The sequence below is a fragment of the Duganella phyllosphaerae genome (assembly GCF_001758785.1).
GTDB lineage: Bacteria > Pseudomonadota > Gammaproteobacteria > Burkholderiales > Burkholderiaceae_D > Rugamonas > Rugamonas phyllosphaerae.
Genome location: NZ_LROM01000112.1, coordinates 1 through 55,851 on the forward strand (window position 1 = coordinate 1; position 55,851 = coordinate 55,851).

The window sequence follows — 55,851 nt, forward strand, 5'->3', positions numbered from 1 at the left end:
CGCGAAGGTGGGGCCGGCTGGCAGCTGCGCGCCGAGCGACACCACGGTGGAGTCGGCCGCCCGCGCGCCGCCCGCCGTGGCGCCGGCTGCCGGCTTGACGGTGGCGGAGGTGGTGCTGGCGGCAATGCCGGTGCGGCTCAGGGAGTTGATCGTATTCATGAAACCATTATAAGCCTGTCCTTGCGCCGGACCGTCGGCGGGCGATCAGGCGGCCAGCTGGCGTGGTGCGGCGGCCGGTGCCGGGGACGGTGACGGAGCGGGGTGGCTGTACGGACTAGCGTGCAGTTCGCGCAGCGCATCGTAGGTGATGAACTGGCGCGGACGCACCACGTCGGCGCCGTGCCTGGCCGGGGCGATACTGACGGTCCACAGGCCGGCGCTTTCCGCTGCGCGCAACGCCGGTGCACCGGCATCGATGGCGATGGCGTCGGACGCCTGTACGCCGATGGCGTGCAATGCGCGCGCATACGGTCCGGTGGCGGCGGGAGCGTCGAAACTGGCGCCGCCCGTCACGACCGTAAAGCGGCTGTTGACGTCAGTGCCGAAGGCGTTCGACAGCAGCGCGGACGCGGTGGCTGCCGGCAGGTCGGTCAGGATGCAGATCTTGCAGCCGTCGGCAATCGCAGCGTCGATCAGCGCGAGCGCTGCCGGCAGTGCCTTCGGTGGCGCGGTGACGATCGCGTGGTGGAATTCGCGGTGCTTGTCCGCCACCATGTCGGCGGCGCGCTTGCGGTCGCGCGCGGGCATGGTGGGTGGCAGGGCGCCGTCGATGGCGCGCGCATAGCCGTGGCTGGCGACCGCGTGGCGCAAGGCGCGCGCATCCCAGCATAGCGACAGGCCGGCGCTGGCAAAGGCGGCGTTGCAGGCGGCCAGGTGGGCGGTTTCGGTGTCGAACAGCACGCCGTCCAGGCCCAGGAAGATCACGTCTATGCTCATGGCTTACCTCGCTAAACTGTGTCAATCCCGCCAATATAACGGTAGTATGAACAAAAGAAAAATTAAAGATTTTTAGTTATTGATAAGGATGGGCTTATGCAATACCCGAGTTTCCGCCAGTTGCAATCGCTGATCCTGGTGGCGCGGCACGAGAGTGTCTCGCGTGCGGCGGACGCCATGCATGTCACCCAGCCGGCCATTTCGCTGCAGCTGCGCACGCTGGAGGACATCGCCGGCATCGCGCTCACGCGCAAGGTGGGGCGCAATATCCAGCTGACGGCGGCGGGCGAGGTGATGCTCGATTTTTCCGAACGCATGCTGCGCCTGTGGCAGCAGGCCGAGGAAGAACTGGCGGCGCTGCAGGGCGTTACCAGCGGCACCCTGCGCATCGGCGCGGTCACCACCGCCGAGCATTTGCTGCCGCCGTTGCTGGTGCCGTTTACGATGAAGCGCCCCGATGTGCACCTGAAGCTCCAGGTGGGCAACCGCGCCGAGATCATCAGCATGCTGGCGCGCCACGAGATCGACCTGGCCATCATGGGCACGCCGCCGCGCGAGCTGCGCACCAACGCGGCCCGCTTCGCGCGCCATCCGATGGCGTTCGTGGCCAGCCCGGCGCACCCGCTGATGAAGAAGAAGCGCCTCACGCTGGCCGACATCAAGGGCGCCAACCTGATGGTGCGCGAACGCGGCTCGGGTACCCGCACCGCCGTCGAACGGCTGCTGCGCGACGCCGGCCACCCGCTCGAATTCGGCTCCGAAGTGTCGAGCAACGAGGCGATCAAGCGCATGGTATCGGCCGGCCTGGGGCTGGGCTTCTTGTCGGTGCACGCGTGCGGCCTGGAGTTCGAGGCGGGCCTGCTGGCGATCCTGCCGATGGCCGGCAACCCGGTCGAAGCGGACTGGCAGATCATGCACCTGACCGACCAGCCGATCCCGAAAGTGGCGGCCTCGTTCCAGGAGTTCGTGATCGAAAAAGGGCAGGACCTGGTGGCGCGTGAGCTGGAAAGTGTTTATAAATTGCTGGGGCGGCGCAAGAAGGTGTGATGGCAGTTTTGACAGTACAGTATGCGGTGGATATTGCAGGATTGTACTGGTACACCGCAGTACACCCGCGCGTACAATGACTGAAATTCTTGTCAGGAAATGCCATGTCCCCCGATCTGCTGCTGCCGCTGTGCGGCTTTGCCGTCGCCAGTTCCATCACGCCCGGCCCCAACAACACCATGATGCTGGCCTCGGGCCTGAACTATGGCTTCAGGCGCTCGCTGCCGCACTTGTTCGGCATTTGCGGCGGCTTCTCGTTCATGGTGATGGCGATCGGCTTCGGCTTGCAGGCCGTGTTCGAGGCGGTGCCGATGTTGCAGCTGATCCTGAAGTACCTGGGCGCGATCTACCTGCTGTGGCTGGCGTGGAAGCTGGCGCACGCCGCGCCGATGAGCGCCGAGCAGGCCCGGCTCTCGAAGCCGCTGGGGTTCTGGGGCGCGGCGGCTTTCCAGTGGATCAATCCCAAGGCGTGGGTGATGATCCTGAGCGCCATGAGCACCTACCTGCCGCCGCACGCGCAGCTGGCCGACGTCGGTTTGCTGGCGCTGGTATTCCTGGTGATCGGCTTCGTGTGCGTGGGGTCGTGGGCGCTGTTCGGCGTGGTGTTGCGCAGCTTTTTGCAAGACCCGCGCTCGGTGCGCATCTTTAATGTCTGCATGGCGTTGCTGCTGCTGGCGTCGCTGTATCCTATCCTGCGCAGCTAGGGCAAGGTGCTACCATGGCGGCTTGATTTCATTTTTAGGAATGCCGATGTACCGTCGATTGTCCCTGGCCGCATTGTTGGCCTGCACCCTGGCCACTGCCAGCGCCGCCACCTTGCCATCGAACCTGATGCTGCCCGATCCCGGCCTGGCCGTGCACGGCATCGTCGAGCGCTGGACCCTGACCATCCGGCTCGAATCGGACGACCTGAAAGCGCTGGCGCCATGCCGCCAGTTGCTGGCCGAACGGGGCTTTGCACCGGTGCTGTCGAAGATGGCCAGCTCCAACCGGCCGCAGCTGCACTTCAAGATCGAAGGCAGCAAGGAATACGCCCAGGCCACGACCGAAGCGGACGATGCGCTGGCCGCCGTGCAGCAGGCCGGCTGCAAGACGGTGGTGAACTGGGCCGTGGTGGCCAAACCGGTGCAAAAATAAATCAGTGCAGGCGCGGCAGCCGCAAGGCCTGCAAGGTGGTGCGGATGGCGTCGAGGTCGATCGGCTCACGCCCCTGCAGCGCCTGCAGGTAGCCGCGCGCGAAACTGATCGCGTCCAGCGCATCCGGATGCTGCTCGGCCATCTCCAGCAGCAGCGCCTCCGCCACCACCAGGTCGTTATGCTGGCCCAGCGCCGACTGGATTGCCGCCAGCGCTTTCAGGTACTGGCGCGCCGGTTTTTCGCGGTACAGGGCATGGAAAAACTCCAGCGCGTAGCGGCCACGCTTGGCCGCGATGCGGGTGCTGTGGACCGAGGCCGGATCGGCCTCGTCCATGCGCTCGGCGCGTTTCAACAGCCGCTTGTGCAGCCGCTGCAACGTGGCCTGGGCAAAGTCGGGCAGCGGCGCATCGGGCACGTCGGTGGACAGGTGTTGCATCCACACGCCCATGCTCAACAACAACTGCGTGTAGCGCGGCGACAGCAGCGCTTGCGCGGCCGTCTTGCGGTGGGTTTGCGCGGCGTCCAGCGCCAGTTGTTGCAACGACATCAGGCCATGTTTGCCGCCGGGATTGGCTTGCACCAGCGGCAGGGTGTCGGTGAGCAGCACGTCGGCATCGCGCGCAGCGCCCAGTTCACCATTCAGCCAGGAAATATCGGCTGCCAGCGCGGGCGGGCACGGCGCCACGTCGTCGAACAGTTTCAGCGCCGAGCGCAGGCGGCGCAGGCCCACGCGCATCTGGTGCAGCGTTTCCGGGTCGTCGCCGTCGATGATGGCTTGTTCGTTGTTCTGGATCTGTTGCAGGCAGTTGCCGAGGATGGCTTGCAGCGCCTGCGCCACGGTGGCGTCGGGATCAAGCGTGAGCGCCTTGGCGCGGTAAGGCTCGGTACCGGTTTCGCGGCACAGCTGGTAGCCGCGCTGGGCCTTGTTGATATTGCTGACCCGCAGCGGAATATGTTCATGCAGCGCCAGCGCGAACGAGAACAGCGCGGACGGATCGCCATCCTTGAGTTCGAGCTCGATTTCGTTGACGGCCACCTGGCGGCCGTGGCGTTCGATGTGGCCGTGGTCAAGCACCAGTTCGATGCGGCTGCCTTCGATGTCGAGATCCCAGGTCTGGCGTTCCACCTCGACCACGAACAGCGCTTCCAGCCGTTCCTTCAGTTCGGGCGCGGCCAGCATGTGCTGCCAGGTTTCTGTGTGTTCCTGTTTGCCAACCAGCTTGCGCAGCTTGCCCAGTTGCGGCCACGGCCGTTCCACCGGGCATTCCCACTCGTTGCGGCTGTGCAGCCCGCCCTGGACGCTGCCGCCCGCCTTCATGGTCTGGATCCACACGCCGTTTTCCTGGCGTACGCGCAGGCCGGCGCCGTGGCGCAGCAGGTGCAGGTCGGGCGTGTCGAAATAATGCGCGGACAGGTGCTGGCGGCGCGGGGCGCCATCGGCGTGGTCGGCCAACAGGGGCAGCGCCACCAGGGTGTCGTTGTGCTCTTCGGCAAGCAGCAGTTTGAGTTCGATTTCCATCGCTACAGTGTAGAAGAAATTCAGCGCATGCCGGCGCACGTATCCATCAGGACATTTTTCCATGCCGGCACAGCCTGGCGCCAGAAATCGTCGATCGAAGCGGCGGTCAGTTCCATGCCCAGAAAGCGGGCCGCCGGCAGCAGCGCTTGCGTCAGCAAGACTTCCGGCGCCGCGCCCGTATCGAAGGCCTGGGCGCCGGTTTGCTTGGACAATTTTTCGCCCACGTCGTTCACGACCACCGGCACGTGCAGGTAGCTCGGCTGCGGCAGGTCCAGCACTTGTTGCAGGTAGAGCTGGCGCGGGGTGGAGTCGAGCAGGTCGGCGCCGCGCACGATGTCGGTGATGCCTTGCGCGCCATCGTCCACCACCACCGCCAGCTGGTAGGCCCAGAAGCCGTCGGCGCGCTTGACCACGAAGTCGCCCACCTCGTCGGTCAGGTCCTGGCTGACGTGGCCGGCCCAGCGGTCGTCGAAGGCGATCACGCACGGCGGCGACTGCGGCACTTTCAGGCGCAGGGCGCGCGCGCTCTTGCCGGGCGCCAGGCCATGGCGGCAGGTGCCAGGGTAGATCAGCGCCTGCGCCTGGCGACCGCTGAGCGCCAGTTGCGCATCGGCGATCTCGCGCCGCGAACAGCCGCACGGGTACACTCGGTCGCCGAGCTGGCGCAACGCGGCGTCGTAGAGGTCGGTGCGCCGGCTTTGCCAGGTGACGTCGCCATCCCAGGCCATGCCGCAGCGTTGCAGCGAAGCGAGGATGTGCTCATCGGCGCCGGCCACGTTGCGGTCCCCATCGACATCCTCGATGCGCACCAGCCACCGGCCGCAATGCACCTTGGCGTCGAGGTAGCTGGCCATGGCGGCCACCAGCGAGCCGATGTGGAGCGGGCCGGTGGGCGAGGGCGCGAAGCGGCCGACGTAGTTGGCGTCTGGGTTGCGGTCTTTCATGCCGTCATTTTAGCGCGACCGGTGCAGTCTGGCAGGGTGACCAAATGTCATACAATGTGCGCGCGGCAAATTCAGACCGCACCGCGACCCACACCTCAGGACATCATGCACAAAATGACACCTTCCTTCGTTGCTTCCGCCCTGGCCATGAGCCTGGCGCTGGCATTCCCTGCATATGCTGCCAGCAGCACCACCGCACCCACCGTGCAGGAAGCGCCGCTGCGCGCCCACCTCGCTTTCCTGTCCAACGATCTGCTCGAAGGCCGGGGCACCGGCCAGCGCGGCGCCGACCTGGCCGCGCTATACCTGGAAACCCAGGCGCAGGCGCTGGGTCTCGCGCCCGGCAACGGCAACAGCTTCCGCCAGTCGGTGCAGATCGCCGGCATCAAGACCCTGCCTGCAGAGAGTACCCTGAAACTGGAAGCGAACGGCCAGGCACTGCCGGCTGCTTTCGGCAAGGACTGGGTATTCGCACCCGGCGACGCCACCGCCGTGCACCAGCTGAACGCCGAACTGGTCTTCGTGGGTTACGGCATCAAGGCTGACGATGAAAAATGGGACGACTTCAAGGGCGTCGATCTGAAGGGCAAGATCCTGGTGGCGATGGTGAACGACCCGCAACCGACCGCCGAGCAGCCGAACCGTTTCAATGGCAAGGGCCTGACCTACTACGGCCGCTGGACCTATAAATTCGAAGAAGCCAAGCGCCAGGGCGCGGCCGGCGTGATCCTGATCCACACCACGCCGACCGCATCGTACGGCTGGAGCGTGATCCAGAACAGCTGGTCCGGCGTGGAACGTTTCCAGCTGGCCGCCGGTACGTTGGGCACGGCCTTGCAGGGCTGGATGACCGACGACACCGCGCGCGCCTTGTTCAAGGCCGCCGGCCAGGACCTCGACACGTTGCGCGCTGCCGCCGAGCGCGCCGACTTCAAGCCGGTGCCGCTGGCAGCCAGGGTGAACGGCGAGATGAAAGCGGCCGTGCGCAAGGTCGAGCAGTTCAATATCGCTGCCGTGGTGCCGGGGACCGACCCCAAGCTCAAGGACGAAGTGGTGATCTACAGCGCCCATTACGACCACCTGGGCAAGCAAGGCGAGAGCGGCGACACCATCTTCAACGGCGCGGTGGACAATGCTTCCGGGGCGGCAGCGTTGCTGGCGATGGCGCAGGAGGCCAGGCGTGCACCGGCCAAACGCAGCCAGATGTTCCTGTGGGTAGCGGCCGAAGAGCAGGGCTTGCTGGGCAGCGCAGCGTATGCGTCGGCGCCCCTGTGGCCGCTGGCGAAAACCGCCGCCAACCTCAACCTCGACAGCCTGAATTTTGTTGGCGCCACGCGCGACATCGGCACCCAGGGCAGCGAACGCACCGAACTGGGCAAGATGGCAGAAACGGCAGCCAAGGCGATGGGCATGCATATCGCCAAGGCAGAACCGGACCTGGCCGGCGGCTATTTCCGCAGCGACCACTTCAGCTTTGCCAAGAATGGCGTACCGGCGTTTTCGATCGAGTCGGGCAGCGAGTACATCAAGGACCCGGCCGGCTCGAAAGAGAAGGCCAGGGCTTATGGCAAGCGCTACCACCAGGCCAGCGACGAATACGATGCCAGCTGGGACCTGTCGGGCATGGTGCAGACCGCGCAATACACGCTCAACCTGGGCCGCATCATCGCCAACCAGCCGAAGCTGCCGGAGTGGAAGGCGGGCGACGCGTTTGCCAAGCCGCGTAACGTGAAGTAAAAATTAGATTCCCGCCTGCGCGGCGGTCTGCCGATGCGGAATGACGGATTTCCAGCCAGCGGCAGGACCGGTCATCCCCGCGCAGGCGGGGATCCAATTCCCTCGCTCTGGTTTTGTTATACCTGCTGCCAATAAATTCATAGCGTCATACCAACAACCAGCCCTACCATAGCCTCCATAACACCAAAATGGAGACCCCATGAATCGCGCATTTGCAGGCCTATTCCTGGCCGTGGCCGTGGCTGCGCTGGCATCCACCGCCAGCCCCCAGACGCTCTTGACGCAAAACTTCAGCGCCGATCCGTCGCCTCACTACTTCGCCGGCAAGTACATCGTGTACGCCACCGACGACCAGAACAACTCGGGCAAATACTGGGATTCCACCTCGTGGCGCGTGCTCACGTCCAGCAACCTCACCAGCTGGAAAGACCACGGCCCCATCCTGCCGGCCAATATCTTCAAGTGGGCCAGCGCGGACGCCAAGGCCTGGGCGCCCGAGGCGTTCGAGCACCAGGGCAAGTATTACTTTTTCGCGCCGGTCGGCGGCAAGCAGATCGGCATCGCCGTGGCCGACAATCCGCTCGGCCCGTTCGTCGACCTGATCGGCAAGCCGCTGGTGGAGACGCCGCGTGACGCCAACGCCGGCGACGAGCCGATCGACCCAGCCGTGTTCCGCGACCAGGATGGCCGCGTGTTCCTGTACTTCGGCACCCGCGTGCCGAAAGTGGTCGAATTGTCGGCCGACCTGAAAGCCACCGTGGGCGCCATCAAGAACGTCGTCGTGAACAACTTCCCGGCCAAGACCGGCTATGGCGAAGCGCCGTTCCTGCACCAGCACAACGGCACCTATTACTTTTCGTTTTCGACCGGCTGGCCCGGGCAGATCGTCTATGCCACCGGCGCCTCGCCGCTGGGGCCGTTTACGTATCGCGGCGTGCTGATCGACTTTTTGCAAATCTCCACCAACCACCACGCGATATTCGAGCGCGATGGCAAGTCGCTGCTGTTCTACCACGACAAGGTATTGCCGGGCGGCGGTGATCACCGGCGCTCGATCCTGATGACCGAACTGGCATACGGCGCTGACGGCAGCATGCAGATCCCGGCGCCGAAACCGTTGTTCCGCGACCCCGTGTACGACGGCGCGGCCGATCCGGCCATCATCTACGACGACGCCGAGAAAAAGTGGAAGATGTTTTATACCAACCGCCGCGCCAATGTGCCGGGCTTGTCGAGCGTGAGCTGGGTACATGGCACGCCGATCGGCGTGGCCGAGTCGCTCGACGGCCGCGCGTGGACCTATCGCGGTACGGTCGATTTCCCGAAGGACATTCCGAATACGAATGGCACCGCCACCTACTGGGCGCCGGCCGTGCTCAAGCACGAGAACACCTACCATATGTATTTGACCGTGGTGCCGGGCGTGTTCGAGGACTGGAAGCATCCGCGCGCCATCGTCCACCTCACCAGCGCCAACCTCAAACAATGGAAATATGAAAGCACGCTCAAGCTTGCCAGCGACCGCGTGATCGACGCCGGCGTGCTGCGGCTGAAGGATGGCACCTGGCGCATGTGGTACAACAACGAGCCCACCGGCAAGTCGATGTACTACGCCGACAGCAAGGATCTCTACAACTGGACCGACCAGGGATCGGCACACCTGCCGCACGACCGCGGCGAGGCGCCGCTGCCATTCTCGTGGAAAGGGAAGTACTGGCTGCTGACCGATTTGCTCGGCAATGCCGGCCTGGGCGCCTATCGCTCGGACGACGCCCGGACCTGGAGCCGCCAGCCGCACAGCCTGCTGGACAAGCCGGGCAAGGGTGCCGACGACCAGAACGGCGGCCACCACCCGGAAGTGGTGATCAGCGAAGACCGCGCCTATTTGTTCTACTTCGTCCACCCGGGCGTGCCGGACAACAAGCGCAGTTCGCTGCAGGTGACCGAATTGAAGCTGGTCGATGGCTGGCTCACCACCGATCGTGATGCGCCCACCTACATCAACCTCAAGCCCTGATTAGTTGCGGGGCTCGGTGGTAAACACGCAGAGCCCGATCAACGGGAACGCCAGGCCCGTCAGCAGCACGCCGTGCCAGCCGTGGTGGGCGAACATCCAGCCGCCCAGCGACGAGCCGATCGCGCCGCCCATGAAGAACAGCGCCATGTACAAGCCGTTCAGGCGGCTGCGCACGTCGGCCGGCAGCGAGAAGATCGCGCGCTGGCCGGTGACCAGGCTGGCCGAGACGCCGGCGTCGAGCACGATCGAGCAGCAGACCAGGATGGCCAGGTTGGCGATGCGGCCGGCATCGACCACCAGCGGCACTGCAAAAGCCAGCGCGCCCAGCAGCAGGGCGATCAAGGTGGTGGAGCGGCTCTTGCCCTGGTCGGCGCGGCGGCCGGCAATCGGCGAGGCGATGGCGCCTGCCACCCCGGCCAGCGCGAAGATCGCCACGCCGCTCTGGCTGATGCCGAAATTCGGCCCCGTCAATTCCAGCGACACGCAGGTCCAGAACAGGCTGAACGCGCCGAACATGCATGCCTGGTAGGCGGCGCGGCGGCGCAGGATGGGCGTGGTCTTGAGCAAGTGCCACATCGAACCCAGCAGGGTGAAGTAATGCATGCCGCCTTCGGGCTGGCGCTGCGGCAGGCGAGCGCGCAGCAAAAAGGCGAGGGCGATGGTGACCACCGCCGACAGCACGAAGATGGCGTGCCAGTTGAAAGCGTCGGCCACCAGGCTGGCGACCGGGCGCGCCAGCATGATGCCCATCAGCAGGCCGCTGACGACCTTGCCCACGGTCTGGCCGCGTTCTTCGGGGCGTGCCAGGTGGGCGGCGAACGGCACGATGATTTGCGCGGCAACCGCACCGAGGCCGATGCACAACGCGGCCGCCAGGAACACCAGCGGATTGGCAGCCACGGCGGCAGCGAGCAGGGCCAGCGCACAGAGCACGAGCGAGATGAAAATCAGGCGGCGGTTTTCCACCAGGTCGCCGAGCGGCACGATGAACAGCAGGCCGAGGCAATAGCCGAGCTGGGTGAGGGTGACGATCAGGCCGGCGGCACCGGGATCGAGGCCGGTGTCTCGGCTGATGGGGCCGATCAGGGTTTGGGCGTAATACAGGTTGGCGACGATTAAGCCGGTCGCGACGGCAAACAACCAGACCATGCCGGGAGTAAGTTCTTGCTGGGCGTGGGACTGGCTCACGGGGAATTGCTCCTTTTTTGAAAAGGCGGCAATTCTACAGCGAGCCAGTATTTGCTGCTGGCGGGCTGGCGTTTAAGCGAATCCGGCTTCGGCCTTTTTAATAGACTGGTGCACCTCGGCCGTGATCTCGTACGAGCGCAGCCGGTGCTGGTGGTCGAAGATCTGCGACGTGATCATCAACTCGTCGGCGCCGGTGCGGGCAACGAATTCCTGCAAACGCTGGCGCACGGTGTCGGGCGCGCCGATGGCCGTGCACGACAGCACCGAGTCGAGCATGGTGCGTTCGGCAACCCCCAGCGATTCGAGGTAGCCGGCCTTGGGCGGCTGCAGCTTGCCGGGATTGCCGGTGCGCAGGTTGACGAACGCTTGCTGCATCGACGTCGCGCGGAAATGCGCCTCCTCGTCGGTATCGGCGGCAAATACGTTAAAGCCCAGCATCACGTACGGCTTGTCGAGCTGGGCTGACGGCTGGAAATTGCTGCGGTAGAGCGCAATCGCCTGCTGCATCATCGACGGTGCAAAGTGCGAGGCAAACGCAAACGGCAAGCCCAGGTGCGCGGCCAGTTGCGCGCCGAAGGTGCTCGAACCGAGTATCCACAGCGGCACCTTGGCGCCCTTGCCGGGCACGGCCAGCACGCGCTGGCGCGGCGTGTCGCTCATGTAATCTTGCAGTTCCAGTACATCTTGCGGGAAGGCGTCGGAATCGGACTCGAGGTTGCGGCGCAGGGCGCGCGCCGTGGTCTGGTCGGAGCCGGGCGCACGGCCCAGGCCCAGGTCGATGCGGCCCGGGTGCAGCGCTTCCAGTGTGCCGAACTGCTCGGCGATCACCAGCGGAGAATGGTTCGGCAGCATGATGCCGCCGGCGCCCACGCGGATGGTGGACGTGCCGCCCGCCACGTGCGCCAGCAGCACTGCCGTGGCGGCGCTGGCAATACCGGGCATACCGTGATGTTCAGCCAGCCAGTAACGCTGGAACCCCCAGCGTTCGCCATGCTGGGCGAGGTCGAGGGTGTTACGGAACGATGCGGAAGCGTTGCTGCCTTCGGCGATCGGCGAAAGGTCGAGGATGGAAAATGGGATCATGCAAGCCATATCGGGCCGTAACCGACAGTTTCAACCTGGTCCCCACACTCGTTGTGGTTATTCAGCCACCAGTTCTCTTGTCGAGCTGCCATTAAAGTGTATGAAATCAGACGCTTAGCTGGCTTGAAGTCACAAATAGTTTTTCCAGGGCGCTCTCCTGTTTTATTATGGGAAACAGAACGGCAGACCGCCGCATCGCTCCAAATTCCACTAAATAATGTTATTTCGATGGCATCCCCTGTCATCGTCGGGAATTCGCATGCCTGTCAAAATGATTGCCTTATTTGTATTGATGATTACCCTGTTTTCGCAGGTAGCCGCCGCAGCCGGCCTGAGCGAAGCGAGTTCGCCGCGCCGTGGTCAGCTGTACAAGGTCACCCTGGACGGCAAGACCAGCTATTTGTTCGGCACCATCCATGTCGGCAAGGATGGCTTTTACCCGCTCGATGCGGAAGCTTCGCGTGCGCTGCTCGACTCCAAGGCGCTGGTGATCGAACTCGACATCCGCGAAAACGCCTCGTTCCAGAAAGCCATGGCGCTGCACGGCCGTTATGCGGCTGGCGAAAAGCTGCAAAACCATGTGCAGCCGCAAACCTTGCAGAAACTGGCGCCCGCACTGGCCAGGGCCAGCATGTCCTTGCAGTCGGTCCAGCAATTCAAACCGTGGCTGATCGCCAACCTGCTGGTGGGCATGGAACTCGATGCGCGCGGTTTCAAGCGTGCCCAGGCGGTGGAGTACGCGCTGCTGGCGGCCGCCAAGGAGCAGGACAAGGCCGTGCGCCAGCTGGAAAGCGCCGAGTACCAGCTGGGCCTGTTCGACACGCTGGACGCGCGCCAGCAAGAGCAGTACCTGCTCGAAAGCCTGGCCGACCTGGAAAGCGGCACGGCGATGAAAAAATCGCTGGCGCTGATCGATGCCTGGAACGCGGCCGACATTCCCGGCATCCAGGCCGCCTGGCGCACCGCCACCAGCGGCGATTCGATTGCCGCCGAATTCATGCAGCGGGTTCTGCTGGGCAAACGCAACCCGGAGATGGCCGCCAATATCGAACGCATCATGCAGCAGGACCAGGTGGCGTTCGTGGGCGTGGGCCTGTTGCACCTGATCGGCGACGACGGCCTGCCGCAACTGCTCAAGCGTCGCGGCTACCAGGTCGAACAGCTGTACTAGCTTTCTGGGTTAGTAAGTGCTCAGTACGCCGCTGCTGTAGCGCACCCGGTCGCCGATCTTGTATGACGGCATGGTATCGACCACGATGCTCTGGCTGGTGCCGTCGTCCATGCGCACGATAATGCGGTACGGCGTTTCGCCAGTGGTGGCGCCCGACCCGGTACCCGCTCCGGTGGTGCCGCCAGCCGCCGCCGCGCCACTGACGCCCACACCGCTCGTGCCCGCCATGTTGCGTGGCAGCGGATCGATCGACTGCACCACGCCATACGAGGCCTGGGCGGTGCTGCCGCCACTGCTACTGCCGAGCCCACCGCTGGTGCTTGTCCCGGTGCCTGCACCCGCGCCAGTGCTGCCCATGCTGCCAGTGCTGCCAGAAGTGCCGGCACCTGCAGTACCCGCTGCCGGCACACCGCCGCCTCCGCCCGGCCCGGCACCGGTGGCGGCGGTGCCCGAGCTGCTGCTGCCGCTCGAGGTGTAGCCGCTGTTACCGCTGCCACCGCCACTGGTACTGCTGGCACTGCTACCGTCCATCGAACCCGAGGCGCATCCCGTCAGTCCCACGATCACCAGCATGCTCACTGCTGCCGTCCATTTGCCCTGTTTGCCGAAAATTGCACGGTTCATCTCTGCCTCCGTTAAGAGTTTAAAAGAGGTCAGAGCCGTAAGGCCGTACTTCGTTCACGCCCGCGTCCCGACGCTTGATATACATCAATTCAATCATGCTACCCACAGGCAATAATTGTCCGGTATTACTTTTAAAGGACATCGATATGTTGACACGCGTGACAGATACTATTATCGAAGAGTTAATATTTTCAACCTGTGGGGAGCGGGAAGATCCCCGTTGCAAGCACTTGATGACGCATGCATTGCACAGCCTGGTACGCGTGGCCCAGGCCGAGCAACGGGCTCAAATGCGGCAGGACGTGGCGCGGGCCACCGGCAGTGGCCCCGGTGAGGAGGTCAGTCTGTCGACCGGATGCGATAGCGGGACCACAAGGCGCACATGACCAGGGTGGCCACGACAGCAGCGCTGCAATCGACCAGCCAGTCCGAGACAGCGCCGTGGCGATACGGGAAGAAACTTTGCACGGTTTCGTCCAGGGCGCCCATGACGGCTATGGTCAGTACGGATTTGACAGCGCGCTGCACCAGTGTTCCGGTGCTACCGGTAAACAACAGGAAGGTGAGCCCGGCATAAGCGACGGAGTGCAACAGGACGCCGGAGGCGACCCGGCCGATGTCCTGGCGGGCGCCGGGCAGGGAGCCCAGCACCAGTATCATCAGGAACAGGAGAATGGCAGTCCAGTAACGCAGGCGTGCGTGCGAGGAAGAAAGAAAAATTTGCTTGATCATAAAGCAAACCTTACCACGCACAACAGGAATTGGGGAGTGGTGCACCGGGATGCCAGTGCACCTTTCTTCAGTCATGCCTATCGGTTGCATGTACTCAAGATGTATCAAGTGTAAGTGGTCAATGTGACGCAGTTATGACAACGCACAAGAAAGCCAAATCGTGGACAAAAAAAAGCCCGCTGGTGAAAGCGGGCTTAAAACTATTTTCTTGGAGGAGAATAGTGGAGACAGGTGTAATTATGGGCATTGCCTAGATATGTGTCTAATTGATGTTTCAGATACCAGACATCAGCTTTTCGAATAACTATCCTTTTGATAGCATTATTTCACTGGCACCGTGTAATTCAGCGCCATCCGGCCGCCGTCCACGTACAGGGTTTGTCCAGTCATATAGCTGGCGTCGTCGCTGGCCAGGAACGCCGCGATCGACGCCACTTCTTCCGGCTCGCCGCAGCGGCCCATCGGTGTGCGCGACAGAATTGTGTGGCGCGCTTCCGGGCTCGACATCACGGCCTGTTTCGCCAGCTCGGTCAGAATGGTGCCGGGGCCGATGGCGTTGACGCGGATGCCGTACGGGACCAAATTAAGCGCCATTACCTTCGTCAACTGGTTGATCGCGCCTTTCGAGACCACGTATGGCACCTGGTTCGGGATGGCCAGCTCGGCGTTCACGCTCGACATATTGATGATGGCGCCGCTTTGTTGCTTGACCATCTCGCGCGCCACCGCCTGGCCGCACAGGAACATCGATTTCAGGTTGATGCGCAGTACGCGGTCGAAGTCGTCTTCGGTGAGGTCGAGGAAATCGGCGGCGTGGGTCACGCCGGCGTTGTTGACCAGGATGTCGATGCGGCCGAACGCGGCCAGGGTATCGGCCACCATGGCGTCCACGTCCACTTTCTGGCTGACGTCGGCAGCGAAGAAGCGGGCGGCGTTGCCGAGCGCGGCGGCGGCTTGTGCGCCGTCGGGCTTGATATCCACCAGCATGACCCTGGCACCTTCGGCGACCAGGCGCTGGGCGCAGGCCAGGCCGATGCCCTGGGTGGCGCCGGTGACGATGGCGACTTTTCCGGATAATTTCATGTGCGGCTTTCGAAGAGGGATGACGGGCAAATTTTAACAGTCGAAGATCGCCGCGTTACAATAGAGGGTTTGCAACAGACTACAAGGATGCGCCGTGAATTTCATCAACAAACTGTCCGCCGCGTGGACCAGCAACGACTCGCTGCTCTGCGTGGGCCTCGATCCCGACATGGCCAAGCTGCCGGCGCAGTTCCAGAACGACCCGCAAGGCATTTTTCACTTTTGCCGCGAGATCATCGACGCCACCGCCGACCTGGCCTGCTCGTTCAAGCCGCAGATCGCCTATTTTGCCGCGCTGTCGGCAGAAGACCAGCTCGAACAGATTTGCGCCTACGTGCGTGAACAGTACCCGCACATTCCGCTGATCCTCGACGCCAAGCGCGGCGACATCGGCGCCACCGCGCGCCAGTATGCGCGCGAAGCCTACGACCGCTACGGCGCCGACGCAGTCACCGTCAATCCGTACATGGGGTCCGATTCGGTGGAGCCGTACATGGAGTGGGCCGACCGCGGCGTGATCATCCTGTGCCGCACCTCGAATGCGGGCGGCTCGGACCTGCAATTTCTCGACGTGGGCGGCCAGCCGCTGTACCAGCACGTGGCGCGCCTGGTGGCGGACAAGTGGAACAGCAACGGCCAGTGCGCGCTGGTGGTGGGCGCCACGTACCCTGAAGAACTGGCGCAGGTGCGCGCCATCGTGGGCGACATGCCGCTGCTGGTGCCGGGCATCGGCGCCCAGGGCGGCGATATCGCTGCGACCGTACAGTCGGGCAAGACCGCTGCTGGCGCTGGCATGATGATCAACTCGTCGCGGGCAATCCTGTACGCGGCGCCGCAGGCGGGCGAAGACTTCGCCAGCGCGGCCCGGCGCGTGGCGCTGGAAACGCGCGATGCGATCAACCAGCACCGCTAACCGCTAACCGCTAACCGCTAATCCGTCATGCCGCATCGGCGGACTGCCGCGCAGGCGGGTATCCAATGTGCACGCGTTACCGTCAGCGTACAAAAACTGGATGCCCGCCTGCGCGGGGATGCTGGTTTTACTACCGGTGGTCGAGGTCGATTTCCCCGGTCGCCATCGCAACTCAATGCGCCGGCGCCACCATTTCCGCGTACTCGTACAAATCCGCCAGGATCTGTTCGGCCCGCTCGTCGGCGTCCTGCTGCAGCTGATCGATCTCGCCGAAGAACTGGTCGATGGTCCGCGCGCCGCCGGTGCCTTCGTAGAAGCGTCCGGCGCGGTGCTGCTCCCATTGTTCCATTTCAGCTTCCGACAAGGTTTCGGGATAGTTGCGGGCGCGGTAGCGGAACACCAGTTCGGCCAGGCGCGCGTCGCCGAACGACGGTGACGCCACGGCCAGCCGCGCCGGGCTTTCCTTGCGCAGGCTGTCGAGCGTGCGGCGGTCGTCCTTGCTGATGAAGCCGTTGTACAAATCCTCGTCCACGTCGAGCGGTTCGCCCAGCGGGCGGTGGAATACCTGCGCCCATTCGGCGTCGAGGTTGCGGCCGGCGGCGGCCAGCGCGGCGTTGGCCTTGCTCTGGTCGAGATCGATTCCCCAGCGTGCCGCCATGGCTGGCGACAGCGTCTTCAGGTTAGACACCAGCATCGGCGACTTGTTCAGGTGGATGCTTTTGACCGGCAGCCGCGTGGTGCCTTCGGGCAGGGCGTCGGTGCGGCTGAAGATGCGGGTGCGGATGGTGTCGGCGTCGAGCGAGAACAGTTCGGTCGGATCGTAGGTGCAATCCCAGACGATCACTTCGTTCTTGTTGGTCGGGTGCGTGGCCAGCGGCCACACCAGCGCCAGGCAGCCGCGCTCGGCCGGGAACATGCCCGACACGTGCAGGAACGGCGACCGCAGGTGCGGCGCCAGGTGCATGCCGATCTCGTCGGCCACGCGGTCCTTCTTGTGCAGCGCCAGGCAGAAATCGAACAGCTTGGGCTGGTGCTGGCGGATCAGGCGCGCCAGCGCGATGGTGGCGCGCACATCGGACAGCGCATCGTGCGCGGCCTCGTGCAGCAAGCCGTTGGCTTTGGCCAGGTGCTCGAGTTTAAAGCTGGGCTTGCCGTCTTCCTTCAACGGCCATTCGATGCCTTCCGGGCGCAGCGCGTAGGTCATGCGCACCACGTCGAGCAAATCCCAGCGGCCGCAGCCGTTTTGCCACTCGCGCGCATACGGATCGATCAGGTTACGCCAGAACATGAAGCGGGTGATCTCGTCATCGAAGCGGATGGTGTTGTAGCCGACGCCGATGGTGCCGGGCTCGGAAAACGCCTGCTCGATGGTGCGGGCAAACTGGTGTTCGGGCACGCCCCATTCCAGGCACTGCTGCGGCGTGATGCCGGTGATCAGGCACGATTGTGGATCAGGCAAGAAATCATTGGCCGGCTGGCAATACAGCATGACCGGATCGCCAATCTCGTTGAGCTCGGCATCGGTGCGGATCGCGGCAAATTGCGCCGGGCGATCACGGCGCGCCATGGCGCCGAAGGTTTCATAGTCGTGCCAGAGGAAAGTCTGTGTGGTCATAAGGGGCAAGGGCAAGGGGCGTATTCAGGGGGGCTACAGTTATTTGTAAAACTGCCGATAATCGGTACTCAGGCATTGAAAAAGGAGCACTACCATGGCTACTCCAGTCTCCATCCCTTCAACTACCACCAGCAGCATCGGCAGCAGCGGCCCGCTCAAGGCCAATCAAGCCACCACGGCGGCCGCCACCGACAAAGCGGCGGACATGTCGCCGACGGCCAAGGCCAAGGCGCAGCTTAATGCATCGATCGTGGAAGCGTCGCTCACGGTGTCGCTCAAATCGGGCAACGATCCGATGTCGGTAATCTTCAAGACCGCGCTCACCGGCATCAACGAGGCGCTAGAGGCCGATTTCGGCAAGGATGCAATCCAGAATGCATCCGCGCAGGACAATAGCCCGGAAGCCACCGCGAACCGCATTGTATCGCTGTCCACCGGGTTTTACGAAGCGTACAAGCGGCAAAACCCGGGCCAGGACGACGAGACCTCGCTCAACAACTTCATGGAGACCATCAAGAAGGGCGTGGAGCAGGGGTTCAAGGAAGCGCGCAGCATTCTCGACGGCTTCAAGGTGCTCGATGGCGACCTGTCCACGAACACCGACAAGACCTATGACCTGATCCAGCAGGGCTTTGCCGATTTCATCGCCGCGCAAAAGGCGCCGCCGCCGGCAGAAAATGCTGCCAGCGCCCTGGCCACGGCTACCGGCAACGCCAGCGCTGCCGTCACCATCACGCCCAAGGCGCCGGACGATGGCGCCGGCCGCTTCACCATCGATCCGCCAGCCGTCTAGCCCGTAAGGTCTTCCTGGACCACGCGGTTGCGGCCCAGTTCCTTGGCGCGGTAGAGCGCGGCGTCGGCCCTGGCGATCAGGTCTTGCTCGCTTTGCTGCGGTTGCAGCGTGGCCACGCCGAACGAGGCGGTGACGTGTGGCAGCGGCTGGCGCATATCGGCAAACACCACCGCCTGCTGCATGCGTTCGCACAGCCGTTCGGCCACGGCTACCGCCAGCTTGCCGTTGGTGTCCGGCAGCAGCACCATCATTTCTTCGCCGCCATAGCGCACCGCGAAGTCGGACGGCCGCAGCGCGCCGCTCAGCACTTGCGCGGCGGTGCGCAGGGCCTGGTCGCCGGCCAGGTGGCCGTGGGTGTCGTTGAAGCGTTTGAAGTGGTCGAGGTCGATCATGATCAGTGCCAGCGGCGCACCCGAGCTGTGCGCAGTCGCGGCCAGCCTGGGCAGCAGGTCGTTCAGCCAGGCGCGGTTGTACAGCCCGGTCAGGCCGTCGTTCATCGACAGCCGGCGGTAGAACTCGCCGAGCTTCTGGCGCGTGCGCAACTGGGCATTGGCGGCGCGGATGCGGAACGACAGCAGCCGCAACAGGTTGCGCGCCACCACGTTGGACTGGTCGATCAGTTTCCACACCAGGTCCGCTTCGATCACCAGTATGTCGCTGTCTTCGAGCGCAGTGATGCGCGACAGGTTGGCTTCTTCGTCCAGCACCGATTGCTCGCCCACGCTTTCGCCCGGCAGCACCTTGCTGACGCTGCCGTTGCCATCTGCCATGCCGGTGTTGCTGTCGGTTTCCACGGCCAGCACGCCGCGCAGCACGATGTACAACTGGGCCTGGTTCGATTCGACTACCGCCTTGCCGGCTTCCAGGCGCATGACGGGGCAGTTGGCCAGCAGCCTGGCGACGGCGGCGTCGTCGTTGGCGTCGCGCAGGAGCTGCAAATCGCCGGGCTGGTAGCCGGCGCTGCCGAAGGTGCTGATCTGTTTCAAGGTGGTTCTTTCAATGGCGCAGCGATGAGTGCTGGCAGGCATTTCTCATGATAGCCCAAACGCCTATACGCGGTCACGCCGGGTAATGAAACTGGTGTAAATTTTACACAGCGCTCGGTTGCATGATGTAGTCTGTCGGGCATGACACTCACCTTTACCGACGCTATCGGCACGCAGCACCAGGCCGACCCCGACGCCCGCATCGTCTCGCTGGTGCCCTCGATTACCGAGCTGCTGTGCGACCTCGGCCTGGCGCCGCAACTGGTCGGCCGCACCGGCTTTTGCATCCATCCAGCCGAACTGGTGCGCGATATCCCCAAGGTGGGTGGCACCAAGGACGTCAATATCGAGAAGATCCGCGCGCTCGCACCCACCCACCTGGTGGTCAATATCGACGAGAACGAGGAAGAGACGGCCGACCTGCTGGCCGAGTTTGTTCCCAACATCATTGTCACCCATCCGCTCGGGCCGCAAGACAACCTGGCGCTGGCGCGCCTGCTCGGCGGCGTGTTTGGCCGCGATGAGGCAGCCGCACGCTGGTGCGCCGAGTTCGAAGCCGAATACGCGGCGCTGCAGGCCAGCCCGAAAGGCCCGCCGCAAACGATGTTGTACGTGATCTGGCAAGACCCGTGGATGACGATTTCGCCCGACACTTATATCGCCCGCATGCTGGCCGAAATCGGCTGGCAGGTACCAAGCCTGGGCGACGTGCGCTATCCGCAGTTCCGCTGGTCGCCAGAGCTGGTCAATGGTATCGATGGCGTGTTGTTGTCGAGCGAACCGTACCGGTTCACCGAGGCGCATGTGCATGCGCTCGAGCAGCAGATCGGCAAGCCGGTACTGCTGGTCGATGGGGAAATGTTGTCGTGGTATGGCAGTCGCGCGCTGGCGGGGCTGAAGTACTTGCGGCAACTGGCCCGGGAGTAATGCCGGGCCGCTGCCTGCGCTGGGTAAAGCGAGGGTTACTTCACGTCTTCTTCGACGTCGTCTTCGACCGGCACGGCATCCTTGGCGGAGTGGTGCTTGTCCTTGTCTTGCAGACGGCCCAGGGCGCTGTCGATCGCGCGCTTGAGCTTGGCAGAAGCCCCGCCGATGGCCTGGTGCAAGGTGGCGCTATGGTCGCTGACGGCAATCGGCTTGTAGCCGGTAATGCGGGCTTCCATCAGGCAGCGGTTGTCGCCGTCGGCCGACTTCTGGCCCAGGTTGTCGCTGAGGTGTACTTCGACGCTGGTGATCTGTTCGCCGAACCGGTGGAGTGAATCGCTGACGACGGTGCGTACATGGTCATGAAGGCCTGCATGAACGGCGACGGTCTTATCGGAATTAACATTGATTTGCATACGATTGCTCCTGTCTTTTTGTTTGTCTGCGAAATCATATTACTCCTTTTATCCTTAGGTTCGCGTTAAATACCCCACCTTCGATAACAACCATACTCATCGGTTTATAAGCTCAGTTGATGAGCGACGCTGCAATGTTGATCGACAGCCCAAGGATGGCCAGGTTGTAGAAGAAGCACAGCACCGACTGGCCCAGCACCACCTTGCGCATGCGCCGGCTGCGCACGGTCACGTCCGAGGTCTGCACCGCCACCGAGATCGTGAACGAGAAATACAAAAAGTCCCAGTAGTGCGGTTGCAGGTTGCGATCCGGAAAGCCCAGCAGCGGCTCGCTGTCCTTGCTGGTGTAGTACAGGTGGGCATAGTGCGAGCAGAACATCACGCCCACCATCAGCCACGAGCCGATCACGGTCAGCACCACGAACGCGTATTGCAGCGGCAGGTCGGCGGGATGGTCTTTCAGCGACGCCAGTTGCAGCACGATGGCCGCGAGCGAAATCATGATCGCCACCGACAGCGTGGCCAGGATCACCGGGCCTTTTTCGTCCTGGCGGCAGGCGGCGCGGCGGATGTCGTGGTGGTCGGCGCGCACCATCATCGACCCCATCGTCAACAGGTACAGCCACACCGTCACGTCCCACGCCGTGAGCAGGCGCGTGAGCCAGTGCCAGCCCTCGGGCAGGAACGGCCATACCAGCGCGCCGACCGCCACCGACAGGCTCAGGTGCGGACGGCTGTGGATGATGCGCGGTATGGTCGGGCGCCAGCTCACGGGGTCACCTTCTTCTGGTCGTGCGGGAAGCGGTCCATGCGCGAGAGCACCGGGAACAGGTAAGCCCACAGGCCGGTCACCACCAGCGTGGCGGCGCCGCCGAACAGCACTGCGCGCGTCAGTCCCATCCAGCCGGCGGTCACGCCCGATTCGAATTCACCGAGTTCGTTGGAGGCGCCGATGAACACCGAGTTGACCGCGCTCACGCGGCCACGGATGTGGTCCGGGGTTTCGTACTGCACCAGCAGGTGGCGCACGTACACGCTGACCATGTCGCCCATGCCCATCAGGAACAGCGCGACCAGCGCGACGATGAAGGTCGAGGTGGCGCCCAGCACCAGCGTGCCCAGGCCGAAGATCGCCACGCCGCCGAACATCCAGGCCCCCACCCGGCGCGTGATCGGGAAGAAGGCCAGCCCGATCGAACACAGCGCGGCGCCGATGCCGGGCGCGGAGCGCAGCATGCCCAGGCCCTGCGGCCCCACGTGCAGCACGTCGTGCGCCAGCGCCGGCAGCAGCGCGGTGGCGCCGCCGAACAGCACCGCGAACAGGTCGAGCGAAATCGCGCCCAGCACCACCGGGCGCGAACGCACGAAGCGCAGGCCTTCGAGCACCGTGTGCCAGGTGGCCGGTTCACGGTTGCTCGGCTGCTTGACCGACTTGACCAGGCACATCAGGATCACCGAGACCACCAGCATGCTCGACGAAACCATATAAACCGTTTTCGGACCGGCCAGGTAGAACAGGCCACCCAGGGTAGGGCCCATGATCACGGCCACGTGCATGCTGGAAGAACTGAGCGCCACCGCCTTGCCGAAGCTCTCGGGCGGCACCAGGTTGACCAGGATCGCCTGCGTGGCCGGCCCCATGAAGGCGCGCGCGCTGCCGAACAGCACCAGCACCGCGAACACCGGCCACACTTGCGTCAGGCCCGCGTAGGTAAAGGCCAGCAGCGACAGGCCGCACAGCAGTTGCGCGGCCAGCGCGCCGGCGATCAGGTTGCGGCGGTTGTAGCGGTCGGCCGCGTGGCCGGCGATCAGGATCAAGAGCAGGAACGGCGCAAACTGCGCCAGACCGATCAGGCCCAGGTCGAACAGGTTGCCGGTCATCGAATAGACTTGCCAGCCGATGGCGACGTTCTGCATTTGCACGGCCAGGGTGCCGAGGGTGCGGGCAAACAGGTAAAAGGTGAAGTTGCGGTGACGCAGGACGCTGAAACCGTTGGAGACTGTGGGACTGGCGGACATGAAGGCTTTCAGGGAGCAGAGCCCTGGGACTCTGCATCCCCGGCCCTGCTGGTCGATGCGATGACGATTATTTGATCAAACCCGGTTGGTGCAGATCGGCTTCGGTGGTGAAGGCGTCGGCGTAGAACTCCTGCTCCGGCAGGCCGCACCGGGCCACGAAGTCGCGCAGCGCCGCCTCGACCATCAACGGTGCGCCGCAGGCATACACCTGGTGACCCGACAGGTCGGGCAGGTCGTTGACCACGGCCTGGTGCACGAAGCCGGTACGCCCGGACCAGTTGTCTTCGGGCAGGGCGTTCGAGACTACCGGCACGTAGGTGAAGTTGGGCAGGATCGCTTTCCACTGGCGGCACAGCGCGTCCATGTACAGGTCTTGCGGGCGGCGTCCGCCCCAGTACAGGGTCATCGGGCGGGAAGAATTCTCGGCGCGCAGGTGTTCGACGATGGCCTTGATCGGTGCAAAGCCGGTGCCGGAGGCCAGCAGCACCATCGGCTTGTCGCTGTCGTCGCGCACGAAGAACGTGCCCATCGGGCCTTCGAAGCGCAGGATGTCGCGCTCCTTCATGGTGGTAAATACCTGGTCGGTAAACAGGCCGCCGGGCAGGTGGCGGATGTGCAGCGTGAGCGGCAGGTCCTGTCCCGGCGCGGTGGCGATGCTGTAGCTGCGGCGTTTGCCGTCGCGCAGCAGGAATTCGACGTACTGGCCGGCGCGGAACTTGAGCGTCTCGTTCGCTGGCAGTTGCAAGGTCATCACGATGACGTCCGGCGCGACTTTTTCGAGCGAGGAGACGCGCGACGGCATCTTGCGGATCGGGTATTCGGCGCTGCCGGCCACTTCGCGCGCCTCGATCACCAGGTCGGCGGCGGTGGTGGCGCAACAGAACAGTGCGAAGCCGGCCGCTTCCTCGTCCAGGCTCAGGGCCCGTTCCTGGTGCGCCTTGTGGGTGACGGCGCCTTCGATGACCTTGCCCTTGCACGAGCTGCAAGCGCCGTTTTTGCAACCGTAGGGCAGTCCCACGCCGGCGCGGATGGCGGCTGCGAGGATGGTTTCATCCTCGTCGCACGGGAATTGGTGGCCGCTAGGCTGTACAGTAATTTGAAACGTCATACAATCCTTCAGATGAAAAACCCTCATTACCCTATTCGCTCGAAACTCAACCTGCCGCGCCTGCTCATCGTGGGCTGCGGCGACGTCGGCAAACGCCTGCTGCCGCTGTTGCGCGGCCACTATCGCGTATTTGCCACCACCAGCAGTCCCGAGCGCTGCGCCGAATTGCGGGCGCTGGGCGCCGTGCCCATCGTGGCCGACCTCGACCAGCCGGCCAGCCTGCGCCGCCTCGCTGGCCTGGCGCCGACCATCGTGCACCTGGCGCCGCCGCAGGGCGAAGGGCCGCTGGACCGGCGCACGCGCAACCTGACCGCCATTTTACCCGAGCACGCCCGAGTCGTTTATGTGAGCACTACCGGCGTGTATGGCGATTGCGGCGGCGCCCTGTTCGACGAAACCCGGCCGGTGGCGCCGCGCAATCCCCGCGCCAGGCGCCGCGTCGATGCCGAGCAGGTATTGCGGCGCTGGGCGGTGCGCAGCGACTCCACACTGGCGATCTTGCGCGTGCCCGGCATTTATGGCGCCGAGCGGCTGCCACGCAAACGCCTGGAGCAGGGCACCCCGGCCCTGATCCCCGCACACGATGTATTTACCAACCACATCCATGCTGACGACCTGGCCGCCATCATTGTCCGCGCGCTGCGCCACGGCAAGCCGAATCGCCTCTACCATGCGGTGGATGACAGCAACATGAAAATGGCCGATTACTTCGACGCCGTGGCCGATGCGCTGGGGCTGGCACGGCCGCCACGGCTGCCGCGCGCGCAGTTGCAGGAAGTGGTGACGCCGGCGCTGCTGTCGTTCATGTCCGAATCGCGTCGGCTCGACAATGGCCGCATCAAGCACGAGCTGGGGGTGCGGCTGCGTCACCCGACGGTGGCGGCTATGCTGGCGGCGTTGTAAATTTTTGTAAAGTCGCGTTGCATTTTTGCAATTACAGGAGCCGCAGGTTAACATTACCGGCTTCTATACCTTTTTTTACAATTCTTTTTTGTTCTAGCACAAGAAATCGGGTTAGAATCTCACACATTGTCACGGAGAGTGGTTTTTCACTTATCCGTCGTATAACAAAGATGTGTACGTAGCGATATCGGTGGCTATCATGAGCGCATGATTTCTCTAACTGCACCGATAATTTTATTAGTCAATGTGTCGCTTTATTCCAACGGGCGACCCCGAACCTGCTAAATATCATGTCCATTAAAGAAATCACCTCCTCCCCGACCTACAACCCGAACCGCGTCCTCGATGCGATCATTGAAAAACTGCAACTGAAAAATGATGCAGCCCTGTCACGCGCGCTGGAAGTGGCGCCGCCGGTGATCAGCAAGATCCGCCACAACACGCTGCCGATTGGCGCAACCATCCTGATCCGCATGCACGAAATCAGCGATTTCAGCATCCGCGAACTGCGTGAAATGATGGCGAACTAAGTTGAACGCCTTCCAGTAAAACGGCGCGTCACCCTTGCGGGGACGCGCCGTTTTGCTGACTAGAGAAGCATTTATGCAGTGGTGTTGATCATGCTGCCTAAGCGCTGGCCGCTGGTGTTGACCATGGGCTGCGGTGGCGGTTGCTGCTGTTGCTGCGGCGGCTGGGCCGCTGGTTCGGGCTGGCGCGCTACCGGTTCCGCCTGGCGCGGTGGTGGCGTGGTCTGGATGTTAACGTTGCTGCTGGCGACAGAATTGACGGCCATGATGGGCTCCCAACATCGGTTGAAGCCCGAGTATGCCACTTTATTTGGCAGATGTCAGCTCAGGCGTGGCCGTTCCGTGTACAGCGGCGAAACCTGTGGCGAGATTGCACTGCCGCAATAAGCTGCCGTCGTGGAGCCGCAATACGCGTAGGCCCCGGCCTTGACCGTGGCGCTGCCGCAGTACGCCGCAGTTGCCGAGCCGCAGTACGCCGCCGTGGCCGAGCCGCAGTAGGCGTTCTGGTTCGCCTGGACGGTCGCGCTGCCGCAATACGCCGCGCCAGCTGCGGCGGCGGCACTGCCGTAGGCGACGCCGAATTCCGCTTCATACAATTCTTTCATGCGATTGCCGATGCGCACCAGGGTGGCGGCATCTTCCTCGCCGCGCATGCCGATGTAGGGGAAGTGGTGCAGGAAATAGCCGAACACTGCCTGGCAGTCGGCCGCATACTTCATCGTATCGAGAATGTGGTAGTGCCAGAAGGTATCGACATCGACCAGCGGCGAGGTTTGCTCGTCCGGGAATTTCTTCATCAGGCTCAGGAAGCGGCGGTATTCGAGCTCGACTGCATTGGCGCGTTCGAGGGTCCAGCCTTCGCCGGACTCCTTGTGCATGAGTTTGACTTTGATCGGTTCCAGGTCCAGCGCGGCGATGGCATTCATGACGTTCCTTTGCTCAGGTTGAGGAAAATGGACAACACGTCGAGTTTGCTCTTGCCTAAGTAATACTTATTGATTTTTATCAATATTCGTAAGGAAGTTCCTAGCGGCGTGAGATTTTTCCATGGCGGGGTCCATGACCGGCGCGCCATGTCCGAGCGGAACCGAGATGGAGACCATGGTGCCACCGTTGGGGCCGCCTTGGATGGCGCAGGTGCCGCCCAGCAAGGTGATGCGCTCCTCGATGCCGACCAGGCCGAACGACCCGACCTTGTTGCGGCTGTTGGCGCGCAGGCCAACGCCATTGTCGGTGATGGTCATGGTCAGCATATCGTCCACTTCGGCCAGCTCTACCCGCACCAGGCTGGCACGCGCATGCTGGGCGATATTGCTGAGCGATTCCTGCAAAATGCGGAAGATGGCGGTGGCGCAGCGGTCATCGACGCGGATCTCCTGCTGGTGCTCGATGAACTCGCACATCATGCCCGAACGGGTGCGGAACTGGGCGATCTGCCATTCGACTGCCGGGTTCAGTCCCAGGTCCAGCACGGTGGGCCGCAAGTCGTTGATGATGTGGCGTACGCTCTTGATGGTGCTGTCGATCTGGTGCAGCGTGCCCACCGCGCGCGCGTGCAGGCGCGGATGGCGGTGGCGGGTGCGGGTGGCCAGCAGGTCGGCCTCGATGCGCAGCACCAGCAAGTTTTGCCCGAGGTCGTCGTGGATTTCCCGCGCGATGCGCTTGCGTTCCTGCTCCTTGATCTGGTCGGCGTGGGCGGCCAGGCGGCGCAGCTTGTGGTGCGATTGCTGCAGCCTGGCCTGGCTGTCGCGCAATTCGCTGGTCATTTCCTTGGCCATCGCAATGGCGCGCAGGCGCGACGACGACAGCGTGTGGAACAGCAGGTAAAACATCAGCGTGCCGATGAAGCCGGTGGCCATGGCCAGCCAGGGCAAAAACAGGTCGAAGCGACTGGACCAGGCCCGCTTGGGCGCACTGAACAGGGTGTGCCATTGGCGGCCATGGAAGTCGAGCGGCAGCACCACCGAGTACAGTTGCGAGGGCCGCTCATTCTTGCCCAGCGGCTGGCTGTCGAACAGCAGCGTGTTGCGCGCCATTGGCGCGCTGGCGCTGCCGCCGTCGTACAGGCGCAGCCGCACATCGCGCACCTGCATCTGCTCCATGGCCAGTTGCACCAGCCGTGGCACGCTGAAGCCGATGCCCACCGAGCCAATGAAATTGGCGCGGCGCTGCTCGACCGTCTCGCGCGGCGCGCCGTGCCGGTACAGGGCCAGCCGCAGCGCCATGCCGCCGCCGCCCTGGCCCAGGCTATTCATTTCAATCAACTGGCCCGACGTGCTCACTTCGCCGGTATCGCGCGCACGCGCCAGCGACTCGGCCACGGCCGGGCGGGCGGCGATATTCAGGCCGACCCGGTCGCGGAACCTGGCGATTGGCTCGATCATCGTAATCACCGAATAATCGGGCCGACGGTCGCGCGGACGGATCTCGAAAGCGGGATAGCCGTCCGCCCTGCCGTCGCCGCTGTGGCGGGCGGCCTGCTCGAAGGTGTCGCGACCGGCATCGGTGAGGTAGGGGCAATAGTTGATGCCGTCAAGAGCAGGGTAGTGCTGCGGTAATTGCAGCCCGCTCACGAAACGGTGGAAATCGGCGGGGGTGATGTTGTCGCTGGCGTCAAAAAAACTGGCGGTGGCGCGCAACACGTTGGTATACGAATCGATATGCGCGCTGATGTGGTACTGGGCATTGCGCGCCTGGTGCATGAAGCGAGCTTTGCCGTCGTATTCGACCGCGTGGTCGGCGGCCACGTAGCACAATGCACCCACAGCCAGCGAGAGCAGGATGCCCGCCCACCACACCGGTTTCGACGGGGAAAACCATTGCCGTTGCGCGAGAAATCCCACCATTGCCACTGCCTTTCAGAGGTCTCGCAGGTCCGCAGAATATAGCTAATTTTTCACGAGTGTTGACTATAGAAAATATCTGTTATGCAAGTCAAGTAAAAAGAGGCCGGCGCTCCCCGCAGGAGGCGCCGGCCCCTGGCAGCGAGCGCTATTTACTTGGCGACGAAACTGTCCTTGAGCGTGACGATGCGGTTGAACACCGGCTTGCCTGGCTGCGAGTCGACGCGATCGGCAACAAAATAACCGTGACGTTCGAACTGGTAGCGCTGGTCCGGCAAGGCCGCGCTCATGCCCGGCTCCAGGTAGGCGGTAATCGTTTCCAGCGCGTTCGGGTTCAGCAATTGCGTGAAGTCCTTGCCGCCGGCATCCGGGTGCGGGTCGTTGAACAGGCGCTCGAACAAACGCACTTCGGCTGGCAGGGCGGTGGCGCTTGATACCCAGTGAATATTGCCCTTGACCTTGTAGTTGTCCGAGCCGGGCGTGCCCGACTTGGAGTCCGGGAAATAGTTGACGTGCACCGCCACCACTTTGCCGTTCTCGTCCTTGTCAAAACCGGTGCATTCGGTCACATAGCCGTGGCGCAGGCGTACCCGGCTGCCCGGCTTGTCGTCGCTCGGCGGCGAGTAGCGGAAATAGCCCTTGCTCGGCACTTCCATGAAGTCTTCTTCCTCGATCCACAACTCGCGCGTGATCGGGAAGGTGCGCACGCCCATTTCCGGGTGGTGCGGATGGACCGGCGACGTGCATTCTTCGCTCAGGCCTTCAGGGTAGTTGTCGATGATCAGCTTGAGCGGACGCAGCACGGCAGTGGCGCGCGGCGCCTTCGGATCGAGGTCTTCGCGCAGGCAGCCTTCGAGCGTGCTCATGTCGATCCAGCTGTCGGCCTTGGTCACGCCGATGCGTTCGCAGAACAGCTGGATCGCTTCGGGCGTGTAACCACGGCGGCGCAGGCCGACGATGGTGGGCATGCGCGGGTCGTCCCAGCCATTGACAATGCCGTCTTCGACCAGTTGCCGCAGCTTGCGCTTGCTCATCACCACGTAGGTGAGGTTGAGGCGTGAGAATTCGTACTGGTGCGGCACCGGCAGCTTGAAGAAACCCCCTTTCGAGAGGGTAGCCAGCACCCAGTCGTAGAACGGCCGGTGGTCCTGGAACTCCAGCGTGCACAGCGAATGGGTGATGTTTTCCAGCGCGTCCGAAATCGGGTGGGTGTAGTCGTACATCGGGTAGATGCACCAGGCGTCGCCAGTGCGCACGTGGTGGGCGTGGCGGATGCGGTACAGCGCCGGGTCGCGCAGGTTCATGTTCGGCGACGACATGGCGTCTTCGCTGACCTTGGCGCGCAGGATGTGCTCGCCGTCAGCGTACTTGCCGGCTTTCATGTCGCGGAAGATTTGCAGCGATTCGGCCACCGGGCGGTTGCGGAACGGCGAATCCTTGCCGGGCGTATTGAAATTGCCGCGATTGGCCGCCATATCGTCTGCCGACTGGCTGTCCACGTAAGCGTAACCCTGCTCGATCAGGTACTCGGCCATCGCGTACAACTGGTCGAAGTAGTCCGAGGCGTAGTGCAGGTGGTGTTCCACGGTGCCGTCGGCCTTGGGGTAATCGTAGTTGAAGCCCAGCCATTTCACGCTGTCGATGATGGTGTCGACGTACTCCTGCTCTTCCTTGGCCGGGTTGGTGTCGTCGAAGCGCAGGTGGCAGCGGCCCTGGTAGTCGCGCGCCAGGCCGAAATTGAGGCAAATCGACTTGGCGTGGCCCACGTGCAGGTAGCCATTGGGTTCCGGCGGAAAGCGGGTGATCACGGTGGGCAGGTCGTCGCGCGCATAGGTGCCGGCTGCCTGGTCGTGGTCGATGATCGCACGCAGGAAGTTCGAGGTCGGTTCTGGCGTCGGGCTTTTTTTATCGTTGCTCATCTGGAAGATTGACTTGAAGAAGTTCGTGTAAAGGCCATTTTACCGTATCCCCCGGGCGCGCCGAGGGGAAATGCTGCATTGCGGCGACCGGTCGCGAGTGCAGCCATGAGCAAGCCGGGAGCGGGCAGGGCGCGACAGGTATAATTCGCCTTTGGTTCATCACATTGTTTCGGAGTTTCCCAAATGGAAAATCACTACAACACGCTGGGAATCGCGCCGAACGCCACCGAGGACGAGATCAAGAAGATTTATCGTTCGCTGGCGATGCGTTTTCACCCGGACCGTAACCAGGCGCCCGGCGCCGAGGCGCGCTTCAAGGCCATCACCAAGGCCTATGAAATCCTGTCGGACCCGGTCAAGCGCGAAGAATACAACCAGAGCGTGAATCACCGCATCATCATCGATGCCGAGGCCGAGGCTTACCAGCTGTGGCGCTCCCTGTTCAGCCTGCATGGCACGACGTTGCCAGCCGCCTGACCGCATCACATCATAACGAAAGCAAGAACATGAGAAAAGTACACCCGGAGTTCGCCTACCAGTCGCGTGAGCTCGAAGGCCAGATCGACGGCATCCTGGGCGACCCGCCCGACCGCAAGAACTACCAGCGCATGATCGATGCCCTGGTGGACGAGTACGCCACTGGCGGCGGCATCGAGGATGTCAACATGCTGGCTTTTGCGCTGGTCGATGCGCTCGAGTTCTCGGACCCGAAAGGCCTGCTGGCCGAAGCGGGCGATTACGAGTTCGGCGACGCCACGCGCGTGTTCGCCATGGCGTCGTGCAAGGGCGAGGCGGCTGGCCGCATGTACGCCGCCTTGCAGGAAAATATGCCCGACCTGGCGCGCCAGGCCATCATCACCGCCTTCCTGTTTAAAAATCCGCGCAAGTGGGACGACGACGACCAGTCGCTCGAGCAACTGTCGGCCAACGACGATGGCGACGATATCGAAGACGAAGACAACGCGACCGACGATTTTGCGCAAATGTTCGACAAGGATGGAGATTGATATGTCCGACCAAACCCGCAATCTGCCCGCGCTGAGCAAGCAAGTGACCGAACTGGTGCTGGCCGGCTCGCTGGGCCATGCCGAGCAGGCCTTTGCCGACGCCGCCGACCAGTACGGCGACCTGGCCGTGGTGGAAGTGCTGTCCAGCATCCCGCCGCAAGTGACTGCCTTGCACATGGCCGGTTTCGACGGCGGCAAGATGTCGCTGGCCACGTTGCTGGTGCCGCCCAAGGCCTGGGCCGACAGCCTGGCCTTTATCGCCGCCACCTGGCCCGACGACCAGATCGAGGACGATCCCGAGCGCATCGCCGAGTCGCTGTTCGCCCACGTCCACGGCGTGGTGTTTGCCACCGACGACGAAGAGCGCCGCAACGAACTGCTGGCGGCCGCATCGGCGCCCGACCATGGCGCCACCATGTTCGCGATCCTGTTCTCGATGGCGCCCAAGGAAATCCTCGAAGTCGCTGGCGAGATCATCGCCAAGGGCCCGTACCTGACCGGACAGACCTCGTCCGACAACGACGTGGTACCGCTGGCGATCGCGCTGGCGCAGGCGTCGGAAGACGGCTGGGACCGCGCCTTGTTCGAGCTGTTCCCGGAGTTCCGCCACAGCGCCGACCTGGCCGACGCCGAGTTCAACGACGACCCGGACGAAGAGCAGAACTTCCTGCAACGCTCGACCAAGGAACTGCTGTACCGCCTGCGCAAGCAAGTGCCGTCCACGCGCGTGGTCAAGACGTCGCGCCGCAGTGTCGGCACCGGCATTTTCTCGTGATGGAACGCTGACCCATGCTGCCAGCAATCGTCAAAGAAAACCTGCCGCGCTTAACGCGCGCGATCCAGAAACTGGCCACCGAGTCCGATCTCGACCTTGACCCTGACGCCGCCTACACGCTGGCCGACGAACTGACCGGCATCACCGCCATGGTGGCCGAAAAGTTCACCAACGACCGCACCGCCGACGGCATCCAGAAGGCCTTGCAGCTGACGGTGGGCGCGGTGTCGCTGGGGCTTGACCATGCGTTGCCGGAAGCGGACGAGGGCAGCGACGATCCCGATCTCGACGCCCTCGATCTGTTGATCGAGGAGGGCGCCGAGCACGCGTTCCAGATCGGTTTCCGCCTGATCAAGGAGCTGTCGGCCTTGCCCGAAGATTCCCTGGTCGGCGAATACGATACCGACCCGGTGTACGCGGCGCGTCGGCTGCGCGACCTGTTCGTCGACCTGTGCCAGACCGATCCCAATCAGAACTGGAACGGCAGCGACCGCTACGTGGTAATGCTCAAGCAGCGCAAGGAAGTGCAGGCCATCGTGCGCCTGGCCAACTGGCTGCGCCGCCACCACAGCGAAGGCCCGGTGGCCGATACCGACTTGAATGCCGAGGGCGTGATCGCGCTGGCGATCATTTTCGCGGTGGAAGGCGGGGGCAGGGTGATCGCGCGGACCGGCCAGAAGGAGTTCGAGCGCTTCGTCAAATCGGTGCGCAAGAACAAGCCCGACTTCGAAGAAGGCTGGGCTGCGCTGGTGGCAGCCGTGCCGGTGCAACACCACCCGGTGCTGCTCGACCGTATCGCCAGTTACCGCGAGACGTGCACGGTGCTGCAACATATTCGTGGCCGTACCGCGATGAAGACCTTGTTTGCGGAACTGGAGAATTATGCGGGCTCGGAGCTCGATGCCGATTATTCGTAAAGCAATTGGATTCCCGCCTGCGCGGGAATGACGGAGTTACGTCTAACAATAATCGTGATTCCGCATCGGCGGACCGCCGCGCAGCCGGGAATCCAATTCGGCCCCTCAGCCCGCAGTCTCGACAGCCACTTCCTCGGCCACCGCCACGAACCCCGCCACCAGCGGCGAAATCTCGTCCGTGCGCCGCGCCAGCAGCAGCGCCGTATTGGCCTCGGGATCGGCCAGTGGCCGGTAACACACGCCGCCCAGGCGGATAATCTCGAACGAACTCGGTAACACCGAAATGCCGCTGCCGGCCGCCACCAGGCCGATGATGGTCGAGCCTTCCGCCGCCTCCACCGCGATGTTCGGCACAAACCCCGCCTCCTTGCATAAGCGGAAAATCTGCGGGTGGATGCCGGTGCCGGCCGTCTTCGGGAACATCACCAGCGGTAACCCCTTGAGGTCGCTGATCGCAATCGCCTGCTTGTGCGCCAGCGGGTGTTCGACCGGCAACACCAGTACCAGCGGATCGCGCCGCAGCACGGTCAACTCCACGCCATCGGGCAGCGCCTGCTCGGGTGGCCGCACCAGGCCCAGGTCGAGCCGGCGGTCGACAATCGCGTCGAGCTGCTCGAAGGTGGACTGCTCGTGCAGGGTCAACGTTACGCCAGGATAGCGCTGGCGGTAGCGGTTGATCACGGTGGCGAACAACGGCGTCAACGGCGTGGAAAAGGTAAAGCCGACGCGCAGTTCGCCGGCCTCACCGCGTTCGGCCCGGCGCGCCGTCTGCTTCGCCTGCTCCGACAACGCCAGCACGCGCCGGGCATCGTCGAGAAACAGCTTGCCCGCTTCCGTCAGCCGCACCCAGCGCTTGCTGCGTTCGAGCAGTTGCGCGCCCACTTCGGCTTCCAGCATCTGGATCTGGTGACTGAGCGGCGGCTGGCCGATGTGCAGGCGCTCGGCGGCGCGGGTAAAACTGAGCTCTTCGGCGACGGCAACGAAGTAGCGGAGATGGCGCAATTCCATGGCTGTTATCTTTTTAAAGTATGACTAACGACTTAAATATATATTGGACAGTCGTATCGTGCAATCCTAAGATGGTTTATCGCCTTCGCTTCAGATTGCTTGCCATGTCCACCGCAGCCACCGCCACCATCACGTCGCCATTGCCTTCGCAGCCCAAGCCGGCGCCGCGCATCGCCGCTGGCACCGCCGACTTCAAGCGCAGCAACCGCGCCATGTTCTTCGGCGGCTTTTCGTGCTTTGCGCTGCTGTACTGCGTGCAGCCGTTGATGCCCTTGCTGTCGCACGAGTTCGCGCTGAGCGCGGCGCAAAGCAGTCTCGCATTGTCGATCTCGACCGCCGCGCTGGCCGTGTCGCTGGTGGTCTCGAGCGCGATTTCCGAGCGGCTCGGCCGCAAACCGTTGATGGTGGCTGCCATGGCGATCGCCGCCGTGATGACGGTGCTGTGCGCATTCGCCCACAACTACCACCAGCTGCTGGCCATGCGCGCCCTGCTGGGCGTGGCCCTCGGCGGCATGCCGGCGATTGCCATGGCCTACCTGGGCGAGGAAATCGAGCCGACGTCGCTGGGCCTGTCGATGGGCTTGTACATCAGCGGCAGCGCCTTTGGCGGCATGGCGGGCCGGGGGATCACGTCGGTATTGAGCGACCATTTTTCGTGGCGGCTGGCGGTCGGTATCGTCGGCGTGGCCGGCATCCTGGCGGCGTGGGAGTTCTGGCGCAGCCTGCCGGCGTCGCGCCACTTCGCGCCCTCGAACGGCGGCTGGCGTACCTTGCCGGCCGGCTTCAAGCTGCACCTGAGCGACGCCGGCCTGCCGTGGATGTTTGCGCTGGCCTTCCTGCTGATGGGCGCATTTGTCAGCCTGTACAACTACATTGCTTACCGCCTGCTCGGTGCGCCGTTCGGCCTGAGCCAGAGCCTGGTGGGCATGGTGTCGTTCCTGTATCTGCTGGGCATTTACAGCTCGGTGTGGGCCGGCAAGCTGGCCGACCGGTTCGGCCGTCGCCACGTGTTGTGGGCGGTGATGGCGCTGATGCTGACCGGGTTGCTGCTCACGCTGTCGAACTGGCTGCCGCTGATCATTGCCGGCGTGGCGCTGTTTACCTACGGCTTTTTCGCCACGCACTCGGTGGCCAGCAGCTGGGTGGGGCGGCGCGCACTGTCCAACAAGGCGCTCGCTTCGGCGTTGTATCTGTTCTTCTACTACCTCGGTTCGAGCGTGGTGGGTTCGGCCACCGGTGTGATGTGGGAGCGCAGCGGCTGGCCGGGCGTGGTGATGGTGCTGGGCGCCTCGCTGGGCCTGGGCTTGCTGGTGGCGCTGCGCCTGCGCAGCCTGGCGCCGCTGGGCGCTGCCGAGAAATGAGATGGCGCAGAAGCGCTCTGATCCACGTCAATAAATAATACGGAATCTGTCGGCCGCAGCCGGTGTCGAATCAAGATGGGAGCGCTGTTCGTTCCCTCTTCTTTCGGGAGTGACACCATGCAGCCCAACAATGAGCGCAACAACGACCGCAGCGACAATATCCAACGCCGTTTCCATCTGCTCGAACAAGCGATCGGCCAGGCCGCCGAGGCCAGCTCGGCCGAACCTCAACTCCCCAGCGAACTGCGCGACAGCATCCAGCGCGTGGACCGCCTGGGCGACACCGCGCGCGACATCCTGCAAACAGGTGACCCGGCCCGCATCCGCAAATTGCTCGCCGACATGACCACCTCTGCCGAACGCGCCCGCCGCGTGTGCACCAACCTGCCGCAGCTGTCGGCCCAGATCCGCGGCGCGGTCAGCCACATGGTCAGCCAGATCCAGGAGTTGAAGCGGGATTTGCAGTAGTCGGCCTTAAAGCACACCCTTGGCGCGCAGCGCGGCTATCTCGGCGTCGCTGTGGCCCAGCAAGTCGCGCACGATGTCCTCGGTATGCTGGCCCAGCAGCGGCGGCGCCACGGCATTGTCCGCCGGCGAGGCCGACAGGCGCATCGGATTGCGTACCAGCTTGACGGTGCCGGCGGTGGGGTGCGGCACTTCGGTGACGATGCCGCGCGCCAGCACTTGCGGGTTGCTGTACACGTCGTCGAGGTTGTTGATCGGGCCGCAGGGCACGCCCACTGCTTCGAGCTGGTCGATCCAGAACGCGCGCGACTGGCGCAACACCATCTCGGCCAGCAGCGGCACCAGTTCCTCGCGGTGCTTGACGCGCAGCGGATTGGTGGCGTAGCGCTCGTGCAAGGCCAGGTCGGCGCGGCCGCCCACCTCGACGAATTTCTGGTACTGGCCGTCGTTGCCGGTGGCGACGATGATGTAGCCATCGGAACAGGCAAAGGTCTGATAAGGCACGATGTTCGGATGCGCATTGCCCCAGCGCTTGGGGGGCTTGCCGCTGTTGAGGTAGTTGCTGCCCATATTGGCCAGCATGGCCACCTGCACGTCGAGCAGCGCCATGTCGATGTACTGGCCTTCGCCGCTGCGGTCGCGGTGGGTCAGCGCCGCCATGATGGCGATGGTGGCATACATGCCGGTCATCAGGTCGGTCAGCGCCACGCCGGCTTTTTGCGGGCCGCCGCCGGGCAGGTCGTCGCGTTCGCCGGTCACCGACATCAGGCCGCCCATGCCCTGGATCAGGAAATCATAGCCGGCGCGGTGGGCGTACGGGCCATCCTGGCCGAAACCGGTCACCGAGCAATAGACGATATCGGGCTTGATGGCCTTGAGCGACTCGTAATCGAGGCCGTAGCGTTTCAGCTGGCCGACCTTGTAGTTTTCCAGCACCACGTCGCAGTGGACCACCAGTTCGCGCAGCAGGGCCTGGCCGTCAACGCTGGCGATGTCGATCGTCACCGAGCGCTTGCCGCGGTTGGCGGCCAGGTAATAGGCGGCTTCGGTGGTGTCGTTGCCGTCGGCGTCTTTGGCGTAGGGCGGGCCCCAGGCGCGGGTGTCGTCGCCGTTGCCGGGGCGTTCGATCTTGATCACGTCGGCGCCCAGGTCGGCCAGGTTTTGCGAACACCAGGGGCCGGCCAGCACGCGGCTCAGGTCCAGCACGCGGAGGTGGCCCAGCGCTTTCGGTAAAGTCATTGTTATCTCTCTTTGGTCAGTCGTCTCGCCCGCCAGTGTAGTGTCTGGGGCACGATCGTGATAGTGTCGTGGTTCCGTCCCTCCCAATTCCATCACTAATTCGGCATCATGTGGCCCTATCCTAAAATTGTTGCGCATCGCGGCGGCGGCACCCTGGCGCCGGAAAACACGGTGGCCGGCTTGCGCGCCGGCCGCGCTTACGGTTTCCATGCTGTCGAGTTCGATGTGATGCTGTCGAAAGACGGCATCGGCATGGTCATGCACGACCCCGATTTCGGCCGTACCGTGGCCGGTGCCGGCCAGGTCGCGCATACGCTGGCGCGCGACCTGGCGGCGATGGATGCGGGCAGCTGGCACAGCGCGCAGTTTGCGGGCGAACCGGTGCCGTACTACACCCAGTTCATCGATTACTGCAAAGAGCAGGGCATCTGGATGAACGTCGAGATCAAGCCCGCCGACGGTTTTGCCGCAGCCACCGGCGCCTGGGTGGCGCGCGTGACGCGCGACTCTTACGCGGACGAGATTGCCGCTGGCGACATGGCCCAGGTGCCGTTGCTGTCCTCGTTCAGCATGGAGGCCCTGGCCGCCGCCCGCGACGCCGCCCCCGACGTACCGCGCGCCTGGCTGCTCGACCGTATCCCCGCAGACTGGCAGGAGCAGGCCAGGGCGCTGCAGGCGGTGTCCATCAACACCAATCACCAGCATTTAACCCTGGAGTTGGCCGCCAGCATCAAGGCTGCCGGTTTTGGCCTGTTTTGCTACACCGTCAACGATCCGGACCGGGCCAGGGAAATCCTGTTGTGGGGCGTGGACGGCTTTTGCACGGACCGCATCGATTTGATCGGCCCGGCATTCGCCTGAGACCCTGCCGTAGTGGACGTCATATATAATCAACCCTTTGCATCTGCCAGCTACCCTCCCTGCATACGACATGAAATCATCTGAAATCCGCGAGAAGTTCCTCAAGTTTTTTGAATCCAAGGGTCACACGATTGTCCGTTCCAGCCCGCTGGTACCTGGCAATGATCCGACCATGCTGCTCACCAACAGCGGCATGGTGCAATTCAAGGACGTTTTCCTTGGCCTCGATACGCGCCCGTATTCGCGCGCGACTTCCGTGCAGCGCTGCGTGCGCGCCGGCGGCAAGCACAACGACCTGGAAAACGTCGGCTACACCGCGCGTCACCACACGTTCTTCGAAATGCTGGGCAACTTCAGCTTCGGCGACTATTTCAAGCGCGACGCCATCCAGTACGCCTGGGAACTGCTGACCAAGGTCTACGGCCTGCCAGCTGAAAAGCTCACCGTCACCGTCTACTTCGAAGATGACGAGGCCTACGACATCTGGGCCAACGAGATCGGCGTGCCGACAGAGCGCATCATCCGTATCGGCGACAACAAGGGTTCGCGCTACGCGTCCGACAACTTCTGGCAGATGGCCGACGTGGGTCCGTGCGGCCCGTGCACCGAGATCTTCTATGACCACGGCGCCGACATCTGGGGCGGCCCCCCCGGCTCGGCCGAGGAAGACGGCGACCGCTTCATCGAAATCTGGAACCTGGTGTTCATGCAGTTCAACCGCGACGAAGCGGGCAATATGAACAAGCTGCCCAAGCCATGCGTCGATACCGGCATGGGCATGGAGCGCCTGGCCGCCGTGCTGCAACACGTGCACAGCAACTACGAAATCGACCTGTTCCAGAACCTGATCAAGGCTGCCGCGCGCGAAACCGGCGCCACCGACATGGAATCGAAGTCGCTGCGCGTGATTGCCGACCACATCCGCGCCGCCTCGTTCCTGATCGTCGACGGCATCATCCCTGGTCCGGAAGGCCACGGTTACGTGCTGCGCCGCATCATCCGCCGCGCGCTGCGTCACGGCCACAAGCTGGGCCAGACCAAGCCGTTCTTCTACAAGCTGGTGGCAGACCTCAACATCGAGATGGGCGTGGCTTACCCGGAACTGGCCGAAGCCCGCGACCGCGTCGCTGCCACGCTGAAAGCCGAGGAAGAGCGTTTCGGCGAAACGCTGGAAAACGGCATGAAGATCCTGGAAGCGCAGCTGGCCAAGGATCCGACCAAGCTCGACGGCGGTACCGCGTTTACCCTGTACGACACCTACGGCTTCCCGCTGGACCTGACCGCCGACATCTGCCGCGAGCGCAACATCACGCTCGACGAAGCAGGTTTCAACGCCGCCATGGAACAGCAAAAGAAAACCGCGCGCGCGGCCGGCAAGTTCAAGATGGCTGCCAACGTCGAATACACGGGCGAAAAGACCAGGTTCGTCGGTTACGACGACATGAGCGTCAACTCGAAAGTCATCGCGCTGTACGCCAATGGCGTCTCGGTGCAGGAACTCAAACAAGGCGAGTCGGGCATCGTGGTGCTCGACACCACGCCGTTCTACGCCGAATCGGGCGGCCAGGTCGGTGACCAGGGCGCCATCAAGGCGACCGGCGCCCTGTTCGACGTGGAAGACACGCTGAAAATCCAGGCCGACGTCTTCGGCCAGCACGGCGTGCTGACCGAGGGCAGCCTGAAAGTGGGCGACGCGGTGTCGGCCGAAGTGGACCTGCACAAGCGCGGCCGCACCATCCGCAACCACTCGGCTACCCACCTCATGCACAAAGCCCTGCGCGAAGTGCTGGGCGGCCACGTGGCGCAAAAAGGCTCGCTGGTCGATCCGGACAAAACCCGTTTCGACTTCAGCCACAACGCACCGTTGACGGCCGAGCAGATCGCCGAAGTGGAAGCCAAGGTCAATAAAGAGATCCTGGAAAACCACGCGACGAAGGCCCAGCACATGTCGTTCGACGACGCCGTCAAACATGGCGCCATGGCGCTGTTCGGCGAGAAGTACGGCGACGAAGTGCGCGTGCTCGACATCGGCACCTCGAAAGAGCTGTGCGGCGGTGTGCACGTGCAGCGTACCGGCGATATCGGCCTGTTCAAGATCATCGGCGAAGGCGGCGTTGCTGCCGGCATCCGCCGCGTGGAAGCGGTGACGGGCGAGGGCGCGCTGGCGCTGGTGCAAGGCATGGCGCGCAAGCTCGGCGATGCTGCAGCTGCGTTCAAGGCTAATCCGGACGAGCTCCTGTTCAAGATCGGCGCCGTGCAGGATCAGGTGAAATCGCTGGAAAAAGAACTGGCGGCACTGAAGTCGAAACTGGCTTCGGGCCAGGGCGACGAATTGGCCACCAAGGCGGTCGACGTCAACGGCATCAAGGTGCTGGCAGCGGTGCTGGAAGGCGCCGATGTGGCCACCCTGCGCGAGACCATGGACAAGCTCAAGGACAAGCTCAAGACCGCCGCCATCGTGCTCGCCGCCGTCAACGACGGCAAGGTGAGCCTGATTGCCGGTGTGACGGCGGACGCCACGGCCAAGGTCAAGGCCGGTGAACTGGTGAACTTCGTTGCACAACAAGTGGGCGGAAAAGGCGGCGGACGCCCCGATATGGCGCAGGCCGGCGGTACCGATCCAAGCGGTTTGCCGAACGCGCTGGCAGGTGTTGCCGCATGGATTGGTGGCCGGGCGTAATCACGCTTTTGAGTGCTAATCTGCAAGTAAGCCTGTAGAATCAGGGATAACGACGGCCCGCGTGTCAAGCGCGGGCCGTTGTTGTTTGAAAGACCTGATTGTATACTTGCAAGTTCCCGTTGCAGAATTGCAACGAGCTGCGAACTATTTTGGTGCAGCGCGTCAAGAGCTGCGAAAAGGAGTAGTATTGCGAAAATGCCTTACTACTTCCTAGCTAACTAGCGGGTTCAAGATGACCGACACGATACTAGACAACGAAATCATGGAATTCCACATGGAACTCGATGCGCGCGAACTGCACTGTCCGCTGCCGATCCTCAAGGCTAAAAAAGCCCTGGCGGAACTGCAAAGCGGCGAAGTGCTGCGCATCATGGCAACCGATCCTGGCTCCGTTCGCGACTTCCAGGCTTTCGCCAAACAAACCGGCAACGCACTGCTCTCGCACGTGCAAACGGGCCGCGAATTCGTCTTTTTGATGCGCCGCAAATAAGTTTTTCGCTGTTCATCCCCTACCCAGCATTGCAAATGGAATAATCGTCTAAATGAGTTTTTAGACGATTTCCACTAACTAAAAATCGCACGATCGTGCTTTAATTTATTGTGTCCGGCGGATTTCTCATATAATCTAGCCCACTAATTTGGATCGTTTGTTTAGATCGTTATTCACTATTTTCCCAAAGGCACAGCTATGAAAGTCTTGGTACCCGTCAAACGCGTGGTCGACTACAACGTCAAGGTGCGCGTCAAATCGGACGGCACCGGCGTCGATATCGCCAATGTCAAAATGTCGATGAACCCGTTCGACGAGATCGCGCTGGAAGAAGCCACGCGCCTCAAGGAAGCCGGCAAGGTCACCGAAGTGGTGGCGATCTCGTGCGGCGTGGACAAGTGCCAGGAAACCCTGCGCACCGGCATGGCCATCGGCGCCGATCGCGGCATCCTGGTGCAGACCGACGTGGAACTGGAACCGCTGGCAGTGGCCAAGCTGATCAAGGCGCTGGCCGACAAGGAGCAACCGCAACTAATCATCCTGGGCAAGCAGGCCATCGATGACGACTCCAACCAGACCGGCCAGATGCTGGCAGCCTTGCTTGGTTGGCCACAAGCGACGTTCGCGTCGAAAGTGGTGCTCGAAGACGGCAAAGCCACGGTCACCCGCGAAGTGGACGGCGGCCTGGAAACCCTGGCGCTGACCCTGCCGGCGATCATCACCACCGACCTGCGCCTGAACGAGCCGCGCTACGTGACGCTGCCGAACATCATGAAGGCCAAGAAGAAACCGCTGGACGTGACCACGCCGGCAGACCTGGGCGTCGATGTGACCCCGCGCCTGAAAACGCTGAAGGTTGTCGAGCCTGCCAAGCGCTCGGCCGGCATCATCGTGCCGGACGCCGCCACCCTGGTCGCCAAGCTGCGCACCGAAGCCAAAGTCATCTAAAGGAATCATCATGGTCGCATTAGTTATCGCAGAACACGACAACGCCAGCCTGAAAGGCAGCACCCTCCACACCGTGACCGCAGCTGCCCAGTGCGGCGGCGACGTGCACGTGCTGGTGGCCGGTTCCAACGCCGGCGCCGCTGCTGCGGCTGCCGCGCAAATTGCCGGCGTATCGAAAGTCATCGTGGCCGACGCGCCGCACTTCGCCGACGGCCTGGCTGAAAACGTCGCCGAGCAAATCCTGGCGCTGGCCCAGGGCGACGCCTACAGCCACATCCTGGCTCCGGCCACCGCCTACGGCAAGAACATCCTGCCGCGCGTCGCTGCCAAGCTGGACGTGGCGCAGATTTCCGAAATCACCAAGGTCGATGCGCCCGACACCTTCGAGCGCCCGATCTACGCCGGTAACGCCATCGCTTACGTTCAATCGTCCGACAAGATCAAGGTCATCACCGTGCGCGCCACCGGCTTCGACGCTGCAGCCGCCACCGGCGGCACGGCTGCCACCGAGACCGTGACCGCCGTGGCCGATTCCGGCAAGTCGAGTTTCGTCGGCCGCGAGCTGGCCAAGTCCGACCGTCCCGAGCTGACCGCCGCCAAGGTGATCGTTTCCGGTGGCCGTGGCATGGGCTCCGGCGAAGCGTTCAAGGTGCTCGAGCCGCTGGCCGACAAGCTCAACGCCGCCATGGGCGCCTCGCGCGCTGCGGTGGACGCCGGCTATGTGCCGAACGACTGGCAAGTTGGCCAGACCGGCAAGATCGTCGCGCCTAACCTGTACATCGCCGTCGGTATCTCGGGCGCGATCCAGCACCTGGCCGGCATGAAGGATTCGAAAGTGATCGTGGCGATCAACAAGGACCCGGAAGCGCCGATCTTCTCGGTGGCCGATTACGGCATCGTGGGCGACCTGTTCGACGTGGTCCCGCAGCTGGTGGCCGAGCTGGGCTAACGGTTAAATACCAACGTAACAAACGAGCCACGCTGGTTGGGGTAGATGCCTGGCCACCGTGGCTTTTTTTAAACCCGCAGCCAGCGCTCCGTCACCGAACACTACCAACGTCATCCGCGCGAACGCGGGGATCCGTGGTGCGCGTGGACGATGTTGGCGCATGCGGCAGCAAACATGGCTCACAGGTCCTTTGGATCCCCGCATGCGCGAGGATGACGGATTTAGTGCAAGTAAATACGGAGACAACATGCCCTACCAAGCCCCCCTCAAAGACATGCTGTTCGTCATCAACGAACTGGCCGACCTGGCAGCCGTCACCGCGCTGCCCGGCAATGAAGACGCCACCCTCGACACGGCCGAAGCCATCCTCGAAGAAAACGGCAAGTTCGTCAGCGGCGTGATCGCGCCGCTGAACCATGCCAGCGACAAGGAACCGAGCTACTGGCACGACGGCCAGGTAACGACCTCGAAAGGCTTCAAGGCTGCCTTCAAGGCGTTTGGCGAGGCGGGCTGGCAGGGCGTGCAGCATCCGGTCGAGTTCGGCGGCCAGGGCTTGCCCAAGCTGCTGGCCACGCCGTGCATCGAGATGCTCAACTCGGGCAGCATCTCGTTCGCGCTGTGCCCGCTGCTGTCGGACGGCGCCATCGAAGCGCTGCTGACCGCCGGCAGCGACGAGCAAAAAGCGATCTACCTGGAAAAGCTGGTCTCGGGCGAATGGACCGGCACCATGAACCTGACCGAGCCGCAAGCCGGTTCCGACCTGGCCGCCGTGCGCACCCGCGCCGAGCCGCAGGGCGATGGCACCTATAAAGTATTCGGCACCAAGATCTACATCACGTACGGCGAGCACGATTTCTCCGACAACATCGTGCACCTGGTGCTGGCGCGCACGCCCGATGCCCCGGCCGGCGTCAAAGGCATTTCGCTGTTCATCGTGCCGAAGTTCCTGGTCAATGCCGACGGCACGCTGGGCGCGCGCAATGACGCCCACTGCGTCTCGCTCGAGCACAAGCTCGGCATCAAGGCCAGCCCGACCGCCGTGCTGCAATTCGGCGACCACGGCGGCGCCATCGGCACCCTGGTCGGCGAAGAAAATCGCGGCCTCGAATACATGTTCATCATGATGAATGCGGCCCGCTTCGGCGTCGGCCTGCAAGGCATCGGCCTGGCCGAGCGCGCGTACCAGAAGGCGGTGGCGTTTGCGCGCGAGCGCGTGCAGTCGCGCGACGTGGCCGGCTCCGCCGGTCCGGTCGCCATCATCCACCACCCGGACGTGCGCCGCATGTTGATGAATATGCGCTCGCAGACGGAAGCTGCGCGGGCGCTGGCCTACGTGGGTGCCGGCCTGTCCGACATCGCCCACAGCCACGCCGACGAAGCCGTGCGCAAGCACAACCTGGCGGTGTACGAATACCTGGTGCCGGTGATCAAGGGCTGGTCCACCGAGATGTCGCAGGACGTCACGCGCGACGGCGTGCAGGTGCACGGCGGCATGGGCTTCATCGAAGAAACCGGCGCCGCCCAGCATTACCGCGACGCCAAGATCCTCACCATCTACGAAGGCACGACCGCGATCCAGGCCAACGACCTGGTCGGCCGCAAGACCGTGCGCGACGGCGGCGCCGTGGCCAAGGGCCTGATCGAGCAGGTACGCGCCACGCAAGCCCAGCTGGCCGCCTCCGGCGATGCACACTTGCAGGCGATTGCCAAACAACTGGCCGCTGGCGCCGACGACCTGGCCGCAGCGGTGGACTTCGTGGTGACCAACGCCAGGAGCGACGTCAAGGCCGTGTTTGCCGGCAGCGTGCTGTACCTGAAACTGGCGGGCGTGGTGCTGGGCGGCTGGCAGATGGCGCGCGCCGCCGCAATCGCGCAGCAGAAGATCGCAGCGGGCGAGGGCGATGCGGCGTTCTACAGAGCGAAAATTGGCACGGCGCGCTTCTTTGCCGACCACATCCTGTCGCAATCGTCCGGCCTGCGCACGGCCATCGTTGACGGCAGTCCTGGCGTACTGGCGCTGGACGAAGTCCAGTTCTAAAGCGCCATGATGCCGGGTGCCATACGCGCACCCGGCATGATTCCTTACTTCACGTCGATTCGACCATACAGTCCATGCGTGGTGCCGTTCGGACCGGCCGTGTAGAACAGCGTATTGGTCGGCTGGTTGTTGACGCCATTGCCAAACGCCAGCCCCCACAAGCCATCGACGACGATGTTGCTGCCATCGGCCTTGCGCAGCATGCCCAGCGCTGCGCCCGTATCGGGGTCGTAGGCCTGGATCAGGCCATCGCCGAAGTTACCGACCAGCAGTTTGCCGCTCAGCGTGCCGAAGTTGGCTGGCGCCTGGGCGATGCCCCATGGCGCGTTCAAGGTGCCGCCCGCCACCAGTTGCTTGACCAGGTTGCCGGCCGTATCGAACACGCTGATGATGCCCGATCCCACCGCGTGCTCGGCGAAGTTGCCGGCATGCTTGGCATATGCCACGTAAATGCGGTTGCCGATGGTCTGGATGTTGTACGGGCCATAGCCCGCCGGCACCTTCGGGTCGGTGAAGTTGCCGGGCAGGGTGGCCTTGGCGAACTTGGCGTCGAACACGTCGATCTTGTTGTTGGCGAAATCGGCGGCGTAGATGTAATTGGCGCCATTGTTGCTGGCAATCGCCAGGCCGATGTACGAGGTGCCGCTGGCGCTGCCGTCGAACACGGTGGCGGCGTTGGCCGGATCGGTGGCTGGCGACCAGGCGGCAATCGCACCGAGCGCGGTGCTGAAGATGAACGGACTGCCGTTGAAGTCGGTGCTGCCGTTGAAGACGATGCCGATCGGCGCCGGTGGTGTTTTTACCACCAGTGTCTGGCGCACGCCGTTGCCGTCGTACAGGGTCGAGGTGGCGGTGGCGGTATTGGCTACCCACACGTAGCCGGTGGGGTTGAAGGCGATGCCCCAGGCGTTGATCAAATTGGGATCGGTGTTCGGCGCGGCGCCGGCCAAGTCGCCGACCAACTTGGTGTCGGCAAACACGCTCGCTGGTGCGCTGGGTGCGCTGGGTGCGCTGGTAGCGGTGGAGCTGCCACCACAGGCGGTCAGCAGGCTGGCCAGGACCAGCGGCAGCACGGCGGCGAGTTTGAATTTATTGCTTGAGATGAATTGCATGACGGGCCTTTGAGAGGAAGAGGAAACTCTTAATCCGCACTGGCCGTCCGCAGGTTTTATTGTTTGTTGTAACAAACTTGATACATCAAAAAGCAGTCCAAAAAAAACAGCCCGCAGGCTGTTTTCTGAAATGCTTAGCGGCGTACCAGCGTGCCGTTCTGCTTTTGCACCCGGTCGCCATTGGCCATCTGCGGATCGTTGTCGTAGACGAAGCTGTCCTGCTTGCCGTCGTCGTAGCGCACGTGCACGGTCCACTGCTTGCTGGTGCGTGCGTGTTCTTCGACTTTCTTGCCCGCGTAGGCGCCACCGGCAGCGCCGGCCAGGGTAGCGAGCTTTTTGCCGCCGCCGCTGCCCACCTGGTTGCCCAGCAGGGCGCCAGCCACGCCGCCGGCGATCAGGCCCACGGCGCCGCCTTCACCGGCTTTTTCACCGACCACCACCGAGGTCACGCGGCCGCAGTCGCGGCAGGCGGAGGCCTTGGTGTTGTAGCTGGCCTTGGCATTGGCGTTGTGCTGCGTGAATTCGGTCTTGGCGTCGCGCAGGCACTGCATGCGCGCGGTCGAACTGCCTTCTTCGGCGCACAATTTCTTGTCTTCGGCATAGCGGTTGGCGATGCGCTTGGTTTCGGCGTTGTATTCCGACTTGCTCATCTGGGCGTAGGAGGTGGAAGTCAGGGTGGTCATTGCCACTGCCACTGCCAGCAGGATCGAGTGCTTGTTCATATTATTTTTCCTCTTGGAGAATGTTAGCCTGAATGTTAGCCATAAGTTAGCCATAAGCGCCGCCAGTGTATAGCAGATCGAAAAAACGTGAGATTGTGGCAATCAAGCTCGCGGCCCCGATGGTCATGGTGGCGATCAGCACCACGGCAATCGGCCAGCGCGTGTTCGATTGCTTGCCGGAGTGCGGGTTGAAGCGCGCATCCCATTGCTCGTCCGGCATCAGGCCCAGCACCAGCGCTTCGAGGAAACCGGCCAGGCCCGAGAGCATGATCGGCAGCAGCTTGTAAAAGCCATCGGCCTGCGGCGCCAGGGTGGCCACCAGCCAGGCAGCGGGCAGGGCGGCCAGGTGCAGCCACAGCCATGGATCGCGCCAGCCGCGCAGGTACAGGCGTTGCAACCCGAGGCCGCCGAACAGGAAGGCGAGCACGGTGGCGATGGTCTTGCTTTTGTGGCGAGCAGTCATGGGAATGCGGCAAAAAAGTCCTGGGCTGGCCAGTATCGGTCATAATGTCGCCCCCGGCCTACTTTTTTGGCAAGAACCTGGGCAACATCGCGTCTCAGCTATTGCCCCGTTGGCCGGAACGGGGGATAATCTTCGATTACCCCAATCTGCCCGATTATTTCATTAACGCTTGCTGCTTTGCGGTCAGGCGCGCTATAATTTGCGGCTTTTTCCGTCCTAGCACACTTTTTGGAAATATTATGGTCGTTATTCGTTTAGCTCGTGGAGGCGCCAAGAAGCGTCCGTTCTTCAACATCGTTGCAACCGATTCGCGCAATCGCCGCGATGGCCGTTTCATCGAACGCATCGGTTTCTACAACCCGATGGCGCAAGGCGGCGAAGTGCCACTGCGCATCACCGCTGACCGTCTGGCTCACTGGCAATCGGTCGGCGCACAACTGTCGCCAACCGTGGCTCGCCTGGTAGCTTCGAACAAAGCAGCGTAATAGGTTGCTGGTTTGACCGATAAGCAAGCATCCGGGGTGCAAGTCCCCGACGATCTGGCACAGGTAGGCTTTGTCTTCGGTGCCTATGGCGTCGCTGGCTGGGTGAGGATCCGTCCTTTCTCGGAAGATGCGGATGCGCTGCTCTCGGTAAAAACCTGGTGGATCGACAAGCCCACCTTGCACGATGTCGATGTCAAGCAGTGCAAGCTGCATGGCGGCGACGTGGTCGCGCAGCTGGTCGGCGTCACTGACCGGAATGTCGCAGAAGCGCTCAAGGGCGCCGCTGTTTCCATTCCGCGCAGCCGCTTCCCGGTATTGTCGGAAGACGAGTTTTACTGGACCGAGTTGATTGGTCTGGATGTAGAGAATCTGCAAGGTGAGTCGCTCGGTACGGTGACTGACATGATGAGCAACGGTCCGCAGTCGATCTTGCGCATCAAGCCAGCCGAATCCGCAGAGGCAGCACCCGACGACGCGGCGCAAGAGCGCCTGATTCCATTTGTCGAAGCGTTCATCATCAAGGTGGACAAGGCGGCGAAAAAGATCACTGTCGATTGGGGCCTTGATTACTAGTGAACATAAGGGCGGCCCGCCATGCAATTCGATGTCGTGACCCTGTTCCCCGAAATGTTCGCCGCACTGACGCAGTCTGGGGTCACCCGGCGTGCGTTCGAACAGAATAAATGTGGCTTGTCGTTGTGGAATCCGCGTGATTTCACCACCGACAATCACCGCACTGTGGATGACCGCCCTTACGGCGGCGGCCCCGGCATGGTGATGCTGGCCAAACCCCTGGAAGCGACGATCAACGCAGCGAAAGCGCGGCAGCTCGAAGCCGGTTTGCCGGCGCCGCGCGTGGTGTTCATGTCGCCCCAGGGCAAGCAGTTGACGCACGAACGCGTGGTCCAGCTCAAGCAGGAACCCGGCCTCGTGATCCTGTGCGGCCGCTACGAGGCGGTGGACCAGCGCCTGATCGATCGCTGCATCGACGAAGAAATCAGCCTTGGCGATTTCGTGCTGTCGGGTGGCGAATTGCCGGCGATGGCTTTGATGGATGCCGTGATCCGCCTGATTCCCGGCGTGTTGAACACGGATGCCTCGGCCGTCGAAGACAGTTTTGTCAACGGCCTGCTCGATTCGCCGCATTACACGCGGCCCGAGACGTACGAGGGCGTGGCGGTACCGCCGGTCCTGATGGGCGGCAACCACGCCGAGATCGGCAAGTGGCGCCGCCAGCGCATGCTGGAAGCGACCGCCCGCAAGCGACCCGACCTGCTGGTCAAGGCGCGAGCGGCAGGGCAGTTGAGCAAGATCGATGAAAAGTTTTTGGCAGGTTTATAAAAACCTGTTGTAGTTCCCGGCAGGCAGTTGTGTGGCCTGCTTAATTATCGTAGTGAACCCATCCTCTACCGGGCATCGAATTTTCGAATTGACAGCGCGCCGGCATGATGGCTTTTGGAGTGTTTAAAATGAACTTGATTCAACAACTCGAGCAAGAAGAAATCGCTCGCCTGGGCAAAACCATCCCTGATTTTGCACCTGGCGATACCGTCGTCGTGAACGTTAACGTAGTCGAAGGCACCCGCAAGCGCGCCCAGGCATACGAAGGCGTCGTGATCTCGCGTCGTAACCGTGGCCTGAACTCGAACTTCATCGTTCGCAAGATCTCGTCCGGCGAAGGCGTAGAGCGTACCTTCCAGCTGTTCTCCCCGCTGATCGCTTCGATCGAAGTGAAACGCCGCGGTGACGTACGTCGCGCTAAACTGTACTACCTGCGTGATCGTTCCGGCAAATCGGCACGTATCAAGGAAAAACTGCCAAACCGTCGCCCAGCGGCGAAAAAAGCAGTCGCCGCTTAATAGCAGCGATTGTGTTTGGAGAGAGGGGCGCCAACTTGGTGCCCCTCTTTTTTTAGTCGCTTGCTTAATTCTGGAGGAGCCTTGGCCAAGCTGCTGTTCGACCCCCGTTCATTACCCATCGACGCCATCGCCGGCGAACCCGGTCTTGCGCTCGAACGCCTCAACGCCGGCTGGCTGCGCCAGCGCTTCGCCGAGCAGCCCGAGTGGTCGCCCGAAGCTGCCGAAACCAGCTACGCGGTGCGGGCAGACGGCTCGCCCGCCACCGCCGCGTCGGTCCTGATCGCCCTGGTGCAGCGCCCCGAGGGTTTGAGCCTGGTGCTCACCCAGCGCAACGCCGACCTCACCGACCATCCCGGCCAGATCAGCTTTCCCGGTGGCCGCGCCGAAGCGTACGACGCCAGCCCGGTCGAAACCGCGCTGCGCGAAGCGGAAGAGGAAATCAGCCTCGATCGCACCCACGTGGAAGTGATCGGCACCTTGCCCGACTATTACACCGGCACCGGCTACCGCGTCACGCCGGTGGTGGCGCTGGTCACGCCGCCGGTCACCATGCAGGCCGATCCTGGCGAGGTCGAAGAGATTTTCGAGGTGCCGCTGGCGTTCCTGATGGATGGCTTGAACCACCAGCGCCTGTCGATCGAACTGCCGTCGGGCCGGCGCAGCTTCTACGCCATGCCCTACGGGACCTATTACATCTGGGGCGCCACCGCCGGCATGCTCAGGAATTTATTCCACTTCCTGCGCGCCTAATAAGTTTGATTCTGTTACTTGAGTGAGTTATCGTAACGGGCATCGAGGTATGGCTGCACGTAGTACCGACCAAAAGGATTATTGATGACATTTCTTTCCATTCTGTGCGCGCTGCTGATCGAGCAAATGAAACCGCTGCGGGCGGATAATTTTATTTACGCGGAGATCAAGGCCCTGGCATTGCGAATGGAGACCTGGTTCAACGCCGGCCAGGCCACGCACGGGCGCATCGGCTGGTTCCTGATGATGGCGATCCTCCTGGTGCCGGTGGCCACCATCTCGTGGGTGCTGCACTACTACGACTGGTTCCTGGCCTCGTTCGCGTGGAACGTGCTGATCGTCTACCTGACGCTGGGCTTTCGCCACTACAGCCACTATTTCACCTCGATCCAGCTGGCACTGAACGCCGGCGACGAAACCGCCGCGCGCGTGCTGCTGGCCGAATGGACGCGCCAGGACACCATCGGCATGGACGCCAACGAGATCTCGCGCGTGGCCGTGGAAAAAGCCCTGATCACCACCCACCGCAACGTCTTCGGCGTGTTCTTCTGGTTCCTGATCCTGGGGCCGGTGGGCGCCATCCTGTACCGCGTGTCGGAATACGTGGCGCGGGCCTGGAACGAGCCTGAGCACATGCGCAACGAAGCCTTCGGCCTGTTCGCCGGCCGCGCCTATTACTGGATCGACTGGCTGCCGGTGCGCCTGACTGCCGTGGCGTTTGCCGTGGTGGGCAATTTCGAGGATGCGATCTACGCCTGGCGTAATTTCTCGCGGCGCTGGGCCGACGAGGCGATCGGCATCATCCTGTCGGCCGGCGGCGGCGCCATGGGCGTGCGCCTTGGTTCCCCGGCCGAACACGCGGTCCGCGTGACCCTGATCGACTCGGCCACGGTGGATATCTCCGATGTCGAAGCCGACACCCTGCCGGGTGAAGAGCCGAGCGTGCGGTCGCTGCAAAGCACGGTCGGCCTGGTGTGGCGCGCGCTGCTGCTGTGGATGATGTTGCTGCTGCTATCCGGCGCAGTCTGGCTCGGCGCGACTCCTTAGAGCGCTCAACACCTGGCGATAGCGCGGTACAATAGCGGTGTTGCGTGGTGCAGAGCGCAGGTTTTCTGCACCATTATGGATGTTTTGAATAAATATCCACGTAAAATCAAGGGCTTACGTATCCAGGTCTTCTATAAGATATAATACGTAAGTTCCTCACCCACATGTCTCATCGCAGAGCAGCCGCCCATGGCAGAGTCAGTTCAAAAACCGGTAGAACAGCAGGATTCGTTCTTCATCCTTGGCCAAACCAGCAATGGCAGGGCGTTCCGTCCCAGCGACTGGGCCGAGCGTCTGTGCGGCGTGATGGCTTGCTTCAAGCCGCCCGGCATCGGTGGCGGCCGCGATTCCCACCTGCAGTTCTCGCCGTATGTCACGCCCACCGTGGTCAATGGCGTCAAGTCGGTGGTGGTCAACGGCAAGCTGCGTGACCTCGAGCCGATGGCGTATCACTTCGTGATCTCGTTCGCCAAGGATAACGACCTGCAAGTGGTCGATGCCTGCCTGGTGCCCGAAAAGAAATAAGCTTAAGTTCTTCCTCAGTAAATTATCTTGCTGGTGACTAGCGGGTTGCGCAGGCCAGGGCGTATGCTGTGCTCTTCCGTATTTACGCGAGACACCATGAACGCCAGCCGTCTGAAACACCTTGCCGCTGCCAGCATGCTGCTGTGCGGTCTCTCCTTCGTTGCCACCGGCACCGCCTGGGCCGCCGCCAGTTTGCCGGCCGGCGTGGTGCAGGGCCCGGTCGTCGAAGGCATCACCGAATACCGCCTGCCCAACGGCCTCAAGGTGCTGCTGTTCCCGGATGCGTCCAAGCCCACCGTCACCGTCAACGTCACGTACCTGGTCGGCTCGCGCCACGAGAACTATGGCGAGACCGGCATGGCCCACCTGCTCGAACACATGATGTTCAAGGGCTCGCCGAAAAACCGCAGCATCCCGCAGCAATTCGCCAGCCGTGGCATGGAGTTCAACGGCACCACCTCGTACGATCGCACCAACTACTACGAAGTGTTCCAGGCCAGCCCCGAGAACCTCAAATGGGCGCTGGACATGGAGGCCGACCGCATGGTCCATTCCTTCATCGCCCGCAAGGACCTCGACTCCGAGATGACCGTGGTGCGCAACGAGTACGAGAGCGGCGAGAACAGCCCGTTCTCGGTCATGCTCAAACGCATGGACAGCGTGGCCTACGACTGGCACAGCTACGGACGCTCGACCATCGGCAACCGCAGCGACATCGAGAACGTGCGCATCGAGAACCTGCAGGCGTTCTACCGCACCTACTACCAGCCCGACAACGCGGTGCTGCTGGTGGCCGGCAAATTCGACCCGGCGCAGACGCTGGCGTGGATCACCAAATCGTTCGGCGCCATCCCGAAACCCAAGCGCGTGCTGCCGCCGTTCTGGACGGTGGAGCCGCAGCAGGACGGCGAGCGCAGTTTTGTCGTGCGCCGCAAGGGCGATATGCAGATCGTCATGCTCGGCTACAAAATTCCGTCGGCGCTGCACGCGGACGCCAATGCCTTGAGCGTGATGAGCGAGATCCTCGGCGACACGCCCTCCGGCCGCCTGCACAAGGCGCTGGTGGCCACCGGCAAGGCTGCCGAGGTGTTCGCGTTCGGCCAGGCCGGCTATGCACCAGGACTGGAAATCATCGGCGCCGTGGTCAAGGCTGGCGAGCCGATCGAGCCGGTGCGCGCCGCGCTGATCGAGGCAGTGGAAGGCTTTGCCACCACGCCGCCCACGGCGGAGGAGATGGAGCGGGTGCGCCTCAGTTACAGCAACAGCGTGGAAAAGTCGCTCAACGATCCGCAGCAGGTGGGCGTGGCGCTGTCCGAGGAAATCGCGCTGGGCGACTGGCGCCTGCTGTTCCAGAACCGCGACAAGCTGCCTGCGGTGACCGCCGAACAGGTCAGCGCCGCCGCCGGCCGCTACCTCCGGCGCGACAACCGCGTGGTCGGCACCTTCATTCCCGACGACCAGCCGCGGCGCGCCGAGATCACGGCCGCGCCGCCGGTGGCCGAGGTGATGAAAGACTTCAAGGCCAAGGCCAGCGTGCTGACGTCCGAGGTGTTCGACCCGAGCCAGGACAATATCAACGCCCGCACCGAGATCAAGACCATCGGCGGCCTGAAAGTGGCGCTGCTGCCCAAGAAGAATCGCGGGCAGGCGGTGTCGGTCGACCTGCAACTGCACTGGGGCGACGAAAAAAACCTGTTCAAGCAGCACATGGCCGCGGCCTTTGCCGACGAGATGCTCACGCGCGGCACCAGCAAGTACACGCGCGAGCAACTATCCGATGCGTTTGCCAGGTTGAAGATCACCGGTGGCGTGTATGGCTTCCAGACCACCGGCCCGAACCTCGACGCGGCGCTGCGCCTGGTCGCGCACGTGCTGCGTGAAGCGAACTTCCCGCAGGACGAATTCGAGCAGCTGCGCCAGCAGTGGATCGTCGGCATCGAGTCGTCGCGCAACGAGCCGGAGTCGCTGGCTCATAATGCCATCGAAGAATATTTCGACACCCATCCGAAGGGCGACTTCCGCGCCGCCATGACGGTCGATGAGCAACTGGCGGCGATCAAGGCGCTCAGGCGCGAGGACGTGGTGGCTTTCCACCGCGACTACTTTGGCGCCAGCCATGGCGAACTGGCCATCGTCGGCGACTTCAACAAGGCAATGGCGGAGAAGACGATCGCCGAGAGCTTCAACGGCTGGAACAGCAAGGTGGCGTACGCGCCGCTGAAGGACACTCCGGTGGACAAGCCGGCCGTACACCGTGTGATCGACGCGCCGGAAAAGGAAAACGGCATGTTTGCCGCGCGCCTGAACCTGGACCTGAACGTCAACGATCCGGCCTATCCGGCGCTGGACCTGGCCAACTACATCTTCGGCGGCGGCAGTTTGAAGTCGCGCCTGATGGACCGTATTCGCCAGAAGGACGGCCTGTCGTACGGCGGCGGGGCGGCGATCCACGCCGGCGATATCGACCGCGCCGGCAACTTCACCATCCACGCCATCGCCGCGCCGCAGAACCTGAAAAAACTGGAAGCGGCGATTCGCGAAGAGCTGGGCCGTGCGGTCAAGCAGGGCTTCACCGCAGAGGAACTGGCGCAGGCCAAGTCGGGCCTGATGCAGCAGCGCGTGCAGAACCGCTCGCAGGACAAGGTGGTGGCCGGCGGCTGGACCCGCAACCTGTACCTGAACCAGACCTACAGCTGGAGCAAGGACTACGAGGCCAAATTGCAGGCGGCGACGGTGGAGCAGGTCAATGCGGCGTTCCGCAAGGCGGTTGATCCGGCCAAGCTGACGGTGGTGGTGGTTGGGGACGAGAAGAAGGCGGGCGCGAGATAAAAGCTGGAGCTGCCCGGATGTTCTATGGATCCCCGCGTCCGCGAGGATGACGAATTTACCGTCGCAGGCTTAAACTCCGTCATCAAGGCGGCGGGCTGTCGGCCACCTTCACCGGCCGCATCCCCAGCGTATCATCCTGCGGCCCAGGTGAATCGAGTACAGGCCGCAGGCGCGGCAGCGAATCGGGGTAGTTGGCCGCCACGAACGCAATCATCGCCTCGCGGATCTCGCAGCGCAAATCGAACGCCGTGCCGGAATCGACCGCACTGACCAGCAGGCGCAGCTGCATGCCTTTCTCGTTGGCGTCGGTCACGTGCAATACGCACACGCGCTGGTCCCAGCGGGTGGACGCGTGCGTGATGCGTTCGAACTCGGTGCGCACTTTTTGCACCGGTACGCTGAAGTCCAGCCACAGGAACACCGTGCCCAGGATGCTCGACGACGTGTGGGTCCAGTTCTCGAACGGGTTTTCGATAAACCATTGCAGCGGCACGATCATGCGCCGCTCGTCCCAGATGCGCACCACCACGTAGGTGCCGGTGATGCGCTCCACGCGCCCCCATTCGCCCTTGACGATCAAGACGTCGTCGATGCGGATCGGCTGCGAAAACGCGATCTGCAAGCCGGCGATGAAGTTGCCCAGCACCGGCTTGGCGGCGATACCGGCCACCAGGCCCGCCACCCCGGCCGACGCCAGCAGACTGGCGCCGAACTGGCGCGCACCCGGCAAAGTCAGCAGCATGAAGCCCAGGCCCAGCAACACGATGATGGCGTTGGCGCTGCGGGTGAGCACCGAGGTTTGCGTGAGCACGCGGCGCGCGCGCATATTGTCGAGCACATCGACCGGGTTGAGGTCGGAGATGGTCTTGTTGATCGAATTGACGCAGGCGATCGCCAGCCAGGTCAGGCAGATGATCAGCAACACGCTGACCACGCGCGAGAACGAGGTGAGGAACGGCGTGGTTTCCGGCGCGCCGGTCAGCACCAGCCGCAGCGCGAACAGCACCGCTGCGACCTGGCTCGGACGGAACGCGTACTTGATGGCGTTGGTGGTGTACGGCCGGTGGCGGGCGATGCGCTTGAGCAGCTCGATACCGGCGCGGTGCAGCACCAGCGCGATCGCCACGAAGATGACGG

55 protein-coding genes (1 of these 55 only partly in view) are annotated in these 55,851 nt (G+C 63.2%); 31 read left to right on the forward strand and 24 right to left on the reverse strand.

The window, feature by feature from the left end; all coding sequences use genetic code 11:
- Positions 1-204: 204 nt before the first annotated feature.
- Positions 205-936: an HAD family hydrolase gene (locus tag DUPY_RS19910; RefSeq protein ID WP_070250410.1), complete on the reverse strand. Its 732-nt coding sequence runs from the start codon at positions 934-936 to the stop codon at positions 205-207.
- A 96-nt stretch (positions 937-1,032) separates the two neighbouring features.
- Between DUPY_RS19910 and DUPY_RS19915 the strand changes: the two genes are divergently transcribed.
- The 3 genes from DUPY_RS19915 (at position 1,033) to DUPY_RS19925 (ending at position 3,120) form a co-directional block, all read left to right on the forward strand.
- Positions 1,033-1,983, forward strand: a complete 951-nt coding sequence (locus DUPY_RS19915) for a LysR substrate-binding domain-containing protein (protein WP_070250412.1) — start codon at positions 1,033-1,035, stop codon at positions 1,981-1,983.
- Positions 1,984-2,087: 104 nt separating this feature from the next.
- Positions 2,088-2,687, forward strand: a complete 600-nt coding sequence (locus tag DUPY_RS19920; RefSeq protein ID WP_070250414.1) for a LysE family translocator — start codon at positions 2,088-2,090, stop codon at positions 2,685-2,687.
- Positions 2,688-2,733: 46 nt separating this feature from the next.
- The gene (locus DUPY_RS19925; protein ID WP_070250416.1) at positions 2,734-3,120 is read left to right on the forward strand and encodes a hypothetical protein; all 387 of its coding nucleotides are present in this window, start codon (positions 2,734-2,736) and stop codon (positions 3,118-3,120) included.
- A gap of 1 nt (position 3,121) precedes the next feature.
- Here DUPY_RS19925 and DUPY_RS19930 read toward each other — a convergent pair whose 3' ends face one another.
- Both DUPY_RS19930 and gluQRS read right to left on the reverse strand, forming a co-directional pair.
- On the reverse strand, positions 3,122-4,702 hold the full coding sequence (locus tag DUPY_RS19930) for a CYTH and CHAD domain-containing protein (RefSeq protein WP_229255438.1): 1,581 nt from the start codon (positions 4,700-4,702) through the stop codon (positions 3,122-3,124).
- Complete coding sequence (gene gluQRS / locus DUPY_RS19935; protein WP_070250418.1) at positions 4,660-5,583, reverse strand: tRNA glutamyl-Q(34) synthetase GluQRS; 924 nt, start codon at positions 5,581-5,583, stop codon at positions 4,660-4,662. Before gluQRS ends, DUPY_RS19930 begins: the two co-directional genes overlap by 43 nt.
- A 105-nt stretch (positions 5,584-5,688) precedes the next feature.
- Here gluQRS and DUPY_RS19940 point away from each other — a divergent pair, with 105 nt between their 5' ends.
- Together DUPY_RS19940 and DUPY_RS19945 are read left to right on the forward strand one after the other, a co-directional pair.
- The gene (locus DUPY_RS19940) at positions 5,689-7,320 is read left to right on the forward strand and encodes a M28 family peptidase (RefSeq protein WP_070250420.1); all 1,632 of its coding nucleotides are present in this window, start codon (positions 5,689-5,691) and stop codon (positions 7,318-7,320) included.
- 199 nt (positions 7,321-7,519) lie between these two features.
- On the forward strand, positions 7,520-9,337 hold the full coding sequence (locus tag DUPY_RS19945) for a family 43 glycosylhydrolase (protein ID WP_070250422.1): 1,818 nt from the start codon (positions 7,520-7,522) through the stop codon (positions 9,335-9,337).
- Here the strand turns inward: DUPY_RS19945 and DUPY_RS19950 are convergent, their stop codons facing one another.
- On the reverse strand, positions 9,338-10,486 hold the full coding sequence (locus DUPY_RS19950) for an MFS transporter (RefSeq protein WP_070250423.1): 1,149 nt from the start codon (positions 10,484-10,486) through the stop codon (positions 9,338-9,340). It abuts the gene before it with no gap.
- Positions 10,487-10,597: 111 nt separating this feature from the next.
- On the reverse strand, positions 10,598-11,608 hold the full coding sequence (locus tag DUPY_RS19955) for an LLM class flavin-dependent oxidoreductase (RefSeq protein WP_070250424.1): 1,011 nt from the start codon (positions 11,606-11,608) through the stop codon (positions 10,598-10,600).
- Between the two features lie 259 nt (positions 11,609-11,867).
- Here DUPY_RS19955 and DUPY_RS19960 point away from each other — a divergent pair, with 259 nt between their 5' ends.
- Positions 11,868-12,779, forward strand: a complete 912-nt coding sequence (locus DUPY_RS19960) for a TraB/GumN family protein (protein WP_070250425.1) — start codon at positions 11,868-11,870, stop codon at positions 12,777-12,779.
- Positions 12,780-12,788: 9 nt separating this feature from the next.
- Here DUPY_RS19960 and DUPY_RS19965 read toward each other — a convergent pair whose 3' ends face one another.
- The 3 genes from DUPY_RS19965 to DUPY_RS19975 all read right to left on the reverse strand — a co-directional run bounded on the left by DUPY_RS19965 (position 12,789) and on the right by DUPY_RS19975 (position 15,218).
- Positions 12,789-13,403, reverse strand: a complete 615-nt coding sequence (locus tag DUPY_RS19965) for a hypothetical protein (protein WP_070250427.1) — start codon at positions 13,401-13,403, stop codon at positions 12,789-12,791.
- Between the two features lie 339 nt (positions 13,404-13,742).
- The gene (locus DUPY_RS19970) at positions 13,743-14,135 is read right to left on the reverse strand and encodes a VanZ family protein (RefSeq protein WP_070250519.1); all 393 of its coding nucleotides are present in this window, start codon (positions 14,133-14,135) and stop codon (positions 13,743-13,745) included.
- A gap of 321 nt (positions 14,136-14,456) precedes the next feature.
- A complete protein-coding gene (locus tag DUPY_RS19975; protein ID WP_070250429.1) occupies positions 14,457-15,218 on the reverse strand; it encodes an SDR family NAD(P)-dependent oxidoreductase in 762 nt (253 codons plus the stop codon).
- A 94-nt stretch (positions 15,219-15,312) separates the two neighbouring features.
- On the opposite strand from DUPY_RS19975, the gene pyrF reads away from it, so the two are divergent.
- Positions 15,313-16,131, forward strand: a complete 819-nt coding sequence (gene pyrF / locus DUPY_RS19980; protein ID WP_070250431.1) for an orotidine-5'-phosphate decarboxylase — start codon at positions 15,313-15,315, stop codon at positions 16,129-16,131.
- A 172-nt stretch (positions 16,132-16,303) separates the two neighbouring features.
- Here pyrF and sbcB read toward each other — a convergent pair whose 3' ends face one another.
- On the reverse strand, positions 16,304-17,746 hold the full coding sequence (gene sbcB / locus DUPY_RS19985) for an exodeoxyribonuclease I (RefSeq protein ID WP_070250433.1): 1,443 nt from the start codon (positions 17,744-17,746) through the stop codon (positions 16,304-16,306).
- Between the two features lie 94 nt (positions 17,747-17,840).
- Between sbcB and DUPY_RS19990 the strand changes: the two genes are divergently transcribed.
- Positions 17,841-18,539: a DUF5610 domain-containing protein gene (locus tag DUPY_RS19990; protein WP_070250435.1), complete on the forward strand. Its 699-nt coding sequence runs from the start codon at positions 17,841-17,843 to the stop codon at positions 18,537-18,539.
- On the opposite strand, the gene DUPY_RS19995 is transcribed toward DUPY_RS19990, so the two are convergent.
- Positions 18,536-19,525, reverse strand: coding sequence for a GGDEF domain-containing protein (locus DUPY_RS19995; protein WP_070250436.1), 990 nt, complete (start codon positions 19,523-19,525; stop codon positions 18,536-18,538). The genes DUPY_RS19990 and DUPY_RS19995 overlap by 4 nt on opposite strands.
- Before the next feature lie 141 nt (positions 19,526-19,666).
- On the opposite strand from DUPY_RS19995, the gene DUPY_RS20000 reads away from it, so the two are divergent.
- On the forward strand, positions 19,667-20,452 hold the full coding sequence (locus tag DUPY_RS20000; RefSeq protein ID WP_070250437.1) for a helical backbone metal receptor: 786 nt from the start codon (positions 19,667-19,669) through the stop codon (positions 20,450-20,452).
- A 35-nt stretch (positions 20,453-20,487) separates the two neighbouring features.
- Here the strand turns inward: DUPY_RS20000 and DUPY_RS20005 are convergent, their stop codons facing one another.
- The 4 genes from DUPY_RS20005 to DUPY_RS20020 all read right to left on the reverse strand — a co-directional run bounded on the left by DUPY_RS20005 (position 20,488) and on the right by DUPY_RS20020 (position 23,992).
- Positions 20,488-20,865: an HPF/RaiA family ribosome-associated protein gene (locus tag DUPY_RS20005; RefSeq protein ID WP_070250438.1), complete on the reverse strand. Its 378-nt coding sequence runs from the start codon at positions 20,863-20,865 to the stop codon at positions 20,488-20,490.
- A gap of 112 nt (positions 20,866-20,977) precedes the next feature.
- On the reverse strand, positions 20,978-21,637 hold the full coding sequence (locus DUPY_RS20010; RefSeq protein ID WP_070250439.1) for a DUF1345 domain-containing protein: 660 nt from the start codon (positions 21,635-21,637) through the stop codon (positions 20,978-20,980).
- A complete protein-coding gene (locus DUPY_RS20015; protein ID WP_070250443.1) occupies positions 21,634-22,884 on the reverse strand; it encodes an MFS transporter in 1,251 nt (416 codons plus the stop codon). Before DUPY_RS20015 ends, DUPY_RS20010 begins: the two co-directional genes overlap by 4 nt.
- A 67-nt stretch (positions 22,885-22,951) precedes the next feature.
- Positions 22,952-23,992, reverse strand: a complete 1,041-nt coding sequence (locus DUPY_RS20020; RefSeq protein WP_070250445.1) for a CDP-6-deoxy-delta-3,4-glucoseen reductase — start codon at positions 23,990-23,992, stop codon at positions 22,952-22,954.
- A gap of 12 nt (positions 23,993-24,004) precedes the next feature.
- Here DUPY_RS20020 and DUPY_RS20025 point away from each other — a divergent pair, with 12 nt between their 5' ends.
- A complete protein-coding gene (locus DUPY_RS20025; protein ID WP_070250446.1) occupies positions 24,005-24,895 on the forward strand; it encodes an SDR family oxidoreductase in 891 nt (296 codons plus the stop codon).
- A 290-nt stretch (positions 24,896-25,185) separates the two neighbouring features.
- Positions 25,186-25,425: a hypothetical protein gene (locus tag DUPY_RS20030; RefSeq protein WP_019921686.1), complete on the forward strand. Its 240-nt coding sequence runs from the start codon at positions 25,186-25,188 to the stop codon at positions 25,423-25,425.
- Positions 25,426-25,496: 71 nt separating this feature from the next.
- Here the strand turns inward: DUPY_RS20030 and DUPY_RS20035 are convergent, their stop codons facing one another.
- The 4 genes from DUPY_RS20035 to DUPY_RS20050 all read right to left on the reverse strand — a co-directional run bounded on the left by DUPY_RS20035 (position 25,497) and on the right by DUPY_RS20050 (position 30,184).
- Positions 25,497-25,688 (reverse strand): hypothetical protein, encoded by a 192-nt coding sequence (locus DUPY_RS20035; protein WP_070250448.1) that lies wholly within the window; start codon positions 25,686-25,688, stop codon positions 25,497-25,499.
- 54 nt (positions 25,689-25,742) lie between these two features.
- Complete coding sequence (locus DUPY_RS20040) at positions 25,743-26,348, reverse strand: glycine-rich domain-containing protein (RefSeq protein WP_070250450.1); 606 nt, start codon at positions 26,346-26,348, stop codon at positions 25,743-25,745.
- Positions 26,349-26,414: 66 nt separating this feature from the next.
- Positions 26,415-28,268 (reverse strand): CHASE domain-containing protein, encoded by a 1,854-nt coding sequence (locus DUPY_RS20045; protein WP_070250452.1) that lies wholly within the window; start codon positions 28,266-28,268, stop codon positions 26,415-26,417.
- A 149-nt stretch (positions 28,269-28,417) separates the two neighbouring features.
- Positions 28,418-30,184: a glutamine--tRNA ligase/YqeY domain fusion protein gene (locus DUPY_RS20050; protein WP_070250454.1), complete on the reverse strand. Its 1,767-nt coding sequence runs from the start codon at positions 30,182-30,184 to the stop codon at positions 28,418-28,420.
- A 183-nt stretch (positions 30,185-30,367) separates the two neighbouring features.
- On the opposite strand from DUPY_RS20050, the gene DUPY_RS20055 reads away from it, so the two are divergent.
- The 4 genes from DUPY_RS20055 to DUPY_RS20070 are packed head-to-tail and all read left to right on the forward strand — an operon-like array spanning position 30,368 to position 32,883.
- Positions 30,368-30,661, forward strand: coding sequence for a DnaJ domain-containing protein (locus tag DUPY_RS20055; protein WP_056137364.1), 294 nt, complete (start codon positions 30,368-30,370; stop codon positions 30,659-30,661).
- Between the two features lie 29 nt (positions 30,662-30,690).
- Complete coding sequence (locus tag DUPY_RS20060) at positions 30,691-31,191, forward strand: hypothetical protein (protein WP_070250456.1); 501 nt, start codon at positions 30,691-30,693, stop codon at positions 31,189-31,191.
- Between the two features lies 1 nt (position 31,192).
- Positions 31,193-31,966, forward strand: a complete 774-nt coding sequence (locus DUPY_RS20065) for a hypothetical protein (RefSeq protein WP_070250458.1) — start codon at positions 31,193-31,195, stop codon at positions 31,964-31,966.
- A 14-nt stretch (positions 31,967-31,980) separates the two neighbouring features.
- Positions 31,981-32,883, forward strand: coding sequence for a hypothetical protein (locus DUPY_RS20070; protein WP_070250460.1), 903 nt, complete (start codon positions 31,981-31,983; stop codon positions 32,881-32,883).
- Between the two features lie 105 nt (positions 32,884-32,988).
- On the opposite strand, the gene DUPY_RS20075 is transcribed toward DUPY_RS20070, so the two are convergent.
- Positions 32,989-33,891: a LysR substrate-binding domain-containing protein gene (locus tag DUPY_RS20075; RefSeq protein WP_070250466.1), complete on the reverse strand. Its 903-nt coding sequence runs from the start codon at positions 33,889-33,891 to the stop codon at positions 32,989-32,991.
- Between the two features lie 104 nt (positions 33,892-33,995).
- Between DUPY_RS20075 and DUPY_RS20080 the strand changes: the two genes are divergently transcribed.
- Both DUPY_RS20080 and DUPY_RS20085 read left to right on the forward strand, forming a co-directional pair.
- Positions 33,996-35,252, forward strand: coding sequence for an MFS transporter (locus DUPY_RS20080; protein WP_070250468.1), 1,257 nt, complete (start codon positions 33,996-33,998; stop codon positions 35,250-35,252).
- A gap of 117 nt (positions 35,253-35,369) precedes the next feature.
- Entirely contained in the window at positions 35,370-35,720 is a 351-nt protein-coding gene (locus DUPY_RS20085) for a hypothetical protein (RefSeq protein ID WP_070250470.1), read from the forward strand.
- Positions 35,721-35,726: 6 nt separating this feature from the next.
- Here the strand turns inward: DUPY_RS20085 and DUPY_RS20090 are convergent, their stop codons facing one another.
- Positions 35,727-36,956 (reverse strand): CaiB/BaiF CoA transferase family protein, encoded by a 1,230-nt coding sequence (locus DUPY_RS20090; RefSeq protein ID WP_070250472.1) that lies wholly within the window; start codon positions 36,954-36,956, stop codon positions 35,727-35,729.
- Between the two features lie 108 nt (positions 36,957-37,064).
- Here DUPY_RS20090 and ugpQ point away from each other — a divergent pair, with 108 nt between their 5' ends.
- The 6 genes from ugpQ to DUPY_RS20120 all read left to right on the forward strand — a co-directional run bounded on the left by ugpQ (position 37,065) and on the right by DUPY_RS20120 (position 44,922).
- Positions 37,065-37,817 carry a glycerophosphodiester phosphodiesterase gene (ugpQ, locus tag DUPY_RS20095; RefSeq protein WP_070250474.1) on the forward strand — a complete coding sequence of 251 codons (753 nt, stop codon included), beginning with the start codon at positions 37,065-37,067 and terminating at the stop codon, positions 37,815-37,817.
- Positions 37,818-37,887: 70 nt separating this feature from the next.
- Entirely contained in the window at positions 37,888-40,497 is a 2,610-nt protein-coding gene (gene alaS, locus DUPY_RS20100; protein ID WP_070250476.1) for an alanine--tRNA ligase, read from the forward strand.
- Between the two features lie 262 nt (positions 40,498-40,759).
- A complete protein-coding gene (locus tag DUPY_RS20105) occupies positions 40,760-40,987 on the forward strand; it encodes a sulfurtransferase TusA family protein (RefSeq protein ID WP_026637260.1) in 228 nt (75 codons plus the stop codon).
- 198 nt (positions 40,988-41,185) lie between these two features.
- Complete coding sequence (locus tag DUPY_RS20110; RefSeq protein WP_070250478.1) at positions 41,186-41,935, forward strand: electron transfer flavoprotein subunit beta/FixA family protein; 750 nt, start codon at positions 41,186-41,188, stop codon at positions 41,933-41,935.
- 10 nt (positions 41,936-41,945) lie between these two features.
- Positions 41,946-42,884 carry an electron transfer flavoprotein subunit alpha/FixB family protein gene (locus DUPY_RS20115; protein ID WP_070250480.1) on the forward strand — a complete coding sequence of 313 codons (939 nt, stop codon included), beginning with the start codon at positions 41,946-41,948 and terminating at the stop codon, positions 42,882-42,884.
- A gap of 247 nt (positions 42,885-43,131) precedes the next feature.
- Positions 43,132-44,922 (forward strand): acyl-CoA dehydrogenase, encoded by a 1,791-nt coding sequence (locus tag DUPY_RS20120; protein WP_070250482.1) that lies wholly within the window; start codon positions 43,132-43,134, stop codon positions 44,920-44,922.
- Between the two features lie 44 nt (positions 44,923-44,966).
- Here DUPY_RS20120 and DUPY_RS20125 read toward each other — a convergent pair whose 3' ends face one another.
- From DUPY_RS20125 to DUPY_RS20135, 3 genes are all read right to left on the reverse strand, one after another.
- Positions 44,967-46,034, reverse strand: coding sequence for a TIGR03118 family protein (locus DUPY_RS20125; protein ID WP_070250484.1), 1,068 nt, complete (start codon positions 46,032-46,034; stop codon positions 44,967-44,969).
- 134 nt (positions 46,035-46,168) lie between these two features.
- Complete coding sequence (locus DUPY_RS20130; RefSeq protein WP_070250487.1) at positions 46,169-46,756, reverse strand: glycine zipper 2TM domain-containing protein; 588 nt, start codon at positions 46,754-46,756, stop codon at positions 46,169-46,171.
- Positions 46,757-46,802: 46 nt separating this feature from the next.
- Entirely contained in the window at positions 46,803-47,219 is a 417-nt protein-coding gene (locus DUPY_RS20135) for an NINE protein (protein WP_070250488.1), read from the reverse strand.
- 239 nt (positions 47,220-47,458) lie between these two features.
- On the opposite strand from DUPY_RS20135, the gene rpsP reads away from it, so the two are divergent.
- From rpsP to DUPY_RS20175, 8 genes are all read left to right on the forward strand, one after another.
- Entirely contained in the window at positions 47,459-47,704 is a 246-nt protein-coding gene (rpsP, locus tag DUPY_RS20140) for a 30S ribosomal protein S16 (protein ID WP_019921707.1), read from the forward strand.
- Between the two features lie 12 nt (positions 47,705-47,716).
- The gene (rimM, locus tag DUPY_RS20145; protein ID WP_070250490.1) at positions 47,717-48,277 is read left to right on the forward strand and encodes a ribosome maturation factor RimM; all 561 of its coding nucleotides are present in this window, start codon (positions 47,717-47,719) and stop codon (positions 48,275-48,277) included.
- 21 nt (positions 48,278-48,298) lie between these two features.
- Complete coding sequence (trmD, locus tag DUPY_RS20150) at positions 48,299-49,045, forward strand: tRNA (guanosine(37)-N1)-methyltransferase TrmD (protein ID WP_070250492.1); 747 nt, start codon at positions 48,299-48,301, stop codon at positions 49,043-49,045.
- Between the two features lie 128 nt (positions 49,046-49,173).
- The gene (gene rplS, locus DUPY_RS20155; protein WP_070250494.1) at positions 49,174-49,563 is read left to right on the forward strand and encodes a 50S ribosomal protein L19; all 390 of its coding nucleotides are present in this window, start codon (positions 49,174-49,176) and stop codon (positions 49,561-49,563) included.
- An 81-nt stretch (positions 49,564-49,644) separates the two neighbouring features.
- Positions 49,645-50,313: a CoA pyrophosphatase gene (locus tag DUPY_RS20160; protein WP_070250495.1), complete on the forward strand. Its 669-nt coding sequence runs from the start codon at positions 49,645-49,647 to the stop codon at positions 50,311-50,313.
- 84 nt (positions 50,314-50,397) lie between these two features.
- Positions 50,398-51,360, forward strand: a complete 963-nt coding sequence (locus DUPY_RS20165; RefSeq protein WP_070250497.1) for a CobD/CbiB family protein — start codon at positions 50,398-50,400, stop codon at positions 51,358-51,360.
- 189 nt (positions 51,361-51,549) lie between these two features.
- On the forward strand, positions 51,550-51,885 hold the full coding sequence (locus tag DUPY_RS20170) for a DUF3579 domain-containing protein (protein ID WP_019921713.1): 336 nt from the start codon (positions 51,550-51,552) through the stop codon (positions 51,883-51,885).
- Positions 51,886-51,981: 96 nt separating this feature from the next.
- Positions 51,982-54,714, forward strand: coding sequence for a M16 family metallopeptidase (locus DUPY_RS20175; RefSeq protein WP_070250499.1), 2,733 nt, complete (start codon positions 51,982-51,984; stop codon positions 54,712-54,714).
- Positions 54,715-54,796: 82 nt separating this feature from the next.
- Here the strand turns inward: DUPY_RS20175 and DUPY_RS20180 are convergent, their stop codons facing one another.
- A protein-coding gene (locus DUPY_RS20180) for a mechanosensitive ion channel family protein (RefSeq protein WP_070250501.1) crosses the window boundary here: on the reverse strand, positions 54,797-55,851 show its 3' portion. The gene runs 70 nt beyond the window's last position; only the last 1,055 of its 1,125 coding nucleotides appear in the window; its start codon lies beyond the right edge, outside the window — the gene reads right to left on this strand; it ends in the stop codon at positions 54,797-54,799.

Bases quoted from the DNA above. Each gene is read 5' to 3' on its own strand.
- DUPY_RS19965 (WP_070250427.1), bottom strand. From the start codon at position 13,403: ATGAACCGTGCAATTTTCGGCAAACAGGGCAAATGGACGGCAGCAGTG.
- DUPY_RS20060 (WP_070250456.1), top strand. From the start codon at position 30,691: ATGAGAAAAGTACACCCGGAGTTCGCCTACCAGTCGCGTGAGCTCGAA.
- DUPY_RS19945 (WP_070250422.1), top strand. From the start codon at position 7,520: ATGAATCGCGCATTTGCAGGCCTATTCCTGGCCGTGGCCGTGGCTGCG.
- DUPY_RS20135 (WP_070250488.1), bottom strand. From the start codon at position 47,219: ATGACTGCTCGCCACAAAAGCAAGACCATCGCCACCGTGCTCGCCTTC.
- DUPY_RS20105 (WP_026637260.1), top strand. From the start codon at position 40,760: ATGGAATTCCACATGGAACTCGATGCGCGCGAACTGCACTGTCCGCTG.
- DUPY_RS20045 (WP_070250452.1), bottom strand. From the start codon at position 28,268: ATGGTGGGATTTCTCGCGCAACGGCAATGGTTTTCCCCGTCGAAACCG.
- DUPY_RS20085 (WP_070250470.1), top strand. From the start codon at position 35,370: ATGCAGCCCAACAATGAGCGCAACAACGACCGCAGCGACAATATCCAA.
- DUPY_RS20075 (WP_070250466.1), bottom strand. From the start codon at position 33,891: ATGGAATTGCGCCATCTCCGCTACTTCGTTGCCGTCGCCGAAGAGCTC.
- DUPY_RS20110 (WP_070250478.1), top strand. From the start codon at position 41,186: ATGAAAGTCTTGGTACCCGTCAAACGCGTGGTCGACTACAACGTCAAG.
- DUPY_RS20050 (WP_070250454.1), bottom strand. From the start codon at position 30,184: ATGAGCAACGATAAAAAAAGCCCGACGCCAGAACCGACCTCGAACTTC.
- DUPY_RS19925 (WP_070250416.1), top strand. From the start codon at position 2,734: ATGTACCGTCGATTGTCCCTGGCCGCATTGTTGGCCTGCACCCTGGCC.
- DUPY_RS19960 (WP_070250425.1), top strand. From the start codon at position 11,868: ATGCCTGTCAAAATGATTGCCTTATTTGTATTGATGATTACCCTGTTT.
- DUPY_RS20030 (WP_019921686.1), top strand. From the start codon at position 25,186: ATGTCCATTAAAGAAATCACCTCCTCCCCGACCTACAACCCGAACCGC.
- DUPY_RS20015 (WP_070250443.1), bottom strand. From the start codon at position 22,884: ATGTCCGCCAGTCCCACAGTCTCCAACGGTTTCAGCGTCCTGCGTCAC.
- DUPY_RS20035 (WP_070250448.1), bottom strand. From the start codon at position 25,688: ATGGCCGTCAATTCTGTCGCCAGCAGCAACGTTAACATCCAGACCACG.
- trmD (WP_070250492.1), top strand. From the start codon at position 48,299: ATGCAATTCGATGTCGTGACCCTGTTCCCCGAAATGTTCGCCGCACTG.
- DUPY_RS20000 (WP_070250437.1), top strand. From the start codon at position 19,667: ATGACACTCACCTTTACCGACGCTATCGGCACGCAGCACCAGGCCGAC.
- DUPY_RS20130 (WP_070250487.1), bottom strand. From the start codon at position 46,756: ATGAACAAGCACTCGATCCTGCTGGCAGTGGCAGTGGCAATGACCACC.
- DUPY_RS20080 (WP_070250468.1), top strand. From the start codon at position 33,996: ATGTCCACCGCAGCCACCGCCACCATCACGTCGCCATTGCCTTCGCAG.
- DUPY_RS20065 (WP_070250458.1), top strand. From the start codon at position 31,193: ATGTCCGACCAAACCCGCAATCTGCCCGCGCTGAGCAAGCAAGTGACC.
- alaS (WP_070250476.1), top strand. From the start codon at position 37,888: ATGAAATCATCTGAAATCCGCGAGAAGTTCCTCAAGTTTTTTGAATCC.
- DUPY_RS20120 (WP_070250482.1), top strand. From the start codon at position 43,132: ATGCCCTACCAAGCCCCCCTCAAAGACATGCTGTTCGTCATCAACGAA.
- DUPY_RS20070 (WP_070250460.1), top strand. From the start codon at position 31,981: ATGCTGCCAGCAATCGTCAAAGAAAACCTGCCGCGCTTAACGCGCGCG.
- DUPY_RS20055 (WP_056137364.1), top strand. From the start codon at position 30,368: ATGGAAAATCACTACAACACGCTGGGAATCGCGCCGAACGCCACCGAG.
- DUPY_RS20170 (WP_019921713.1), top strand. From the start codon at position 51,550: ATGGCAGAGTCAGTTCAAAAACCGGTAGAACAGCAGGATTCGTTCTTC.
- DUPY_RS19950 (WP_070250423.1), bottom strand. From the start codon at position 10,486: ATGGTCTGGTTGTTTGCCGTCGCGACCGGCTTAATCGTCGCCAACCTG.
- DUPY_RS19970 (WP_070250519.1), bottom strand. From the start codon at position 14,135: ATGATCAAGCAAATTTTTCTTTCTTCCTCGCACGCACGCCTGCGTTAC.
- rplS (WP_070250494.1), top strand. From the start codon at position 49,174: ATGAACTTGATTCAACAACTCGAGCAAGAAGAAATCGCTCGCCTGGGC.
- DUPY_RS19940 (WP_070250420.1), top strand. From the start codon at position 5,689: ATGCACAAAATGACACCTTCCTTCGTTGCTTCCGCCCTGGCCATGAGC.
- DUPY_RS19920 (WP_070250414.1), top strand. From the start codon at position 2,088: ATGTCCCCCGATCTGCTGCTGCCGCTGTGCGGCTTTGCCGTCGCCAGT.
- DUPY_RS19915 (WP_070250412.1), top strand. From the start codon at position 1,033: ATGCAATACCCGAGTTTCCGCCAGTTGCAATCGCTGATCCTGGTGGCG.
- DUPY_RS20165 (WP_070250497.1), top strand. From the start codon at position 50,398: ATGACATTTCTTTCCATTCTGTGCGCGCTGCTGATCGAGCAAATGAAA.
- DUPY_RS19910 (WP_070250410.1), bottom strand. From the start codon at position 936: ATGAGCATAGACGTGATCTTCCTGGGCCTGGACGGCGTGCTGTTCGAC.
- DUPY_RS20090 (WP_070250472.1), bottom strand. From the start codon at position 36,956: ATGACTTTACCGAAAGCGCTGGGCCACCTCCGCGTGCTGGACCTGAGC.
- DUPY_RS20005 (WP_070250438.1), bottom strand. From the start codon at position 20,865: ATGCAAATCAATGTTAATTCCGATAAGACCGTCGCCGTTCATGCAGGC.
- DUPY_RS20020 (WP_070250445.1), bottom strand. From the start codon at position 23,992: ATGACGTTTCAAATTACTGTACAGCCTAGCGGCCACCAATTCCCGTGC.
- DUPY_RS20025 (WP_070250446.1), top strand. From the start codon at position 24,005: ATGAAAAACCCTCATTACCCTATTCGCTCGAAACTCAACCTGCCGCGC.
- DUPY_RS20115 (WP_070250480.1), top strand. From the start codon at position 41,946: ATGGTCGCATTAGTTATCGCAGAACACGACAACGCCAGCCTGAAAGGC.
- DUPY_RS19955 (WP_070250424.1), bottom strand. From the start codon at position 11,608: ATGATCCCATTTTCCATCCTCGACCTTTCGCCGATCGCCGAAGGCAGC.
- DUPY_RS19975 (WP_070250429.1), bottom strand. From the start codon at position 15,218: ATGAAATTATCCGGAAAAGTCGCCATCGTCACCGGCGCCACCCAGGGC.
- DUPY_RS19930 (WP_229255438.1), bottom strand. From the start codon at position 4,702: ATGGAAAAATGTCCTGATGGATACGTGCGCCGGCATGCGCTGAATTTC.
- DUPY_RS19990 (WP_070250435.1), top strand. From the start codon at position 17,841: ATGGCTACTCCAGTCTCCATCCCTTCAACTACCACCAGCAGCATCGGC.
- DUPY_RS20175 (WP_070250499.1), top strand. From the start codon at position 51,982: ATGAACGCCAGCCGTCTGAAACACCTTGCCGCTGCCAGCATGCTGCTG.
- DUPY_RS20040 (WP_070250450.1), bottom strand. From the start codon at position 26,348: ATGAATGCCATCGCCGCGCTGGACCTGGAACCGATCAAAGTCAAACTC.
- rpsP (WP_019921707.1), top strand. From the start codon at position 47,459: ATGGTCGTTATTCGTTTAGCTCGTGGAGGCGCCAAGAAGCGTCCGTTC.
- ugpQ (WP_070250474.1), top strand. From the start codon at position 37,065: ATGTGGCCCTATCCTAAAATTGTTGCGCATCGCGGCGGCGGCACCCTG.
- sbcB (WP_070250433.1), bottom strand. From the start codon at position 17,746: ATGACCACACAGACTTTCCTCTGGCACGACTATGAAACCTTCGGCGCC.
- gluQRS (WP_070250418.1), bottom strand. From the start codon at position 5,583: ATGAAAGACCGCAACCCAGACGCCAACTACGTCGGCCGCTTCGCGCCC.
- DUPY_RS20125 (WP_070250484.1), bottom strand. From the start codon at position 46,034: ATGCAATTCATCTCAAGCAATAAATTCAAACTCGCCGCCGTGCTGCCG.